The 54,882-nt window shown below is 66.7% G+C and carries 57 protein-coding genes, 4 tRNA genes and 1 other RNA gene (1 of these 62 only partly in view); 17 read left to right on the forward strand and 45 right to left on the reverse strand.

The genetic code is table 11. The annotated features are described in order from the left end of the window. The 10 genes from ACYVJ8_RS14875 to rpoE form a co-directional block, all read right to left on the reverse strand. On the reverse strand, positions 1-918 hold a 918-nt coding region (locus tag ACYVJ8_RS14875), incomplete at its 3' end, for a DUF6531 domain-containing protein (RefSeq protein WP_460713815.1). A gap of 476 nt (positions 919-1,394) precedes the next feature. After that, positions 1,395-2,126 carry a DNA repair protein RecO gene (recO, locus tag ACYVJ8_RS14880; RefSeq protein WP_460713818.1) on the reverse strand — a complete coding sequence of 244 codons (732 nt, stop codon included), beginning with the start codon at positions 2,124-2,126 and terminating at the stop codon, positions 1,395-1,397. A 19-nt stretch (positions 2,127-2,145) separates the two neighbouring features. Continuing rightward, on the reverse strand, positions 2,146-3,054 hold the full coding sequence (gene era / locus ACYVJ8_RS14885; RefSeq protein WP_460713820.1) for a GTPase Era: 909 nt from the start codon (positions 3,052-3,054) through the stop codon (positions 2,146-2,148). A gap of 61 nt (positions 3,055-3,115) precedes the next feature. Continuing rightward, positions 3,116-3,775: a ribonuclease III gene (gene rnc, locus ACYVJ8_RS14890; protein WP_460713822.1), complete on the reverse strand. Its 660-nt coding sequence runs from the start codon at positions 3,773-3,775 to the stop codon at positions 3,116-3,118. Further along, positions 3,772-4,149 carry a DUF4845 domain-containing protein gene (locus ACYVJ8_RS14895; protein ID WP_460713824.1) on the reverse strand — a complete coding sequence of 126 codons (378 nt, stop codon included), beginning with the start codon at positions 4,147-4,149 and terminating at the stop codon, positions 3,772-3,774. The genes rnc and ACYVJ8_RS14895 overlap by 4 nt, the downstream gene beginning before the upstream one ends. Positions 4,150-4,181: 32 nt before the next feature. Then, positions 4,182-4,985: a signal peptidase I gene (gene lepB / locus ACYVJ8_RS14900; RefSeq protein WP_460713826.1), complete on the reverse strand. Its 804-nt coding sequence runs from the start codon at positions 4,983-4,985 to the stop codon at positions 4,182-4,184. 136 nt (positions 4,986-5,121) lie between these two features. Beyond that, positions 5,122-6,915, reverse strand: coding sequence for a translation elongation factor 4 (gene lepA, locus ACYVJ8_RS14905; RefSeq protein WP_460713828.1), 1,794 nt, complete (start codon positions 6,913-6,915; stop codon positions 5,122-5,124). Between the two features lie 115 nt (positions 6,916-7,030). Further along, positions 7,031-8,572, reverse strand: coding sequence for a DegQ family serine endoprotease (locus tag ACYVJ8_RS14910; protein WP_460713830.1), 1,542 nt, complete (start codon positions 8,570-8,572; stop codon positions 7,031-7,033). A 94-nt stretch (positions 8,573-8,666) separates the two neighbouring features. Beyond that, on the reverse strand, positions 8,667-9,575 hold the full coding sequence (locus ACYVJ8_RS14915) for a sigma-E factor negative regulatory protein (protein WP_460713832.1): 909 nt from the start codon (positions 9,573-9,575) through the stop codon (positions 8,667-8,669). Further along, complete coding sequence (rpoE, locus tag ACYVJ8_RS14920; RefSeq protein WP_460714407.1) at positions 9,572-10,195, reverse strand: RNA polymerase sigma factor RpoE; 624 nt, start codon at positions 10,193-10,195, stop codon at positions 9,572-9,574. Before rpoE ends, ACYVJ8_RS14915 begins: the two co-directional genes overlap by 4 nt. Before the next feature lie 280 nt (positions 10,196-10,475). Here rpoE and ACYVJ8_RS14925 point away from each other — a divergent pair, with 280 nt between their 5' ends. Next, complete coding sequence (locus tag ACYVJ8_RS14925) at positions 10,476-12,518, forward strand: 3-hydroxyacyl-CoA dehydrogenase NAD-binding domain-containing protein (RefSeq protein ID WP_460713834.1); 2,043 nt, start codon at positions 10,476-10,478, stop codon at positions 12,516-12,518. Positions 12,519-12,599: 81 nt separating this feature from the next. Here ACYVJ8_RS14925 and ACYVJ8_RS14930 read toward each other — a convergent pair whose 3' ends face one another. From ACYVJ8_RS14930 to ACYVJ8_RS14990, 13 genes are all read right to left on the reverse strand, one after another. Beyond that, positions 12,600-12,965 carry a PilZ domain-containing protein gene (locus ACYVJ8_RS14930; RefSeq protein WP_460713836.1) on the reverse strand — a complete coding sequence of 122 codons (366 nt, stop codon included), beginning with the start codon at positions 12,963-12,965 and terminating at the stop codon, positions 12,600-12,602. Then, the gene (locus ACYVJ8_RS14935) at positions 12,962-13,948 is read right to left on the reverse strand and encodes a DNA polymerase III subunit delta' (RefSeq protein WP_460713838.1); all 987 of its coding nucleotides are present in this window, start codon (positions 13,946-13,948) and stop codon (positions 12,962-12,964) included. The genes ACYVJ8_RS14930 and ACYVJ8_RS14935 overlap by 4 nt, the downstream gene beginning before the upstream one ends. Further along, positions 13,945-14,595: a dTMP kinase gene (gene tmk, locus ACYVJ8_RS14940; RefSeq protein ID WP_460713840.1), complete on the reverse strand. Its 651-nt coding sequence runs from the start codon at positions 14,593-14,595 to the stop codon at positions 13,945-13,947. The genes ACYVJ8_RS14935 and tmk overlap by 4 nt, the downstream gene beginning before the upstream one ends. Then, complete coding sequence (gene mltG, locus ACYVJ8_RS14945) at positions 14,592-15,662, reverse strand: endolytic transglycosylase MltG (RefSeq protein ID WP_460713842.1); 1,071 nt, start codon at positions 15,660-15,662, stop codon at positions 14,592-14,594. The genes tmk and mltG overlap by 4 nt, the downstream gene beginning before the upstream one ends. Before the next feature lie 14 nt (positions 15,663-15,676). Then, positions 15,677-16,522, reverse strand: a complete 846-nt coding sequence (pabC, locus tag ACYVJ8_RS14950) for an aminodeoxychorismate lyase (RefSeq protein WP_460713844.1) — start codon at positions 16,520-16,522, stop codon at positions 15,677-15,679. After that, the gene (locus ACYVJ8_RS14955; protein ID WP_460713846.1) at positions 16,519-17,874 is read right to left on the reverse strand and encodes an aminodeoxychorismate synthase component I; all 1,356 of its coding nucleotides are present in this window, start codon (positions 17,872-17,874) and stop codon (positions 16,519-16,521) included. Before ACYVJ8_RS14955 ends, pabC begins: the two co-directional genes overlap by 4 nt. A gap of 103 nt (positions 17,875-17,977) precedes the next feature. Continuing rightward, positions 17,978-19,216 (reverse strand): beta-ketoacyl-ACP synthase II, encoded by a 1,239-nt coding sequence (fabF, locus tag ACYVJ8_RS14960; protein ID WP_460713848.1) that lies wholly within the window; start codon positions 19,214-19,216, stop codon positions 17,978-17,980. 209 nt (positions 19,217-19,425) lie between these two features. Then, complete coding sequence (acpP, locus tag ACYVJ8_RS14965; protein WP_036135371.1) at positions 19,426-19,665, reverse strand: acyl carrier protein; 240 nt, start codon at positions 19,663-19,665, stop codon at positions 19,426-19,428. A 131-nt stretch (positions 19,666-19,796) separates the two neighbouring features. Next, a complete protein-coding gene (gene fabG, locus ACYVJ8_RS14970; protein ID WP_460713851.1) occupies positions 19,797-20,543 on the reverse strand; it encodes a 3-oxoacyl-ACP reductase FabG in 747 nt (248 codons plus the stop codon). After that, complete coding sequence (gene fabD / locus ACYVJ8_RS14975) at positions 20,540-21,490, reverse strand: ACP S-malonyltransferase (RefSeq protein WP_460713853.1); 951 nt, start codon at positions 21,488-21,490, stop codon at positions 20,540-20,542. The genes fabG and fabD overlap by 4 nt, the downstream gene beginning before the upstream one ends. Positions 21,491-21,598: 108 nt before the next feature. Then, positions 21,599-22,579 (reverse strand): beta-ketoacyl-ACP synthase III, encoded by a 981-nt coding sequence (locus ACYVJ8_RS14980; protein WP_460713855.1) that lies wholly within the window; start codon positions 22,577-22,579, stop codon positions 21,599-21,601. 297 nt (positions 22,580-22,876) lie between these two features. Next, positions 22,877-23,071 carry a 50S ribosomal protein L32 gene (gene rpmF, locus ACYVJ8_RS14985; protein WP_460713857.1) on the reverse strand — a complete coding sequence of 65 codons (195 nt, stop codon included), beginning with the start codon at positions 23,069-23,071 and terminating at the stop codon, positions 22,877-22,879. Positions 23,072-23,108: 37 nt separating this feature from the next. Continuing rightward, on the reverse strand, positions 23,109-23,639 hold the full coding sequence (locus ACYVJ8_RS14990) for a YceD family protein (RefSeq protein WP_460713859.1): 531 nt from the start codon (positions 23,637-23,639) through the stop codon (positions 23,109-23,111). 136 nt (positions 23,640-23,775) lie between these two features. On the opposite strand from ACYVJ8_RS14990, the gene ACYVJ8_RS14995 reads away from it, so the two are divergent. Together ACYVJ8_RS14995 and ACYVJ8_RS15000 are read left to right on the forward strand one after the other, a co-directional pair. Next, positions 23,776-24,162 carry a hypothetical protein gene (locus ACYVJ8_RS14995; protein WP_460713861.1) on the forward strand — a complete coding sequence of 129 codons (387 nt, stop codon included), beginning with the start codon at positions 23,776-23,778 and terminating at the stop codon, positions 24,160-24,162. Between the two features lie 2 nt (positions 24,163-24,164). After that, positions 24,165-24,740, forward strand: coding sequence for a Maf family protein (locus ACYVJ8_RS15000; protein WP_460713863.1), 576 nt, complete (start codon positions 24,165-24,167; stop codon positions 24,738-24,740). Between the two features lie 10 nt (positions 24,741-24,750). On the opposite strand, the gene ACYVJ8_RS15005 is transcribed toward ACYVJ8_RS15000, so the two are convergent. Next, a complete protein-coding gene (locus ACYVJ8_RS15005; protein WP_460713865.1) occupies positions 24,751-26,601 on the reverse strand; it encodes an ArnT family glycosyltransferase in 1,851 nt (616 codons plus the stop codon). 66 nt (positions 26,602-26,667) lie between these two features. On the opposite strand from ACYVJ8_RS15005, the gene ACYVJ8_RS15010 reads away from it, so the two are divergent. From ACYVJ8_RS15010 to ACYVJ8_RS15025, 4 genes are read left to right on the forward strand one after another with little or no spacing between them, the layout of a single operon-like run. Beyond that, positions 26,668-27,621 (forward strand): AAA family ATPase, encoded by a 954-nt coding sequence (locus ACYVJ8_RS15010; protein ID WP_460713867.1) that lies wholly within the window; start codon positions 26,668-26,670, stop codon positions 27,619-27,621. 10 nt (positions 27,622-27,631) lie between these two features. Beyond that, entirely contained in the window at positions 27,632-28,630 is a 999-nt protein-coding gene (locus ACYVJ8_RS15015; RefSeq protein WP_460713869.1) for a DUF58 domain-containing protein, read from the forward strand. Continuing rightward, positions 28,627-30,612 carry a transglutaminase family protein gene (locus ACYVJ8_RS15020; RefSeq protein WP_460713871.1) on the forward strand — a complete coding sequence of 662 codons (1,986 nt, stop codon included), beginning with the start codon at positions 28,627-28,629 and terminating at the stop codon, positions 30,610-30,612. The genes ACYVJ8_RS15015 and ACYVJ8_RS15020 overlap by 4 nt, the downstream gene beginning before the upstream one ends. Before the next feature lie 29 nt (positions 30,613-30,641). After that, a complete protein-coding gene (locus tag ACYVJ8_RS15025) occupies positions 30,642-31,127 on the forward strand; it encodes a Slp family lipoprotein (protein WP_460713873.1) in 486 nt (161 codons plus the stop codon). Positions 31,128-31,195: 68 nt separating this feature from the next. On the opposite strand, the gene ACYVJ8_RS15030 is transcribed toward ACYVJ8_RS15025, so the two are convergent. Genes ACYVJ8_RS15030 through dnaX form a run of 4 tightly spaced genes read right to left on the reverse strand, consistent with a single transcriptional unit; the run spans position 31,196 to position 34,337 of the window. After that, on the reverse strand, positions 31,196-31,546 hold the full coding sequence (locus ACYVJ8_RS15030; RefSeq protein WP_460713875.1) for a histidine triad nucleotide-binding protein: 351 nt from the start codon (positions 31,544-31,546) through the stop codon (positions 31,196-31,198). A gap of 32 nt (positions 31,547-31,578) precedes the next feature. Beyond that, positions 31,579-32,172 carry a recombination mediator RecR gene (gene recR / locus ACYVJ8_RS15035; RefSeq protein WP_460713877.1) on the reverse strand — a complete coding sequence of 198 codons (594 nt, stop codon included), beginning with the start codon at positions 32,170-32,172 and terminating at the stop codon, positions 31,579-31,581. Between the two features lie 13 nt (positions 32,173-32,185). Then, complete coding sequence (locus ACYVJ8_RS15040) at positions 32,186-32,506, reverse strand: YbaB/EbfC family nucleoid-associated protein (protein ID WP_386753652.1); 321 nt, start codon at positions 32,504-32,506, stop codon at positions 32,186-32,188. Between the two features lie 52 nt (positions 32,507-32,558). Further along, positions 32,559-34,337, reverse strand: coding sequence for a DNA polymerase III subunit gamma/tau (gene dnaX / locus ACYVJ8_RS15045; RefSeq protein ID WP_460713880.1), 1,779 nt, complete (start codon positions 34,335-34,337; stop codon positions 32,559-32,561). A 212-nt stretch (positions 34,338-34,549) separates the two neighbouring features. On the opposite strand from dnaX, the gene ACYVJ8_RS15050 reads away from it, so the two are divergent. The 3 genes from ACYVJ8_RS15050 (at position 34,550) to ACYVJ8_RS15060 (ending at position 35,619) form a co-directional block, all read left to right on the forward strand. Continuing rightward, positions 34,550-34,642 (forward strand) — tRNA-Ser (locus ACYVJ8_RS15050). Between the two features lie 76 nt (positions 34,643-34,718). Beyond that, positions 34,719-34,815, forward strand: an RNA gene (gene ffs / locus ACYVJ8_RS15055) — signal recognition particle sRNA small type. A 285-nt stretch (positions 34,816-35,100) separates the two neighbouring features. Further along, positions 35,101-35,619, forward strand: a complete 519-nt coding sequence (locus ACYVJ8_RS15060) for a hemerythrin domain-containing protein (RefSeq protein ID WP_460713882.1) — start codon at positions 35,101-35,103, stop codon at positions 35,617-35,619. Between the two features lie 82 nt (positions 35,620-35,701). On the opposite strand, the gene ACYVJ8_RS15065 is transcribed toward ACYVJ8_RS15060, so the two are convergent. The 6 genes from ACYVJ8_RS15065 to ACYVJ8_RS15090 are packed head-to-tail and all read right to left on the reverse strand — an operon-like array spanning position 35,702 to position 39,459. Then, on the reverse strand, positions 35,702-36,145 hold the full coding sequence (locus ACYVJ8_RS15065) for a molybdenum cofactor biosynthesis protein MoaE (RefSeq protein ID WP_460713884.1): 444 nt from the start codon (positions 36,143-36,145) through the stop codon (positions 35,702-35,704). Continuing rightward, on the reverse strand, positions 36,142-36,387 hold the full coding sequence (locus ACYVJ8_RS15070; RefSeq protein ID WP_460713886.1) for a MoaD/ThiS family protein: 246 nt from the start codon (positions 36,385-36,387) through the stop codon (positions 36,142-36,144). Before ACYVJ8_RS15070 ends, ACYVJ8_RS15065 begins: the two co-directional genes overlap by 4 nt. Then, positions 36,387-36,878, reverse strand: coding sequence for a cyclic pyranopterin monophosphate synthase MoaC (gene moaC / locus ACYVJ8_RS15075; protein ID WP_460713888.1), 492 nt, complete (start codon positions 36,876-36,878; stop codon positions 36,387-36,389). The genes ACYVJ8_RS15070 and moaC overlap by 1 nt, the downstream gene beginning before the upstream one ends. Positions 36,879-36,926: 48 nt before the next feature. Next, positions 36,927-37,958, reverse strand: coding sequence for a GTP 3',8-cyclase MoaA (gene moaA, locus ACYVJ8_RS15080; protein WP_460713891.1), 1,032 nt, complete (start codon positions 37,956-37,958; stop codon positions 36,927-36,929). Next, positions 37,955-38,710: an MBL fold metallo-hydrolase gene (locus ACYVJ8_RS15085; RefSeq protein ID WP_460713893.1), complete on the reverse strand. Its 756-nt coding sequence runs from the start codon at positions 38,708-38,710 to the stop codon at positions 37,955-37,957. The genes moaA and ACYVJ8_RS15085 overlap by 4 nt, the downstream gene beginning before the upstream one ends. Continuing rightward, a complete protein-coding gene (locus tag ACYVJ8_RS15090; RefSeq protein WP_460713896.1) occupies positions 38,710-39,459 on the reverse strand; it encodes a 3-deoxy-D-manno-octulosonic acid kinase in 750 nt (249 codons plus the stop codon). The genes ACYVJ8_RS15085 and ACYVJ8_RS15090 overlap by 1 nt, the downstream gene beginning before the upstream one ends. A gap of 21 nt (positions 39,460-39,480) precedes the next feature. Between ACYVJ8_RS15090 and ACYVJ8_RS15095 the strand changes: the two genes are divergently transcribed. Then, the gene (locus ACYVJ8_RS15095) at positions 39,481-40,539 is read left to right on the forward strand and encodes a glycosyltransferase family 9 protein (RefSeq protein ID WP_460713898.1); all 1,059 of its coding nucleotides are present in this window, start codon (positions 39,481-39,483) and stop codon (positions 40,537-40,539) included. A 446-nt stretch (positions 40,540-40,985) separates the two neighbouring features. On the opposite strand, the gene ACYVJ8_RS15100 is transcribed toward ACYVJ8_RS15095, so the two are convergent. Further along, complete coding sequence (locus ACYVJ8_RS15100) at positions 40,986-41,393, reverse strand: DUF6165 family protein (RefSeq protein ID WP_460713900.1); 408 nt, start codon at positions 41,391-41,393, stop codon at positions 40,986-40,988. 154 nt (positions 41,394-41,547) lie between these two features. Here ACYVJ8_RS15100 and ACYVJ8_RS15105 point away from each other — a divergent pair. Together ACYVJ8_RS15105 and ACYVJ8_RS15110 are read left to right on the forward strand one after the other, a co-directional pair. Continuing rightward, a tRNA-Ser gene (locus ACYVJ8_RS15105) sits at positions 41,548-41,638 on the forward strand. A 136-nt stretch (positions 41,639-41,774) separates the two neighbouring features. Next, positions 41,775-42,479 (forward strand): PP2C family protein-serine/threonine phosphatase, encoded by a 705-nt coding sequence (locus ACYVJ8_RS15110; protein ID WP_460713902.1) that lies wholly within the window; start codon positions 41,775-41,777, stop codon positions 42,477-42,479. Positions 42,480-42,527: 48 nt separating this feature from the next. On the opposite strand, the gene dnaQ is transcribed toward ACYVJ8_RS15110, so the two are convergent. The 3 genes from dnaQ to ACYVJ8_RS15125 all read right to left on the reverse strand — a co-directional run bounded on the left by dnaQ (position 42,528) and on the right by ACYVJ8_RS15125 (position 44,575). Beyond that, entirely contained in the window at positions 42,528-43,271 is a 744-nt protein-coding gene (gene dnaQ, locus ACYVJ8_RS15115; protein ID WP_460713904.1) for a DNA polymerase III subunit epsilon, read from the reverse strand. Positions 43,272-43,340: 69 nt separating this feature from the next. Continuing rightward, complete coding sequence (gene rnhA / locus ACYVJ8_RS15120) at positions 43,341-43,808, reverse strand: ribonuclease HI (protein ID WP_460713906.1); 468 nt, start codon at positions 43,806-43,808, stop codon at positions 43,341-43,343. Then, positions 43,805-44,575, reverse strand: coding sequence for a methyltransferase domain-containing protein (locus ACYVJ8_RS15125; protein ID WP_460713908.1), 771 nt, complete (start codon positions 44,573-44,575; stop codon positions 43,805-43,807). Before ACYVJ8_RS15125 ends, rnhA begins: the two co-directional genes overlap by 4 nt. 48 nt (positions 44,576-44,623) lie before the next feature. On the opposite strand from ACYVJ8_RS15125, the gene gloB reads away from it, so the two are divergent. From gloB to ACYVJ8_RS15145, 4 genes are all read left to right on the forward strand, one after another. Then, entirely contained in the window at positions 44,624-45,388 is a 765-nt protein-coding gene (gene gloB / locus ACYVJ8_RS15130; RefSeq protein ID WP_460713910.1) for a hydroxyacylglutathione hydrolase, read from the forward strand. Beyond that, the gene (locus ACYVJ8_RS15135) at positions 45,385-46,635 is read left to right on the forward strand and encodes a lytic transglycosylase domain-containing protein (protein WP_460713912.1); all 1,251 of its coding nucleotides are present in this window, start codon (positions 45,385-45,387) and stop codon (positions 46,633-46,635) included. The genes gloB and ACYVJ8_RS15135 overlap by 4 nt, the downstream gene beginning before the upstream one ends. A gap of 88 nt (positions 46,636-46,723) precedes the next feature. Beyond that, positions 46,724-47,518 (forward strand): enoyl-ACP reductase FabI, encoded by a 795-nt coding sequence (locus ACYVJ8_RS15140; RefSeq protein ID WP_460713914.1) that lies wholly within the window; start codon positions 46,724-46,726, stop codon positions 47,516-47,518. A gap of 56 nt (positions 47,519-47,574) precedes the next feature. Then, on the forward strand, positions 47,575-48,048 hold the full coding sequence (locus ACYVJ8_RS15145; protein WP_460713916.1) for a hypothetical protein: 474 nt from the start codon (positions 47,575-47,577) through the stop codon (positions 48,046-48,048). A gap of 38 nt (positions 48,049-48,086) precedes the next feature. On the opposite strand, the gene ACYVJ8_RS15150 is transcribed toward ACYVJ8_RS15145, so the two are convergent. From ACYVJ8_RS15150 to clpX, 7 genes are all read right to left on the reverse strand, one after another. Continuing rightward, positions 48,087-48,557, reverse strand: coding sequence for a hypothetical protein (locus tag ACYVJ8_RS15150; RefSeq protein WP_460713918.1), 471 nt, complete (start codon positions 48,555-48,557; stop codon positions 48,087-48,089). Between the two features lie 178 nt (positions 48,558-48,735). Next, positions 48,736-50,712, reverse strand: a complete 1,977-nt coding sequence (locus ACYVJ8_RS15155; protein WP_460713920.1) for a peptidyl-prolyl cis-trans isomerase — start codon at positions 50,710-50,712, stop codon at positions 48,736-48,738. A gap of 150 nt (positions 50,713-50,862) precedes the next feature. Beyond that, positions 50,863-50,939: transfer RNA gene (locus ACYVJ8_RS15160), tRNA-Asp, on the reverse strand. Positions 50,940-51,007: 68 nt separating this feature from the next. After that, positions 51,008-51,082: transfer RNA gene (locus tag ACYVJ8_RS15165), tRNA-Val, on the reverse strand. A 146-nt stretch (positions 51,083-51,228) separates the two neighbouring features. Further along, the gene (locus ACYVJ8_RS15170; protein WP_460713922.1) at positions 51,229-51,501 is read right to left on the reverse strand and encodes an HU family DNA-binding protein; all 273 of its coding nucleotides are present in this window, start codon (positions 51,499-51,501) and stop codon (positions 51,229-51,231) included. Positions 51,502-51,731: 230 nt separating this feature from the next. Continuing rightward, positions 51,732-54,173 carry an endopeptidase La gene (lon, locus tag ACYVJ8_RS15175; protein WP_460713924.1) on the reverse strand — a complete coding sequence of 814 codons (2,442 nt, stop codon included), beginning with the start codon at positions 54,171-54,173 and terminating at the stop codon, positions 51,732-51,734. Between the two features lie 287 nt (positions 54,174-54,460). Next, a protein-coding gene (gene clpX, locus ACYVJ8_RS15180; protein WP_460713926.1) for an ATP-dependent Clp protease ATP-binding subunit ClpX crosses the window boundary here: on the reverse strand, positions 54,461-54,882 show its end. It continues 862 nt past the right edge of the window; the window shows 422 of its 1,284 coding nt (coding positions 863-1,284); its start codon lies beyond the right edge, outside the window — the gene reads right to left on this strand; its stop codon occupies positions 54,461-54,463.

A 54,882-nucleotide genomic window follows, 5' to 3' on the forward strand; every position in this document is an offset into this window, starting at 1 on the left:
GGCGAAGCGTTGGCCGTCCTCGTGGCTAATCCCGGTCAGCGCGGTGGCCAGGTTCGTCCCGGCGGTGTACGCGGACTCGCCATAGGCATACGTGCGGGGCGTCGTGATACCGGGATAGGTGACCGAGGACAGCCGGCCACTGCCGTCATACCCATACTGGTATATAGCACCGCCGGCGTCGGTGATCTTGCTAATACGTCGGTTGTTGTCGTACTCGAATACCAGTGCGCGCCCATCCTGCGCCTCCACCCGGGTGAGGCGCAGATCGTTGTCGTTGTTCTCGGTGAGGCCGTTGTTGTAGGTCAGCACGATGGAGGTGCCATCGCTGCGACCGATGCGCACCATCCGGCCGAGGCTGTCGTACTCCTCGACTTCGCGACTGTCCTTAGGCGCGTAAGTCCAGCCGCCGCTGGTTTGCGTCAGCGTTCCGGTTATGTCGGCATCGGCGCTCCACGCGCTGTTTTGGTAGCGGAACTCGATGGCCTTGCCATCGGGCCGGGAGAGGACGGCCGCCGGGTTGGGTGAGGCGGTGGGCGAATACACCAGCTTGTGGCTATAGGTGTGCGACCACAGCGGTCCCAGGCCGCCTACAGCCACGGACTGGCTGTTGTAGTAGCGACTGAAGCTCAAGCCCGCGGCGATGTCGTGCTCGACCTGGAACTTGTTGCCGGTGGCGACGTTGATCGGGTTGCCGCAGTTGTTACCCGACTTCTTGTCGATGGGACATATGCCCTGCCCGAGATTCTTCGCAGGGACAAAATCCACGCAGGCCTTGATGCCCTCGTCCCAGGTGGCGCTTCCAGCGCAGCCATAGAAGTCGTACGCAAGCGGAACGATGTAACCCGCGCCGCGGGTACCGCTGGCCGCCCACTGCAGATACCAGACGTAGCTGCCTCGGCCCCATGGCGAGAGCGTCACCGTACATGCAGACGATGCCGAATTGATGGGATTGCCACTGGCAGCGAGCGTAGCCAGTTGCGCTTGGTAATCCGCATTGCACTCGGCGTACGCCTGCTGCCGATCGCACGGAGAGACCCAGCCATTAGCCGTCGTCTGGCGGCAGAAAGGCGGCTGGGACGCCTGCGCGGGCTGTGTGCCGTCCACAAACAACAGCGCGATACCCAACAAACCCAGAAGCAGCGGCACTAAACCGCGTGCACGTCGATCCGTCTGCCCGAACTGCGCGGCCTGATTGCACATTGCAAACCCCTTCCCTTTGGCCCATTGCGGACCGAGCTCCTCGACCGGAGCATCCTGCGGAGGGACGCGCGAAACTTGACGGGGCGCGAAGGCAACACGAGGTTGCGTGATGCGCAACACGCGCAGACTAGGACGTTGGCGCGAGCTGCGCCTTTCGGTGGGCTATGAGCCACACTGCAAAACAATCCTCGCGATCAGTCCCCAGACGAAACGCGAGCGAGTTCCCCGAGCATTTCCCACGACTTCAGGCCGCGCGGCCCCAGATGAAACGCGAGCACTTCGCGCATGGGGCGACGCAGGCTCGCGACATCCTCGTCGCCAGGCGGCGTATCGTCGGCGAGCGCCAGCAAGGCTCGCCCCGTGGCGGCGTTGCGCCGATCGCCATGACCGCGATCGGCGAGCAAGCGACGCGGTCCCGCCTCCGGATCCAGGCGATAACGCGCCGCCGCATCGATCAGCATGCCGTCGCTATCAGCGCTCCAGTCGAAGCCGAACCCGATCGCTTCGAGCAGATCGCGTTCGTAGCGGCGCAAAGTCCAGGCCAGCGGCTCGCCGCGACCGAGTCGTTCGCGTGCGGCGGCGTAGGCATCGAACAATTCCGGCTGCGGATCGCCGCGCGGCGCCAGCCGTAATGTGAGTTCGTTGAGGTAGAAGCCGGCGAGCATGGCGTCGCCGAGCAGGCGCGGCGCCGCATCGACCGCTTCAGCGCCGGCCAGCGTCGCCAGTTCGCCGCGTTGCACGGCATCGAAGCGGATGGATTGCAGCGGCTGCAGCGCCGCACGCAGCAGATGCCGCTTGGGACCGTGCACGCCACGCGCCACCAGGCCCATGCGGCCGTGGTTGGCTGTCAGCACTTCAACGAGCAGGCTGTTTTCGCGCCAGGGCCGCGTGTGCAGAACGAAAGCGGGCTCGGCGGACAACCGCATCGCGTCGGTTCGCGCTCAGTCAGTCGTGATAGCCGAATGCGCGCAGCGCCGCTTCGTCGTCCGACCAGCCTTCGCGCACCCGCACCCAGGTTTCCAGGAAGACCTTGGCGCCGAACAGGCGCTCCATCTGCAACCGCGACTTCGCCCCGATCTCGCGCAGACGCTCGCCGCCTTTGCCGATCACGATCTTCTTCTGTCCGTCGCGTTCGACCCAGATGACCGCGCCGATGCGCAGCAGCACGCCCTTGGGCGAAGGTTCTTCGACGAAACGCTCGATCTCCACGGTGGTGGCGTACGGCAGTTCTTCGCCGAGCTGACGCATCAATTGTTCGCGTACGAGCTCCCCGGCAAGGAAGCGCTGGCTCTTGTCGGTGATCTCGTCCTCGCCGTACAGCGGCGGCTGTTCCGGGAGTTGCGCGAGCACGGTCTTCAGCAGCGCGTCCAATCCGCTGCGCTTGAGCGCGGAAATCGGATGCACGCCGGCGAAGTCGCGGCCCTCGCTCACTTTGCCCAGATACGGCAGCAACTTGGTCTTGTCGGTGACGCGATCGACCTGGTTCACCACCAGGATCACGGGCAGGCCCGCGTCCTTCAGTGCGTCGTAGGCCAGCGTGTCCTCGTCATCCCATTGGCCGGCGCGGACCACCAGTAGCGCCGCGTCGACGCCTTCCAGGGCGCCGCGGGCGGCCCGGTTCATGAGCCGGTTCATCGCGCGCTTCTGCTCGCGATGGATGCCGGGCGTGTCCACCAGCAGCAACTGCCCTTCCGGGAACGTCGCGATTCCCAGCAGGCGGTGGCGCGTGGTCTGCGGACGCGGCGAGACGATGCTGACCTTGGCGCCGACCAGAGCGTTGACCAGTGTGGATTTGCCGACGTTGGGACGGCCGATGACGGCGACGTGGCCGGCGCGATGTGAGGGTTGGGTCATGCGGTGAATTGTCCGCCCCGCGCTGCCCGAGGGCAAACCAGGCAGCGGATGAAGTAGGGAATCAGGCGGCGCCGAGCGACTGCAGGGCGGCTTCGGCGGCGATCTGCTCGGCAGCGCGACGCGATCCGCCCGCGCCTTCGGTCGTCAACGCCGGACTTTGCAGGGTGCAGGTCACGTGGAAGGTCTTGGCGTGTTCTTCGCCGCTTTCGGAAATCAGCGCATACACCGGCAAGGGCTTCTGCTTGCCCTGTAGCCATTCCTGCAGCCGCGTCTTGGCGTCCTTGCCCACCTTGTGCGGTGGCGGCAGGGCGGCCATGGCCGATTCGAACCATGGCAAGACGGCCGCGCGGCAGGCATCGAAATCGGCGTCGAGGTAGATCGCGGCCACCACCGCTTCGAGGGCGTCGGCGAGGATGGAGTCGCGGCGGTGCCCGCCGGATTTCATCTCGCCCGGACCGAGGATCAATTTGGCGCCCAGGTCGAGCTGGCGAGCGATGACCGCCAGGGCGGACTCGCGCACGAGTTCAGCGCGCGCACGGGTCAGTGCGCCTTCGTCGGCGTTGGGCCAGTGCTGGAACAGCGCCTCGGCGACGATCAGGTTGACCAGGGCATCGCCGAGAAACTCGAGGCGCTCGTTATTGAGAGCGCCTGCACTTCTGTGGGTCAGGGCCTGCGTGAGCAGATCCTGCTTGTCGAAGCTGTGCTTGATGCCTGGGCTCAATCGACCGTGTTCCGGCGCAGGTCCTTCTCGGCGTGGAAATTTCCGACCACATCGAGATTGGCGATCAAAGGCCGCTGCACGCTGTAGTCGACCACGACCATCCAGCCGGCCTCCTTGCGCGTGATCTTCACGTTCTGGTCCTTCACGTTCTCGGCGTAGCTGACGTAGAGGCGGCGGAAGAACAGATCGCGGATCTTGGCGGGATCCATGCCACCGACACCCGGCTCTTCGGCCAGACCATTCAACGCCTGCTTGACTGCGTAGTATTCCGAATACATCGGAATCACCTTCATACCCATGTAGGCAAATACGCCCACAACCGCCAGGACGAGGATGAACCCGATCAGGGTCATGCCTTTCTGCGTACGCTTCATCCGATGTCTCCCCAATTATCGAAACCGCTACGTCAATGGATGCTGGTGCCAATTCGCCGGTATTCGAGGCCGCCGTCCCAGCTCATCCAGATCAGGAAGGCCTTACCCCGCAGCTGACTTTCCGGCAGGACGCCCCAGTATCGGCTGTCGTCGCTGTTCTTGCGATTGTCGCCCATCACGAAATAGTGCCCCTGCGGAACTTCCCACTCGCCTTCCCCTGGATTGATGAACGGCGAGGCGGCCGATTCCAGGACGGAGTGCGACCGGCCCGGCAGATTCTCACGCAATTCGAGGAAGCCCGTCATCTCGGCCCCTTTGCCGGTGCCCTGGTAGGTACCGATCTCCTGGTAGCTCACCGGAACGCCGTTGATGCTCACCTGGTTGTCGTGATACCCGACGCGGTCCCCAGGCAGGCCGACCACGCGCTTGATGAAGTCCACGCCCTTGCTCGGGTCGTCCGGGGTGTGGCCGGGGAAGTGGAAGACGACCACGTCGCCGCGCTGCGGCTCGCCGATGTCGAGGAACTTCTTGTTGCTGATCGGCAGGCGCAACCCGTAGGCGAACTTGTTGACGAGGATGAAGTCGCCGGTCAACAGCGTCGGCATCATCGAGTTGGACGGGATGCGGAAGGGTTCCGCGACGAAGCTGCGCAGGATCAGCACCACCGCCAGGACCGGGAAGAAGGCCTTGGAGTAGTCGACGACGACCGGCTCTTCCCCTTCGTCCAGCAAGCCCGCGGAAGCCGCGCGGCGCTTGGCCAGGAACAGCTTGTCCAGCAGCCAGACCACGCCCGTGAACAGGGTCAGGACGACGAGGATGATCTCAAACCACTTCATGCTTGCTCCTTCGGAGCCGGGTTGGAATTCGGTGGAGTCGGGAAGGGGTAGCGGACGAGCCTAGCGAAGCCGCGGCGGTAGCGACAAGCCGGTAACGGCCGGCGCGCTTGGCCGCCGCAGGACGCCCGGGCCCGCATCACTTGCTGTCGACCTGCAGCACCGCCAGGAACGCTTCCTGCGGGATCTCGACGCGGCCGACCTGCTTCATCCGCTTCTTGCCCTCTTTCTGCTTCTCGAGGAGTTTCTTCTTGCGGGTGATGTCGCCGCCGTAGCACTTGGCCAGCACGTTCTTGCGCATCGCCTTGACCGTGCTGCGCGCGATGATCTGCGAGCCGATCGCGGCCTGGATCGCTACGTCAAACATCTGGCGCGGGATCAGGTCCTTCATCTTCTCGCACAGTTCGCGGCCGCGGCGATCGGCATGGCTGCGGTGGACGATGATGCTCAGTGCGTCGACCTTGTCGCCGTTGATGAGCGTGTCCACGCGAACGAACGGGCCGGCCTCGAAACGCACGAAGTGGTAATCCAGCGACGCGTAGCCGCGCGACACCGACTTGAGCTTGTCGAAGAAGTCGAGCACCACTTCCGCCATCGGCAGCTCGTAGCTGATCTGCACCTGGCTGGCCATGTACTGGATACCCATCTGCACGCCGCGCTTCTCTTCGCACAGCTTGATCACGTTGCCGATGTAGTCCGGCGGGGTGAGGATGTTGGCGCGGATGATCGGCTCGCGGACCTCTTCGACCATGTTCACCGGCGGCAGCTTCGCCGGGTTGTCCATCGGGATGATGGTGCCGTCGGTCTTGAGGACTTCGTATACGACCGTCGGCGCGGTGGAGATCAGATTGAGGTTGTATTCCCGCTCCAGGCGCTCCTGCACGATTTCCATGTGCAGCATGCCGAGGAAGCCGCAACGGAAACCGAAGCCCATCGCCTCCGAGCTTTCCGGCTCGAAGCGCAGCGCGGCGTCGTTGAGGCGCAGCTTTTCCAGTGATTCGCGCAGCGCCGGATAATCCTCGGCATCGACCGGGAACAGGCCGGCGAACACGCGCGGCTGCATTTCCTGGAAGCCCGGCAGCGGCTTGGGCGCCGGATCGCTGGCAAGCGTCAGCGTGTCGCCGACCGGTGCGCCGTGCACGTCCTTGACGCTGGCGGTGATCCAGCCCACTTCGCCCGCGCCGAGCTTGGTCAGCACCTTGCGCTTGGGCGTGAACACGCCGACCTGGTCGACCTGGTGCGTCTTGCCGGTCGACATCACCAGGATCTTGCTGCCCGGGACGATCTCGCCCTGCATCACGCGCACCAGCGACACCACGCCGAGGTAGTTGTCGAACCAGGAGTCGATGATCAGCGCCTGCAGCTTGTCGGTATCGCGCGGCTTAGGCGGCGGGATGCGATGGACGATCGCTTCCAGCACCAGCTCGACGTTGAGGCCGGTCTTCGCGCTGATCGCCACGGCGTCTTCGGCGTCGATGCCGATCACCGCTTCGATCTCGGCCTTCGCGCGCTCGATGTCGGCGGTCGGCAGGTCGATCTTGTTCAGGACCGGCACGACCTCCAGGCCCTGCTCGACCGCGGTGTAGCAGTTGGCGACCGACTGCGCTTCGACGCCCTGCGCCGCATCGACCACCAGCAGCGCGCCCTCGCAGGCCGCGAGCGAACGGCTGACTTCGTAGCTGAAGTCGACGTGGCCCGGCGTGTCGATGAAGTTGAGCTGGTAGACCTGCCCGTCCTTCGCCTTGTACGGCAGCGATACGGACTGGGCCTTGATGGTGATGCCGCGTTCGCGCTCGATCGGATTCGAATCGAGCACCTGGGCTTCCATTTCGCGGGCTTCCAGCCCCCCGCAGAGTTGAATGATGCGATCGGCCAGCGTCGACTTGCCGTGGTCGACGTGGGCGATGATGGAGAAATTGCGGATGTGCTGCATGCGGGCGGCTTCGTGCCGTCTCGAAAAAGTTAACGCGCGATTATCGCATACGCGACTGCGCCCGCCTCGGAGGGCGGGCGCGGTCTATCCATGCGCGTTTCCGGCCGATGCCGCATCAGCCCGCCGCATCGCCCTCGCCCGCCGTCACCGCGATGAACTGGGTGGCATTGCCGCGGCGGACCAGGAGCATGACGGTCTGGCCGTCCTTGACGCCCGTCAGGGCCCGATCCAGGGCGGCCGCGGTGCCCACGCTGGTCCGGCCCACCGACAGGATCACGTCGCCGGGTTGCAGCCCGGCCTCGGCCGCGGCGTCGCCGACGCGGGACAGGCGGACGCCTTCGTTGGACTGCAGGCCCAGCTGCTGCCGCTCGCTCGCATTGAGATCGCGGCCGACCAGGCCCAGCGGATTGCCCTTGCCCGCGGCCGCCGGCTCAGCGCCCTCTTCGTCCGGGCCGGACTGGTCCGCCGCGCCGCCGGCGAGTTCTTCGTTGAGCGCGTCGAGCTTGACCTCGATCTCGCGCGGCTTGCCATCGCGCAGGATGCCTACGCGGACCTTGGAACCGGGCGCCATGCCGCCGATCAAGGGCGGCAGATCGCTGGAGACGCTGATCTGGCGGCCGTTGACCGAACGGATCACGTCCGCCCGCTCCAGGCCCGCCTTCGCGGCGGCGCTACCCGGCACCACCACCGAAACCAGCGCGCCGCTGGCATCGGGCAAGCCGAGGCCACGCGCCTCGTCGGCCGAAATCGCCTGTACCTGCACGCCGAGCTGACCACGGCTGACCTTGCCGGTCTTCTTGATCTGATCGGCTGCGCCCATGGCGACGTCGATCGGGATGGCGAAGCTCACCCCCATGTAGCCGCCCGAATTGCTGAAGATCTGCGAATTGATGCCGACGACTTCGCCGGCCGTGTTGAGCAGCGGACCGCCGGAGTTGCCGCGGTTGATCGCGACGTCGGTCTGGATGAAGGGCACGTAGCGCTGGTCGGCGTACGGATTGGCTCGGCCCACGGCGCTGACGATGCCGGCCGTCACCGACTGGTCCAGGCCGAAGGGCGAGCCGATCGCCACGACCCACTGCCCCGGCTTGAGATGCGCCGAATCGCCGATACGCAGCGCCGGAAGTCCCTTGCCTTCGATCTTCAGCAGGGCGACGTCGGACTGCTGGTCGCTGCCGACGACCTTGGCCTTGAACTCGCGGCGGTCGGACAGCTTGACCGTCACCGTGTCCGCGCCTTCGACGACGTGATGGTTGGTCAGCACATAGCCGTCATTGGAAATCAGGAAGCCGGTGCCCATCGAAACGCCGCGCGGCCCTTGCTGCGGCACCTGCGGCCCGTTCGGTCCTTCGAACATGCCCGGCGGAAGCATGCGACGGAAGAACTCGGGAATCTGCTCGTCGTCCGGAGCGCCCTGGCCGCGGGCGACGCGGCGCGAGCCGACTTCGGCGCTCACGTTCACCACGGCGGGCGCCACCTGCTGCACGAGGTTGGTGAAGTCCGGCAGGCCGGTCACGATCGGCGTAGCCGGAACGGTCTGCGCGGTCGTCGCCGCGGGCACGGCGGCGCCCGAGGCGGGAGGTTGTGCGGTGCAGGCGGCCGGCAATGTGGCGGCGACGACGCCGAGCACGGCCAGGGAACGAAGCGATCGGTTCATGAGGGGCATGGTCCGTTGGCAGGTGCGGGAAAAGCAGCGCAGCACTCGGCTGCGCGGAAACTGGGGGCGATGAAACTGCGCGCGGTGGCGAAGCTCAGCGCTGCGGCTCGGCCGGCTCGGTCCGGTTCGGCGGGTTCTGCGACAGGCGCGGCTCGAATGGATACAGCGACGGCGCGGCCGTCGATTCCTGCCCCAAGCTCACCGTGAAAGCGCCGGCGGCCGGGCTCTCAGACAACACCGAGCGCGGCCATGGCCGCGTGACGATCGTGTCCGCCGGGGGATGGAAAGGCTGCGACGAAGTGCCCGGCGTGGCCGCCGCGACGGCTTCGATACGCGAGGCCTCCGATCGCGCCTGCGCCGATGCCTCGCGCGAACCCGGCGTCGCTACACGCACATTGCTTCGCACCGGACGACGCATGGCGTGGGCTGGCTCATCGCTCGTTTCTGCGGTCGCCAAGGCGGGGCCGGCCACGGACGCCTGGGCGATGGGATCCGCTGCAGGTGCTACGCCGATTGCGGCACCCTGCACGGTCGGGGAGACGACAGGCTGGGCACCGGAGGACTGGGCGACTACGGCAGGCTCGCTCGACCGGGACGTACTCGATTCGAAGGGACGCACGACCAGGACCGCCGCCACCGCCACCGATGCGGCAAGCGCGGCACCACCGAGCCAGCGCCGCGAAACGGCACGCACGGGCGCGGCCGTCGCCTGCGCGGGCGCCGGAGCCGCCTGGACTCCCCGCCGCTCCTCGAGCAGGGCGCGCATGACGCCTGCCGCGAAATCGTTGGGGGCCACCGCGATCGCCTCGCCGCGCAGCGTGTCGCCGAGCAACTGCCAGCGGCCGCAGGTCTCGCGCCAGCCCAGGTCGTGATCGAGGCGCTTGAGCGCGAAGCGCGCGGCATCGCTCGGCAGTTCGCCGTCGAACAACGCACTGAGCGCTTCACGGTCGTCGCGCGGATGCAGGGCGCGGTGGTTGGAATTGGAATTCGAGCCGGTGGTCATCGGTGCGCACGCTCCCGAAGGTTCGCGTCATGGTCCAGCAAAGGCCGCAATTCGTTGTCGATGGCTTCGCGCGCACGGAAGATGCGCGAACGCACGGTACCGATCGGACAATCCATCCTGGCGGCGATCTCCTCGTAACTCAGGCCTTCGACTTCGCGCAGGTTGATGGCCGTGCGCAATTCCTCGGGCAAGGCTTCGACAGCGCGCATCACCGTAAGTTCGATTTCCTGGCGTAACAGTTCATGCTCGGGCGTCGCGGTTTCGCGCAGGCGCGTGCCGGCGTCGTACTGCTCGGCATCGCCCGCATCGATGTCGTCGGTGGGCGGCCTGCGGTTCTGGGCGACAAGATGGTTTTTCGCGGTGTTCACGGCGATCCTGTGCAGCCACGTATAGAACTGCGAATCGCCCCGGAAGTTCGGCAGCGCGCGGTACGCACGGATGAAGGTCTCCTGCGCCACGTCCTGGCATTCGCTCCAGTCGGCGATGTAGCGTCCAATCAGCGCCACGATGCGGTGCTGGTACTTGCGCACCAGCGCATCGAACGCGGCGCCGTCGCCACGCTGCACGCGCCGGACCAGCTCCTGGTCCAGGTCGGTTTCCGGGGTCGTCAATTCGGTCACTGTTTTGTTGGCCGTCACTGAGCCGGCACTCCTGTCAGCTCGGCGGGGCCGAACCGTACGACCGCCCTCACGGGCGAAAGTTCATTCATGGCGATATTGATGGGGGCTCGGACCATACGCTGCAAGCGCCAGGCGTCATGGTCGGACCATACGGTTTGACGGCGTCGAAACAAGCTCTGGATGATAGAGCGCATCCACCGGCCGTACGCTGTCGTAGGTACAGCAGGCCGCCCCACGGTGCATCGCACCGCCCCTCAGATTCAGCAAAGGATGGTCCCGCATGATCGCCGGCCTCGACGGTCTTCGCTTGCAGCACTGGAAACTGGAACAGCGCGACGACGGCGTGTTCGTGTTGTCGTTCGATCGTGCCGGCAGTTCGGTCAACACCTTCGCCCAGGAGGTGCTGATCGAACTGGACACCCTGTTGGAACGCCTCGCCCTCGACCCGCCCAAGGGCCTGGTGATCCGCTCGGCCAAGACCAGCGGCTTCATCGCCGGCGCCGACATCAAGGAATTCGCCGAGTTCGATGTGATGGGCAACGTCAACGACGCCATCTTCCGCGGCCAGCAGGTGTTCCAGCGCATCGCCGAGCTGCCCTTCCCCACCGTCGCCGCGATCCACGGCTTCTGCATGGGCGGCGGTACGGAGCTCTCGCTCGCCTGCCGCTACCGCATCGCCAGCAGCGACGCGTCGACGCGCATCGGTCTGCCCGAGGTGAAGCTGGGCATCTTCCCGGGCTGGGGCGGCAGCGTGCGCCTGCCGCGCCTGGTCGGCGCGCCGGCCGCCTTCGACATGATGCTGACTGGGCGTTCGCTGTCGGCCTCGGCGGCGCGGGCGATGGGCCTGGTCGACAAGGTCGTCGATCCGGCTTCGCTGCTGGAAGAAGCCGCCAAGCTCGCGCTGCGCGGCCTGCAGCGCCCCTTCAAGCAGCGCTTCACGGCGTGGGCCACCAACACCTGGCCGGTGCGGCAGATCCTCGCGCCGATGCTGGTCAAGCAGGTCGCGCGCAAGGCGCGCAAGGAACACTACCCGGCGCCCTACGCGCTGATCTCCACCTGGCAGCGTGCCGGCGGCGGCGTGCAGTCCTTGCTGGCGGCCGAGCGCAAGTCGGTGGTCAAGCTGGCGTCGACACCGACCGCGCGCAATCTGATCCGCGTGTTCTTCCTGCAGGAACGCTTGAAGTCGACCGGCGGCAAAGATCACGGCATCAAGCACGTGCACGTGGTCGGCGCGGGCGTGATGGGCGGCGATATCGCCGCGTGGTCGGCGTATCGCGGCTTCGAGGTGACCTTGAGCGATCGCGAGCAGCGTTTCATCGATGCCGCGCTGACCCGCTCCGCCGAGCTGTTCAACAAGAAGGTCAAGGATGAAGCCAAGCGCGCCGCCGTGGCCGCGCGCCTGAAGGGCGACCTGGCGGGCGACGGCGCGACCCAGGCCGACCTGGTGATCGAAGCGATCATCGAGAAGCCCGAAGCCAAGCGCGATCTCTACGCCGCGGTCGAGCCGCGCATGAAACCCGACGCGTTGCTGACGACCAATACTTCGTCGATTCCGCTCACCGAACTGCGCGAACACATCGCGCGTCCTGCGCAGTTCGCCGGCCTGCACTACTTCAATCCGGTGGCCTTGATGCCGCTGGTGGAAATCATCCATCACGACCGCATGGCGCCGGCAACCGCGCAACGCCTGGCGGCGTTCTGCAAGGCGATCGACAAGCTGCCGGTGCCGGTCGCCGGTACGCCCGGGTTCCTGGTCAATCGCGTGCTGTTCCCGTACATGCTCGAAGCGGCAACGGCGTTCGCGGAAGGCATTCCGGGCGCGGCGATCGACAAGGCCGCGGTGAAATTCGGCATGCCGATGGGACCGATCGAGTTGATCGACACCGTCGGCCTCGACGTCGCTGCGGGCGTGGGCGCGGAGCTCGCTCCGTTTCTGGGACTACCCATTCCGGCTTCGCTGTCGGCACCGCCGGAAGCCGGCAAGCGCGGCAAGAAGGACGGACAGGGCCTCTACAAATGGGTCGACGGCAAGCCGCACAAGCCGGAACTGCCGAAGGACTACAAGGCACCAGACGATCTGGAAGATCGCTTGATCCTGCCTTTGCTCAACGAAGCCGTGGCCTGCCTGCACGACGGTGTCGTCACCGATGCCGATCTGCTCGACGCCGGCGTGATCTTCGGCACCGGCTTCGCGCCGTTCCGCGGCGGTCCGATCCAGTACATCCGCGAAACCGGCGCGCAAGCGCTGCTGCAGCGGCTACAGGCACTGCAGGCGCGGCACGGCGACCGCTTCGCGCCGCGTCCGGGTTGGAATTCGCTATAAGTTCGCGCTGTAGGTCCGCGTCAATCGCGTGCGGCACGAGAGTGCCGCACGCTCACGCTTGCAGTGGCGCCGCGCTGGCGGCTACATCGTGTGCGTCGGACGCTCCGCCGTGAGCGTGCCCGCCAACAGCGCTTCGATCTTGCCCTTCACGGTTTCGCCTTCGGCCGTCTCGGGAAACTGCACGCCGATGCCGGCGGGCCGGTTGCCCTGCGCGCCGGGTGGCGTGACCCAGACGACCTTGCCCGCCACGGGCAGGCGCTCGCTCGATTCCGGCAGCGTCAGCAGCAGGAAGACCTCGTCGCCGAGGAAATAACGCTTGGTGGTGGTGACGAAGATGCCGCCGGACTTCAGGAAGGGCATGTAAGCGCTGTAAAGCGCTGCCTTGTCCTTGACCGCGTGCGACAGGATGCCCTGCCTCGCGCCACCTGCTCCTGTCATACCACTCATGCCCTGCTTCCTCCCGCACCCCGTGCGGCCGTCCCACGGCCGTTCCAGGCCAGTAACAATTCGACCACGGCCAGATCGGCGCGCACCGTCGTCCGCAACAAATCGCGGACCTGGTTGGCCCGATCGAACCACTCAGCCAGCCTGCGCGCTTGGGCCGGATCGGTCAAGCGCCCGGCTTCGGCCAATGCGAAATCCGCGGCATGGCGCAGGCGCAATTCAAGATCTTCGTCGCCGGACCAGCGCTGCGCGACCTCGGCGACGCCGGCCTCTCCGCGCCCCAGCTTGGCCAGATCCGTGGCGATTTCACGCCGCAGCGCCATGCCGTTGCCCTTGAGCCATTCATGGGCGAGGCCGGGATGGCCGCGTGCGGCCTCCAATGCTTCGCGCGCTGCGGATTCGGCGTGACCGTGCTGGCGCAGCCACGCCAGCGCCTCCTCCGGCGAGGGCAGGCGGAATTCAAGCTTCTGGCAGCGGCTGCGGATGGTCGCCGACAGCCGCGACGGATGCGCGCTCACCAGCCACAAATAGCGCCCCGGCACCGGCTCTTCGAGCGTCTTGAGCAAGGCGTTGCTGGCGGCGTGGTTGATCGCCTCGGCGGGATCGAGAATCACGATTTGCGCGCCGCCGTACTGCGGCGTCAGCGACAGGCGCTCGGACACCTCGCGGATCTGCTCGATCACGATCTCGGTCCGCAGCCGCGTGCCTTCCTTGTTCGGGATGAACGAGATGAACTGGTAATCCGGATGCGTCCCGGCGCCGAGCAGATGGCAGCCGCGGCAGCGCCCGCAAGGTTCGCCATCCGCCTGCCGCTGCTCGCACAACAGGCGCTGCGCCAGCCGCTGTGCCACCTCGCGCTTGCCCAGTTGCGCCGGGCCGGCGAGCAGCAAGGCGTGGCCCAGGCGACCGGCATCGAGTGCCTGGGCCGCCTGCGCATAGATGCGCTGCTGCCACGGGGCGAAGCGGACGGTTTCGTTCGCGCTCATGCGTCCACCAGCGCGCGCAGATGATCGACCGCCTGGCGGGCGACCGCTTCGACCGATTGCGTGGCGTCGACCACGCGGATGCGGTGCGGCTCGCTTTGCGCGCGGGCGAGGAAGCCGTCGCGGACCTGCTCGAAGAAATCGTCCCGCTCGCGTTCGATCCGATCCGGGCCGTTGCCGCCCGGTGCCAGATCGCGGCCACGGGTGCGCTCGCGCCCGTGCGCGACGCCGATATCCAACAGCAGCGTCAGCGCCGGCGCGATGCCGACCACGCGCCGTTCCAGTTCGGCGATGAATTCCGCATCGAGCCCGCGGCCCGCGCCCTGATAGGCATAGCTGGAATCGGTGAAGCGATCGCTGATCACCCAGGCCCCGCGTTGCAGCGCGGGCAGGATGACTTCGCCCACGTGTTGCGCGCGTGCGGCGAACATCAACAGCAACTCGGTCTCCGCGGACGGCGGTTCGTGATGCGGATCCAGCAGCAGGCTGCGGATCTGCTCGGCCAAGGGGGTGCCGCCCGGCTCGCGCGTGGAGACGACTTCGAAGCCGCGCGACAGCAGGAATTCGCGCAATGCCGAGAGCACCGTGGACTTGCCGGCGCCCTCGCCGCCTTCCAGGGTGATGAAGCGGGCTTGCACCTCAAGCGTCATTGCTTCTCCGTGCCGGCCGCGGGGGCGCCTTGCTGAGCGCGGTAGTTCTTCAGATAGCGACCCACGTTCGCGTCGTGCTCCGCCAGCGTGCGCGCGAACAGGTGACGGCCACTGCCGTCGCCGACCGCGACGAAGTACAGCGCATCGCCGGCCGCAGGACGTGCGACGGCTTGCAGCGCATCGATGCCCGGCATGGCGATCGGCGTCGGCGGCAGGCCGGCGCGCGTGTAGGTGTTGTAAGGCGTGTCGGTCAGCAGGTCGGTCTTGCGGATGTTGCCGTTGTAGCTCGAGCCCATGCCGTAGATGACGGTGGGATCGGTCTGCAGGCGCATGCCGATCTTCAGGCGCCGCGCGAACAGACCGGCGATCTGCGGACGTTCGGACGCGATGCCAGTTTCCTTCTCGACGATCGAAGCCAGGGTCAGCATTTCATCCGGCGATTGCAACACGCTGTCGCCCTGCCGTTGCTTCCACGCATCGGCGAGCGCCGTGTCCATGGCGTCGTGGGCGCGCTGCAAAACGTCGAGGTCACTATCGCCTGCGGTGTACAGGTAAGTCTCCGGCAGGAAGCGGCCCTCCGGATGCTGGCCCGCATGGCCCAGTGCCTTCATCAGCGCGGCATCGTCCATCTGCGCGGTGGTCTGCTGCAGCGGGATGGCGCGCTTCAATGCGGCGCGCAGCTCGCGGATGTTCCAGCCTTCGACGATGGTGAAGCGGCGCTGGATCACCTTGCCGTCGCGCATCGCGATCAGCAGTTCGCGCGGCGTCGTCTTGGGATCCAGCGGGTATTCGCCCACCTGCAGCTTGCCCGCCGCGTGCAACTGCCGCGCGAGGACGCGCCATTCCAACGACTCGCCGGTCTCGATGCCGGCTTCGCGCATCTTGCGCAGCACCACGGGCAAGGAGTCGCCCGATTTGACGACGACCGACGAGCCCGCGGTGATACCCGGCAGCGGCCGATAAGCGAAGCCCGAGTAACGCTGCCAGCCCCAGTACGCGGCGCCGGCAACGACCAGAAGCAGCAGGAGAAGAAATCCGCCGAAGCGGCGCTTGGGTTTGCGACTCACGTCGTCTCCGGAGGTCACGGAAGGAAGGCGGGATGGGCCGCGCCCAACCGCTCACGGATACCCGCGACGTGCGGATCCGGCGGCCAGCGCCGCTCGCCCAGGCGGGCCACGGGGAGGATACCCCGCACCGCATTGCACAGGAAAACCGCGTCCGCGGTTTCGACGTCGGTCACATCGAGGCGGCGCTCTTCGGCCCGCAACTCGGCCATCAGCCAGCCACGGCAGATCCCGGCGACGCCGCAGCGATCCACCGGGGGCGTGATCCAGCGCCCCCCGCGGCGGACGAACAGGTTGGCAGCGGTAGCGCAGACCACGTCGCCGTCGCTGCTGCACATCAGTCCCTCGAACGCGTCGCGGTCGGAGGCCTCCGGCGCATCCCATTCGGCACGGGCCAGCACCTGCTCGAGACGATTGCAATGCTTGACGCCGGCGAGCGCGGGCTGCACCGCGAGCCGCGTCCGGCACCAGCGCACGGCGATGCCTTCGCCCGGTATCGAAGGCGGCAACGGATGCCGCGACAGGATCCAGGTCGGTACGTGTTCCGCTGGCAGCGCATAGCCGCGTCCGCCGCGGCCGCGGGTGACGATCAGCTTCAGCACCGCATCGTCGCCGGCAAGCAGCTCGATCGCTTGCGTGTGCGCGCGTTCCAGGTCGAGCGCCAGATCGGGCGTGACTATGCCCAGTCGTTGCAGGCCTGCACGCAGCCGCTCGCAGTGGGCCGTCCACCATGGCACGTCGCCATGCACTGCGCGCATCGTTTCGAATACACCGTCGCCGTAGGCGAGTCCGCGATCGTCGGCGCTTACCGCATCGACTGCGTTCTCCACCGCCATCCCGCCCGCGAAGATGCGGACGCTCACCCGCCTACTCCCAACGCCCGCAGCAGACCCCTCGCCTTGGCGCGGGTCTCCTCGAGTTCCCGCTGCGGATCGGAGTCGGCAACGATGCCGGCTCCGGTGCGGAAGCGCACCGTCGCGCCTTCCACCTCGGCGCTGCGGATGAGAATGTTGAGGTCGAGGTCGCCATCGCGGTTGAGCCAGCCCATCGCGCCGGTATACGCGCCACGGCCCGCGCCTTCGAGTTCCGCGATGATCTGCATGCAGCGCACCTTGGGGCAGCCGGTGATGGTGCCGCCGGGAAACACCGCGCGGATCACCTCGCCCGGCGTCACTTCAGGGCGCAGGCGCCCGCGCACATTGCTGACGATGTGGTGCACGTGCGCGTAGCTTTCCACCGTCATCAGTTCATCGACTTCGACGCTGCCGGCGGTGCATACGCGCCCCAGGTCGTTGCGTTCCAGGTCGATGAGCATCACGTGCTCGGCGCGTTCCTTGGGGTGGCCGACGAGTTCGCGGACGCGCTCGGCATCGTCGTCGCCGGGAAAGCGCGCGCGGGTTCCGGCGATCGGCCGCGTCTCGACGAGATCGCCGCGCACCGACACCAGGCGTTCCGGCGAAGAACTCACCACCGCCCACTCCGGCTGTGCGAAGACACCGGCGAACGGCGCGGGATTGTTTTCGCGCAGGCGCTGGAACAGCCGCGCCGGATCCAGCGGCTGCGCGAAATGCGCGCGCCATCCGCGCGAAAGATTGGCCTGGAAGACGTCGCCGGCCGCGAGATAGTCGAGCACCCTGCGCACGCCATCGGTATAACGCGACGGCTCGTCTTCTTCGACGCTCTGCGGTGCTTGCCATGCCGGCAACGCCGTTAGCGTGCTCGCGGCTTCGACATCGCGCGCCACGGTATCGAGCAGAGCTTCGAACGCAGGCTCGGCGACGACGACGCATTCGCCGGTCGCATGGTCGCGCAACACGGCGGCGGGACAGCGCAGCGCCATGGCGACCGGCAAATCGCCCGCCGCATCCGGCAAGTGCAGCACGGGCTCGACCTGCGCAGCCAGTTCGTAACCCAGCAGCAGCGCCCACCCTCCGCGGAACGGCCAACGCGGTTCGTCGCGGACGGTACGCAGCGACGCCCACTGCGCGTCCAGCGCCGAGAGAAAATCGCCCGCGGCTTCGCGCCCCTGCGCATCGCGCGTCACACCGTCGCGATCCAGACGCAGGCTCTCGCCGTCGGTCGCCAGCAGCAGGTCCCAACGACCTTGTGCGGTGCCATGCGCGGTGGATTCGAGCAGCAAGGGATAGCGCGCCGGGGCAAGCCGCTGCAGGGCCAGCAGGTCGACGGGGCGGGACAAGGATCGGGTCAACAACATCCGGCTATTAGATCGCGTTTGTCGCCCGCCGCGCGCGGCCGCGGCACGAAAAAAGATCCCCGCCGTAGCGGGGATCGTCAAAAGCCGACAGACAACCGGCAGCTCAAAGGCGCTTGAACACCAGCGACCCGTTGGTACCGCCGAAGCCGAAACCATTCGACACCGCGACGTCGACCCGGGCCTGGCGCGCCGTATGCGGCACGTAATCCAGGTCGCAGCCTTCGCCCGGATTATCGAGGTTGATCGTCGGCGGAATGATGCCGGTGTGCAGCGCCATCACGGTAAAGATGGCCTCGACACCACCAGCGGCACCGAGCAGGTGGCCGGTCATCGACTTGGTCGAGGACACCATCGTCTTGTATGCGTAGTCGCCCATCGCACGCTTGATCGACAGCGTTTCGGCCAGATCGCCGAGCGGCGTCGAGGTGCCGTGCGCATTGACGTAACCGATCTGCTCGGCCGTCACCCCGGCGTCCTTCATCGCCGCGACCATGCAGCGCGCCGGACCTTCGCCGTTTTCGCTGGGAGCGGTCATGTGGAAGGCGTCGGACGACGCGCCGAAGCCGGCCAGCTCGCAATAGATGCGCGCGCCGCGGGCCTTGGCGTGTTCGTACTCTTCCAGGATCAGGATGCCGGCGCCGTCGCCGAGCACGAAGCCGTCGCGTTCGGCGTCCCACGGGCGCGAGGCCTTGGCCGGGTCGTCGTTGCGCGTGGACATCGCCTTCATCGAGCAGAAGCCGCCGACCGAGGTCGGCGAGGAGCCGCGCTCGGCGCCGCCCGCGATCATCACGTCGGCGTCGCCGTACTGGATCATGCGCATCGCCATGCCGATCGAATGGTTGGACGTGGCACAGGCCGACACGGCGGAGAAGTTGGGGCCCTTGGCGCCGGTGAGCAGCGACACCTGGCCGGGCAGCATGTTGATGATGGTGCTGGGGACGTAGAACGGCGAGATCTTGCGCGGGCCGCCCTCGTGATACTTGATGGTCTGCTCTTCGATACCGAGCAGGCCGCCGATGCCGGAGCCGATCAGCGCACCGGTGCGCTCGGCATTGGAGTCGTCGATCTTGTAGCCGGCATCCTCCAGCGCCATCAGCGAAGCGGCGACGCCGTAATGGATGAACTCGTCCATCTTCCTGGCGTCCTTCGGATTCACCCATTTGGTGATGTCGAAGTCCTTCACCAGGCCGGCGATGCGCGTGGTGAACGCCGCCGGATCGAAGTGGGTGATCGGGCCGATGCCGGAACGGCCATTGACGATGCCGTCCCAGGTCGTCGCCAGGTCGTTGCCCAGCGGCGAAACGGTGCCCATACCGGTGATAACTACGCGCCTATTCGACATGAAACACTCCGAACGCTGCGCCGGCACGGGTCCGGCAGACAAATCTGTTACTTAAAAGCACGGGGCCGCAAAGGCGACAACGTGCTGTTCAAAAACACATTAAAAACACAGGGCCGCGAACGCGGCCCCGGTCTGGTTTTCGCGGCGAGCCGCTATCGGCAATCGATGCGGGTTCGCCGCTGGGGCCCGCAATCGGGCCCCGCGACTCATCAGGCCTTGACGTGCGCCTTGACGTAGTCGATGGCCTGCTGCACCGAGGTGATCTTCTCGGCTTCCTCGTCCGGGATTTCGCACTCGAACTCTTCTTCGAGGGCCATCACCAGCTCGACGGTGTCGAGCGAGTCCGCGCCGAGGTCGTCGACGAACGAAGCGTTGTTGGTGACTTCCTCTTCCTTCACGCCGAGTTGTTCGACGACGATCTTCTTGACGCGCTCTTCGATGCTGCTCATTGGGTCTCACTCCTCCCGGGATCGGGAATTCGATGGAATAGTCTAAAGGAATCACGGGCGTTCGCGAAGGTCGCAAAAACCCTTTCGCTTCAACCGGTTACGGATACATGGGCAACCGGGTGAAGCCGATTTCAAGGCATGTACATACCGCCGTTGACGTGCAGCGTCTCGCCGGTGATGTAGGTCGCGGCGGGCCCCGCGAGGAAGGCGACGGCGCGGGCGATGTCGGCCGGTTCACCCAGGCGGCCCAGCGCGATCTGGCCCATCAGCGCCTGCTTGGCGTCTTCCGGCAGATCCTTGGTCATGTCGGTGGCGATGTAGCCGGGCGCGACCACGTTGACCGTCACGCCGCGCGAACCGATTTCCTTCGCCAGCGACTTGCTGAAGGCGATGACGCCGGCCTTCGCCGCCGCGTAATTGGTCTGGCCGGCGTTGCCGGTGACGCCGACGACCGAGGCGATGTTGATTATGCGGCCCTTGCGCGCCTTCATCATCGCGCGCATGACCGCCTTCGAGGTGCGGTAGACGCTGGTGAGGTTGGTGTCGAGGATGGCCTGCCAGTCCTCGTCCTTCATCCGCATCAGCAGGTTGTCGCGGGTGATGCCGGCGTTGTTGACCAGGATCGAGACCGCACCGATGTCCTTGGCGATGCCTTCGATCAGCGTGTCGATCGAATCGGCCTCGCTGACGTTCAGCACGCGGCCGTGGCCGCCGTGCGCAGCGAGACGATCGGCGATCGCCTTGGCACCCGCCTCCGACGTAGCGGTGCCGATGACGGTCGCGCCCTGCGCGGCGAGTTCGTCGGCGATCGCGGCGCCGATGCCACGGCTGGCGCCGGTCACCAAAGCGATTTCGCCGGACAACGGGAGATTGCTCATGCCTTCCACTCCGAGAGGGCGGATTCGAATTCCGCAGTGGTGCCGATCGCGCGTGCGTCGATCGACTTGTCGATGCGCTTGATGAGGCCGGCCAGCACCTTGCCGGGACCGCATTCGGCGATGCGGGTCACGCCGTGCGCGGTGAGCGCCTGCACGCAGCCCGTCCAGTGCACCGGCAGGTACAGCTGGCGCACCAGTGCGCCGCGGATCGATTCGATGCCCTGATGCACTTCGGCATCGACGTTCTGCACCACCGGCAGCTTCGGTTCGTGCCAGCGCACATCGTTCATCGCTTCGGCGAGGCGGTTGGCCGCTTCGCGCATCAGCGGGGTGTGCGAAGGCACGCTCACCGCGAGCTTCACGGTCTTGCGCACGCCGCGCTCGCCGAGCATCGCCAGTGCCGTGTCGACTGCGGCCGCGTGGCCACCAATCACGATCTGGCCGGGCGAATTGAAGTTGGCCGGCACCACGATCTGATCGCCCGAAGCGGCCTTGCACACTTCCAGCACCAGGGCGTCTTCGGCGCCGAGCACGGCCGCCATCGCACCGGTGCCGGCAGGCGCCGCGTCTTGCATCAGCTGACCGCGCAGTCGCACCAGGCGGGCGCCGTCGTGCAACGAGAGCGCACCGGTCGCGACCAGCGCGGTGTACTCGCCCAGGCTATGGCCGGCGAGCACCGACGGCTGTGCGCCGCCCTGCTGCTGCCATGCGCGCCACGCCGCCACGCCGGCGGCGAGCAACGCGGGCTGAGTGAATTCGGTACGGTTGAGCTGTTCTTCGGGTCCGTCCTGGGACAGCGCCCACAGGTCGACACCGGCGCCTTCGCTGGCCTCGGTGAAGGCCTCGCGCACCACGGCGTGCTGGCCGGCGAGGTCGCCGAGCATGCCCAGCGACTGCGATCCCTGGCCGGGAAACACGAAAGCAAGTTGCGCAGCAGGCTCCGTCACGGCGTTCCCTTCAAAAAAGAGGCGGCATGATACGGGCGAACCCGGCCATTCGTCTGTACCAATGCGTATGCAGCAGCAGGGGTCGCGGCAGTCTACCCGCGACCGGCGTCAATAGCGCAGCAGCGCCGAGCCCCAGGTGAAACCGCCACCGAAGGCTTCCAGCAGCACCAGCTGGCCGCGCTGGACCTTGCCCGAACGCACGGCCGCGTCCAGCGCGAGCGGTACCGAGCCCGACGAGGTATTGCCGTGCATGTCGACGGTGACGACCACGCGCTCCATCGGCATGTCCAGGCGCTTGGCCGTGGCCTCGATGATGCGCAGGTTGGCCTGGTGCGGGATCAGCCAGTCGATGTCGTGGCGATCCAGGCCGTTGGCTTCCAGCGTTTCCTCGACCACGGAATCAAGCGCCTTCACCGCGTGCTTGAACACGTCGTTGCCGCTCATGTGGATGCGCACGCCGGCGTTCTCTTCACCGGGCTTGAAGCCGACGGAAACGCCGACCGGGTTCCACAGCAGTTCTTTCTTGCCGCCGTCGGCATGCATGTGCGTGCTGAGAATGCCGGTTTCCGTATCGGCCTTGAGCACGACCGCGCCCGCGCCGTCGCCGAACAGCACGCAGGTGGTGCGATCGCTCCAGTCGACCATGCGGGTCAGCGTTTCGGAACCGATCACCAGCGCGGTTTTCGCCGCGCCGGAACGAATGAACTTGTCGGCGACGGTCAGCGCGTAGACGAAGCCCGAGCACGCCGCGTTGACATCGAACGCCGGACAGCCGTCGGCGCCGAGGCGATGCTGGATCAGGCACGCGGTGGAGGGAAAGATCAGGTCCGGCGTGGTCGTGCCCACGACGATGAGATCGAGGTCCTTCGCGTCCACGCCGGCCGCTTCGAGCGCGCGCACGGCGGCGTTGTAACCCAGGTCGCTGGTGGTCTGCCCTTCCGCCGCGATGTGGCGCTGGCGAATGCCCGTACGGGCGGCGATCCATTCGTCACTGGTGTCGACGATTTTCGACAGGTCCTCGTTGGTGAGCACCTTCTCCGGCAGATAGCTGCCGGTACCTGCGATACGCGCGAACACTTGCTGGGTCATGCCTGTCTCTTTCGTGTAGCGGCGACCGCAGCGAGGCTGCGCACGTCGGCCGGCGAAACGGACGTCCGGGCCCCCGGACGGCAAAGGCTGAATGCTACTCGCTTGAGCGGCCTTTGGCGCGCCGCACAAATGGCACGCGCGCACAGTCCGGCACGGTCGCTCGGGTGGCCGCGAGCGCGCGCAATCAGCACAAACGCGAACGGGCGCCCACGCGCCCGTTTCGCCGCCGGCGTTGTACGGCCGCGCAGCGGCTGTTCCAACGGCGGCAATTATTCCGGCGCGCAAGCGCCGGAATAATCACTCTTCGTCAGCGACCTTCGACTTGACGTCGATGACCTTCTTGCCGCGGTAGTAACCGTCAGCGGTGACGTGGTGGCGCAGATGGGTCTCGCCGGTGGTCGGATCGGTGGCCAGCTGCTTCGCCGACAGCGCGTCGTGCGCACGGCGCATGCCGCGCTTGGACGGGGTGACGCGGGACTTCTGAACTGCCATGGTCTTGCTCCAGAAATAATTTACAAATTAAAGCGGGTTACTTGTTCGGTTTCGACTTCAATGCCGACAGCGCGGCAAACGGATTTGCGCGCTCTTGTTCTTCCTGCGTGGCGGGCCAGTCGCGCTCCACCGCCTCGCTGCCGGGATTCACCGGCACCACCGGCACGGCGAGGATGAGTTCATCCTCGACCAGCTCGGCCGTCCGCAACTCGCCGTGTTCCGGAACGAGCAGCGGTTCGTAACCCGGCGGCAGCGCAGCCTCGTCCGCTTCGTCGCGAATGAGACCGAGCCGCTGCACGATCTTCACCGGCAGGAGGAACCGCTGCAGGCTGCGCTGGCATTCCAGCGGCAGCTCGGCTTCGATTCGCAGCTCGACATAAGGCACCTGCAGCGAATCGCGATCGAATTCGAGCGCGAATCGGACGTCGCCTTGGGTATCGAGCAGGCTGCCCTCCAGCCGTGTCAGCGCCGACAGCGGCAGGCGTCCTTCGACTCCGCGCCGCGCCGCCACCATTCGCCAGGCATCCAGTACCTCGGGAACCCGTTCGGATGGCGAGCCAGCTGACATAAGACGCGGAATGGTAGGGCCCGGCACCTACCCTGTCAAACCGCAAGTCCTTGTGAGGATGGGGAATTGCCTCCCGATTTGTGTAAACGGGGGTCGCCGGTTCAGACTGCAGGCCCCTTTTTTTCGCCTTTGCACCGTGACCCTGCCCGTACTGAGCTGGCCCGTATTGCTCTGGATCGTGGTCGCGGCCGGTGCCGTGATCGTCCTGGTCGCCGTGCAGCGGCAACTCGCCCCGCGCCGCCGCGCCCGCGCCGTCCGGGAACTGCTGGACGCCGCCGACGCCCTGGAAGCCCGCCTGCGCACCGCCCGGGCCGAAATCGCGGCCGTGGCCGGCGAACAGGGTCCGGACCCGGTCGGCGAGGCCATGCGCGAAATGCTGCGCCAGCGGATTTGGCTGCGCGACTACGGGCGTGAAGCGAGCCTGGCCCAGCTGGCCGAGGTCCGCAGCTCGATCGATGCCGCCCGCGGCCGCATCGATGCCCAGCTCACCCGGATCGCCCGCGCCCGCGCGCCGCAGATCTGACCGTGCAGCGCCTGATCCTGGCCTCGACTTCGACCTACCGGCGGGAACTGCTGGCCCGCCTGCGCTTGCCCTTCGATGTCGCCCGCCCCGAAGTGGACGAAAGCCCGCGCCCCGGCGAGTCGCCCGCCGCACTCGCCGAACGCCTGGCGATCGCCAAGGCCGGTGTGATCGCCAGTCGCGAACCGCGCGCGACGGTGATCGGCTCGGACCAGGTGGCCGAGCTCGACGGTTCTGCGCTGGGCAAGCCCGGCAGTCGCGATGGCGCCGTGGCCCAGCTCGGCGCGATGTCCGGCCGCGAAATCCGATTCCGCACTGCGGTCTGTGTGCAGCGCGACAGCGAGCCGCCGCGCATTGCGATGGATACGACGACGGTGCGTTTCCGCACCCTGTCGCTGGCGGAAATCGAACGCTACGTCGATGCCGAGCAACCGTTCGACTGCGCCGGCAGTTTCAAGTCTGAAGGATTGGGCATTGCGCTGTTCGACGCGATCGAATCGAGCGATCCGACCGCGCTGGTAGGCCTACCCCTGATCGCCACGGCCCGCTTGCTGCGTGAGGCGGGCTTCGTCCTGCCCTGACGGCGCCCGCTCAGCGAATCCGGATCGGCTGCTCCGACCAGTCTTCGACGCTTCCATCGCGCCCGTACAACCGCAAACCCAACCAATGGCGGCCGGCATCCAGTTCGGTCGCGCCCAGATCCACTTGGGCGCGGAAGCCGACATTCGGATGCTGCGGGTCGTTGCTGCCCCGCCAGAAGTTCTGCAACCCTTCGTAGCGAAGTCCGTATTCGGCTTGAGCGACCGTGCGGCCATCCAGCAGCACCTCGACGCGCGACAAGCCGACGCCGTCCTTGAACGCCCAGCCGCGTAGTTCGAACTTGCGTCCCACCGCTGCGCCGCCGACCGGAGCATCGATCCACGCCATCGCCGGCGTCGTGCATGGCCCGTCACGCCGCGAATCGAGCGCGAACAGAGCGAAACGCTGCCGGCCGTGATCGACATTCAACACTTGCGGAGGCGGCAACGGGCCGACCATCTCGCATAGCGCGTGGTAGCGCTGCAGGAGTTCCTTGTAAGGGACTTCGCTGATGCCGACGACCAGCAGCGTCGGCGTCCGCAACCAATCCCGGCCACCGGCGTGCTGCAAGCCCCACAGCTGCAACTGCGGTGCGCGGCCGTGCTTGTGATTGATCGGGTGATCGAGCACCGGAATGTCCGGCTTGCCCAAGGCGAAACCGAGCTCCGACCCGACCTTGAAACTGTCGGCCAGCAATACCGTGCCGCGCGGCATCGCCTTGAGGCGATCGCGCGTGGCGTCGGCCAGCGTCCCCCACCCGGCGAAGTTGTAGGGATACCCCTTCTCCGCGGCGCTCAGCGCGCGCACCTGCGGCACCGACACGGCGGCGTAGAAGCCAAGCATCATCGCCAGCCCCACGCCCGCCAGGATCCACGTCGCGCGGCGCAGCCCGCGGGACCAGCGCATCAGCACGGCGGGCACCAGAGGCAATAGAGCCAGGTAGCCCGGCAAGGGCCAGTGGAAACTCACCCGCTCGGTATCGGCGAAGAAGCCCAGGGCGAAGAACCCGAGCACCACCAGCCCGCCGAGATAGGCGAAGTAGCGCGCGCTCGGCAACGCAGCATCGCGCCCGCGCCAGCCAGCGACGAACAGCGCCCAGAAGAGCAACGGCGTCGCCAGCAACGCCTGGATGGCGACGAACAAGATACCGTCGGCATGGAAGGCCCACGGATGCCGGTCGACCAATTGGAAACGCAAGCCCGCATCGGCGTTGTCCAGATTCCACAGCAGCAACGGGATCCAGGCCAAAGCGCCCAAGCCGATCGCCACCCACACGCGCACGTCGCGCAAGACGCGGCGCCCATCGGCCAACAACAGCAAGGCCACCAAGCCAACGCCGATCACCGCGATGAAGCGGTAATGGCTCAAGGCACCGAGCACCAGGCCCAGTGCCAGTTCCAGTGCAGAGGCCGCATCGACTCTGCGCAACAAGCGCGCGCCCGCATCGACACATAGCAAGGTCGCCAACGCCATCACCGCGTCGGGCACGGCCAGCAGGCCCAGCGTGCCCGACAAGGGCAGCAGCAATGCGAGGCCGCCCGCCTGCCAACCCGCACGCTCGCCGAACTCGCGAGCGGTGATGCGCGCGACCAGCCAGGGCACGAGTGCGGCGATCGCCAGGAACGGAGCGCGCAGCGCGAAGGCGTGTTCGCCGCCGAGCATCACCCCGAGGCGCGTCAGCCACGCGGTCATTCCCGGCAGGTCCGAATAGGCCGCCGCCAGGTGGTGTCCTTCCTGCCAATAGAAGGCCTCGTCCACGAACAAGGGCAGCCGCGCGGCAATGATCAGCTTGGCCAACAGGACCGCGGACCACAGCAGCCAGAAGCGCAGTCGCGCCGGGCCAGGCTCCGGCCCGGCGTGCATGGTTTCATCGCGCATTGAAGAAGAACAACCCCGCTACACTGCCTGCATTGGTGAGGAGACTTTCAGATGGCGGCATCCCCGACCGCGGCGAACATGCTACCCGATGCCCTGCGTACGACCCTCGACCGCGCCCAGTCACAAGTCAACGCGCTGGTGCTGGGCAAGGCCCATGAAGTGCGCCTCGCCTTCGTCGCCCTGCTCGCCGGCGGCCATCTGCTGATCGAGGATCTGCCCGGCCTGGGCAAGACCACGCTAGCCCGCGCGATGGCGACGACATTGGGGCTGGATTTCCAGCGCGTGCAGTTCACCTCCGATCTGTTGCCCGCCGACGTGGTCGGCGTGTCGGTATTCGACCCGCCCACGCGCGGCTTCCAGTTCCATCCCGGCCCGGTATTTGCGCAGGTCTTGCTGGCCGACGAAATCAATCGCGCGCCGCCGCGCACGCAAAGCGCACTGCTCGAAGCGATGGCCGAACACCAGGTCACCATCGACGGCACCACGCACACGCTGCCCGACCCGTTCTTCGTCATCGCCACGCAGAACCCGGTGGATCTGGCCGGCACCTATCCCCTGCCCGACTCGCAGCTGGATCGTTTCCTGTTGCGCCTGGCCCTGGGCTATCCGGGCGAAGCCGCCGAGCGCGATCTGCTGGCCGGCGTCGATCGGCGCGATTTGATCGCACAGACCCTGCCCTTGCTAGGCGCGACGGACGTGCTGGCCGCGCGACGGGCGGTGCAGCAAGTCCATGCCAGCGAAGCGCTCATCGCCTACGTGCAGGCGCTGCTCGCGCGCAGCCGCAAGCATCCGGGCATTCGCGTCGGGCTGTCGCCGCGCGCCGGACTCGCGCTGCTGCGCGCGGCGCGCGCCTATGCCTTGCTGCTGGGCCGCTCGCACGTGCTGCCCGAAGATGTGCAGGCCTTGTTCGGCGCGGTCGCGGCGCATCGGCTCGTCTCCGACGCCCAGGCCGGCAGCGATGGCTCGCTGGCCAAGGCGATCCTGCACTCGGTGCCTGTCGACTGACGCCACGCCGATGACCGGCATCACCGCAGCAAACGACGCACTGCCGAAGACGCACTGGCGCCGGCTTCGCCGCCTGGCGATGAGCCTGACGCGGCCGCGCACCCCGGAAACATTGCCGGTCACGATCGATCGCCGCCGCGTCTACGTGCTTCCCACCCGCTTCGGCCTGTTCTACGCGGCATTGCTGGTGGGCATGGCCGCCGGCGCCCTCAACTACAACAACAATCCCGCGCTATTGCTGTGCCTGCTGCTGGGCGGTGCGGCCCTGGCCAGCCTCATCGCGGCGCAGATGCAATTGACCGGGATGAGCGTCACCGCCATCGACGCCGAACCCGTTCCCGCCGGCCAGCCGATCCTGCTGCGCGTGCACGTGCAGGCGGAGCCTTCGCGCGTGCGCCGCGGTCTGCGCGTCGATCACGACGATGCGGACGAGTCTTCGTTGCTCAATCTCGACCAGGGACGCGGCGAAGCCGAAATCGCACTCGCCACGTATCAGCGCGGCTGGCTGGACGTGCCGAAACTGCGCGTGTACACGACCCGGCCGCTGGGCCTGGCGCGCGCCTGGACATATGTGTGGAGCGGCAATCCCGTACTGGTCTACGCGACTGCGGAAGTCGGCGGCCCGCCATTGCCCGGCGGTGCCGGCGAACAGGCGCAGACGCGCCTGCATCCGGCCGGCGACGACGTCCATCACCTGCGCGGATACCGGCCCGGCGATGCGCGGCGCGCGATCGCGTGGAAGCCGTCGGCGCGGCGCGACACCTTGCTGGTGCGCGAATACGAACAACCCTTGGGCATGGAAGTCGTGCTCGACTGGGCGCAGCTGTCCGGTCTTTCGTATGAGGCGCGCGTGTCGCGACTGGCGCGCTGGATCGACGAGGCGGAACGCGATGGCCGCCGCTATCGCCTGGCCCTGCCCGGTCAGCCCGGTATCGGACCCGATCGCGGCGCCGCACACCGGCATGCCTGCCAACGCGCCCTCGCCTTGCTGCCACTGTCCTTGCGATGAACGCCACGGTCACCGCCATCTCGCCGCTGGACCGCACCAGCCGTCATTGGGTGCTGCTGGCGGCTTTGGCGTGCATCGTGCCGCTGCTGATCCAACTGCCAGGTTCGTTGGCCTGGCCCATTGCCGTCGCGGGATTCATCACGGTGCTGCTGTCCTGGCGCAAGCCACCGCCGGCGGTGTTGCGCATCGTGCTCACCTTGCTGGTCGTCGCGGCCGTCCTGGGGGCGTCCGGCGTGCGCCTGGGACGGGACACGGGCTGCGCGCTGCTCGCCGCGATGCTCGCGATCAAGCCCTCGGAAACCGCGCGGCTGCGCGATGCGCGCAGCCTGATCGGCTTCGGCCTGTTCGCGCCGTTCGCGACGTTCCTGCTGGATCAGGGGCCGCTCTCGCTGCTGCTGGGCTTGCTCGCCGCGCTCGGTGCGCTGGTCGCGCTGCAACGCCTCGCCGATCTGGAATCGGGCGACGTGCACTTCGCGATTCCGTTCCGCACGCGTCTGCGCAGCGTGGTGCACCTGCTGTTGATCGGCCTGCCGCTGGCGCTGGCGACCTTCTGGCTGTTTCCCCGCTTGGCGGCCCCGATGTGGGGCGTGCCCGATCGCGCGATGGCGCGGCCCGGTCTGTCCGACTCGATGCGTCCCAGCGACTGGCTCGACATGATGACCGACGACACGCCGGCGATGCGCGTGCGCTTCTTCGGCGCGGCGCCACGGGTGGAACAGATGTATTGGCGCAACCTCACCCTGTGGCGCTTCGATGGCGAAGAATGGTCGCAACCGCAATGGCTGCGTGGCCTGCCGGCACCGGAAGGTGCGCCGGCGCCGCTGCAGTGGGATTACGAACTGGAAATCGAAGCCACCGAACAACGGCAGGTGATCGCGCTCGATCTGCCGCTGGCCGCGCCGCCCGGCACGAAACTGATCGGCGACGGCTCGTTGCGCGCGGATCACACGCTGAGCGCACTGACCCGCTGGCGCTTGCGCTCGGCCGCACCGCTGCGCCAGGAGCCCAAGCTCAAGGTCACGCTGCGGCAGCAGGCGCTGCAGCTTCCCGACGGATTCAATCCGCGCACCCTGGCCCTGGCGCAGCAGTGGCGCCGCGAAGCCGGCAACGATGACGCCGCCATCGTGCGTCGCGCGCTGGATTTCATCCATCGGGATTTCGCGTACACGCTGGATACGCCGCCGTGGGGCCGCAATGCCATCGACCAGTTCCTGTTCGAAACTAAGGCCGGCTTCTGCCAGCACTTCAGTTCGTCCTTCGTCGTGCTGATGCGCGGCGCCGGGATTCCCGCACGCGTCGTCACCGGCTATGCGGGCGGTTATCGCAACCCGCTGGGCGACTATTGGATCGTGCGGCGTTCCGACGCCCACGCCTGGTCGGAAGTGTGGCTGCAAGGTCGCGGCTGGGTACGCGTGGACCCGACCGCCGCGGTGGCGCCCGAGCGCATCTACGACACCCTCGAAGACCGCGCCCCCGGTGCCGCAGGGCTGTTCGGCGACTACGGCACGTCCCTATGGAACATGGGCGACTGGGTGCGCCGGAACTGGAACGACCTCGTGCTCGGCTTCGACGCCAACCGGCAGGCGCGGCTCTTCCGACCGCTGGGGCTCGATCAGATCAGCGGCCCGCAACTGACGTTGCTGTTCGCCCTCGCGGCCTGCCTCGCCCTGTTGTGGATGGCCTGGCTCAGCGCCCGCGGCCAGCGCGAACCCGATCCGCTCCTGCGCGCCTGGCACCGGCTGGGCGTCCGCTATCGGCGGTTCGGGCTCGAGCGCGAACCGCACGAAGCCGCCACCGACTGGATCACGCGCATATCCCGCACGCGCCCCGAGCTGCTCGGGAGCGAACTGATCGAACTCAGCCACCGTTTCGCCAATTGGCGCTACGCTCCGTCTCAGCCCGGGACCCGCAGCGCCCGCGCCGCCAAAGACCTGGTACGGGCGCTGCGCAACCATCGGCCGCACCCTAGATTGACGGACTAGATAGCCGGATCGCTCAACGGAGTAAGCAAATGAAGGCTCGCATCGTTATCCCTGCACTCGCCGCCGCGCTGCTCGCCGCCTGCGCTTCGCAGCCAAAGCCGCTGCAGGGCAGCTTTACCGAGATCACCCCGCAGCAGGCCGCCGCCGCCGAATCCACCGGCACCACCGTGCGTTGGGGCGGCCGCATCGTCGAAGTGGAACCGCAGACCAATCGCACCTGCTTCCAGATGATCTCGACCCGCCTGTCCGCCTACGGCCGCCCCTACTGGGCGACCGACGATGTCGGCGGACGCTTCATCGCCTGCAAGACCGGCTTCTACGATCCGGCCTTGTTCGAGAAGAACCGCGAAGTGACCTTCACCGGCCGCATCGACGGCTACGAGAACCGCCGCATCGGCGGCTACGACTACCGTTTCCCGCGCGTCGAAGCCGAGGTCATCTACCTGTGGCCGGTGCGCGAGCGCGTCGACGTGGTGACCCGTCCGGCGCCGTGGCCGTGGTGGGGTTGGTGGTAATCGGATCCAAGCAAAACGCCCGGGCAAACCGGGCGTTTCGCTATTCGAAGGGCGACGCCATTACGGCGTCACTTCGGCGTACCGAAACGCCCCAGCGGTGCGCCGGCCAGAAGATGCAGATGCACCTGGAAGACGGTCTGCCCGCCGTTGTCGTTGCAGTTCATCACTACGCGATAGCCGTCCTCGGCGAAACCCTGCTGCTTGGCGTAGTTCGCCGCGGCGATGTGCAGGCGGCCGATGATCTCCGCCTGCGCAGGCTGCACGTCGTTGAGCGTGGCGATGTCGACCTTCGGCACGAACAGCACGTGTACCGGCGCCTGCGGCGCGATGTCCTGGAAGGCGAAAATGTGCTCGTCTTCGTAAACGATGGTGGCCGGGATTTCGCGGCGCATGATCTTGTGGAAGATGGTGTCTGACATGGGCGCTCCCTAAGCCATTTCACTGGACGTCATTAAGTCATTTCGCTGCGGCTGCCGAACGCATGCGACAGCGTGCCGCGATCGACGTATTCCAGTTCTCCCCCCAGCGGCACGCCGTGCGCGAGGCGGCTGGGCTTGACCTGATGCTGGCGCGCGAGCTGCGCGAGATAGTGCGCGGTCGCCTCGCCTTCCACGGTGGGGTTGGTGGCGATGATCAGCTCCTGCACTTCGCCTTCGGCCAGGCGCGCGGCCAGCCGGTCCAGGCCCAGCTCGCGTGGACCGATGCCGTCCAGCGGCGACAACCGCCCTTGCAGGATGAAGTACAGCCCGCGATAGCCCGTCGCCTGCTCGATCGCGAACCGGTCAGCCGGCGATTCCACCGCGCAGAGCATGTAGGCGTCGCGCGAGGCGCTGGCGCAGGTCGCGCACACCTCGGTCTCGCTGAAGTCGCGGCAGCGCGCGCAGTGGCCGATCTTCTCCACGGCGGTGGCCAACGTTTCCGCCAGCCGACGGCCGCCGTCGCGATCGCGTTCGAGCACGTGATAGGCCATGCGCTGCGCCGACTTCGGGCCGACGCCCGGCAGTACCCGCAACGCTTCGATAAGTTGTTCGAGCAGTGCGCTCACGCCGTCGGATGCGTCAGAACGGCAGCTTCATTCCCGGCGGCAGCGGCATGCCGGCGGTGGCGGCCGACATCTTCGCCTGCGACTCGGCGTCGATCTTGTTGGACGCGTCGTTGAACGCGGCGGCGATCAGGTCCTCGACCATTTCCTGGTCGGACAGGACGCTGGGATCGATGCGCACCTTGCGGCACTCCTTGCGTCCGGTCAGGGTGACCGTGACCATGCCGCCGCCGGCCGAACCGGTCGCTTCGATCTTGGCGATTTCTTCCTGGGCGCGCTGCAGGTTTTCCTGCATGCGCTGCGCCTGCTGCATCATTTGGGCGATGTTGCCACGCATAGTCGTGTTCTCTTCAAGGCTGCGCCGCCCGCTAGGCGGCAGGGTGAAAGGATCAGTTTTCGTCGAAGGGGCGGATCGAATCCGGCACCAGTTTCGCGCCGTGCTGCGTCATCAACCGCTGCACGTCGGGGTCGTTCATGAACGCCGTTTCGGCCGCGCCTTGGCGTTCGTCGCGCGCCCGCTCGTTGCGATCGCGCAGCGATTCGCCCCGCCCATGCGGAGCGTCGGCGGGAGCATTCTCGAAACGGATCTGCGGCGCATCGCCCAGGGCGGGCGCCAGGGCGCTGGCCATCATCGCGATCAGCGCACTGGATTTGAGGTGCTCGTCGGAGGCCGGCAAGGCCAATCGCAGCACCGTTCCGTCGTAGCCGATGAACACCGAATGCTCGGCGAGCAGGCGGGCCGGACCGCGCAAGGCACTGCTGGCGACGAGGTCATGCCAGCCGTCGGCATCGGCGATGGCGACATTGCGATGCGCCGTTGGCTCGGCGATCCGCGATGCGCTCACCGCCGCCACCGGCTCGACGGGCGCAGCGACAAATGTTTCTACAGCGGCACGCACGGGTTCGCGAGGTTCCGACGCGGGCGCAGGCGCACGTGCCGGTTCGCGCGGCACCGCGTCTAGCAGCAGCGCATCCCGCGCCGTATCCGCCGCCGAACGTTGCGTGGTTGCAGCGGCCACCGGCGAGCGCGCGGGCGCCGCCTCGTTGCGCGCGGGGGCCGAGGTCGCCGGCGCGCGAACGCCCTCGCCCTCGGCGGGGCGGAACGCCAGCATCCGCAGCAGGCTCATTTCGAAGCCCGCGCGTGGACTCGGCGCCAGCGGCAGGTCGCGCCGGCCATTGAGCGCCATCTGGTACCACAGCTGCACGACTTCGGGCCGCAGCGCGGTCGCGAGCGCGTCGATATCCACGCCCTCGCCTTCCACCGGCGCTTCGGGTACCAGCTGACGCACCTGCACCCGGTGCAGCGCATCGGCCAGCGCGCCGAGCACACCCGTCCAATCGGGCGAGAACTCCGCGAGCACCGCCACTTCCGCCAGCATGGCCGCACCGTCGCCGCGCGCCAGCGCGTCGAGCAGTGCACCCACCCGCGTGCGATCGACCGTGCCGAGCATGGTCGCGACCCCGGCGTCCTCCAGCTTGCCGCCGGTGTAGGCGATGGCCTGATCCAGCAGCGACAGGCCGTCGCGCAGGCTGCCGTCCGCTGCACGGGCGAGTTGGCGAATCGCGCCGGGCTCGGCCGGGATGCCTTCGGCCTCGAGGATGCGGGTGATCTGTCCGCCGATCTGCTGTTCGTCCAGGCGCTTCAGGTTGAACTGCAGGCAGCGCGACAGCACGGTGACCAGCAGCTTTTCCGGATCGGTGGTCGCGAACAGGAACTTCACGTGCTCCGGCGGCTCTTCCAGCGTCTTCAGCAGCGCGTTGAACGCCGCCTTCGACAGCATGTGCACTTCGTCGATCAGGTAGACCTTGTAGCGGCCGCGCGACGGCAGGTACTGCGCGTTCTCGATGAGCTCGCGGACGTTGTCGACGCCGGTGTTGCTGGCGGCGTCGATTTCCAGCAGGTCGATGTAGCGGCCGGCGTCGATGGCCCGGCAGGTCTCGCATTCGCCGCACGGCTCGGCGGAGGTGCCGCGCTCACAGTTCAGCGACTTGGCGAAGATGCGCGCGATCGTGGTCTTGCCCACGCCGCGGGTACCGGTGAACAGGAAGGCGTGGTGCACGCGCCCGGAATCCAGCGCGTTGGTAAGCGCACGGACCACGTGCTCCTGCCCGACCAGTTCGGCGAAACGCTTGGGACGCCACTTGCGGGCGAGGACGAGGTAGGACATGCCACCATTCTGCCGCGCCGCGCCGCGCCGCGACAGACTATGGCTATAAAGAACTCCAACGCGCCGCAGCGCGGGGGGAAGCCAGGCGGCCGGCAAGACCGCTCATGTGCGCCCATCAGGATGGCATTTGTTGTGATACCTGCCCGCCACGGTTAGAATTTGCGCCCCTGAAGACGGCCGGACGCCGCATTCAGGCCTGCGGTACCAGGTGCGGAGAGGTGTCCGAGTGGTTGAAGGAGCACGCCTGGAAAGTGTGTAAGCGTCTAAACCGCGCTTCGGGGGTTCGAATCCCCCTCTCTCCGCCAGCCGCAAAGCAAGCCGAAAAAAGCGGTCGCGCGCAATGCGCGGCTGTAGCAATACCAGCAAGTCTCTATGGTGGCCCCGTCGGCCCCTCGCGACGCTAGGTCGAAAATCCCGCCAGGGCCGGAAGGCAGCAACGGTATCGATCGACGCGGGTGCCGAGGTTAGCCGGCGGGGTCATCGCCCGTTTGGGGCTACGCCCAGAACGCCCAAAGTTTGCGCAGCAAACTTTGGGCCCCAGGCTATGTGCTTCCAATCCCCGCGGCTTCGCCGCGCCCCCTTACTAAGGGGGCTCTCCTCCAGGGAGAAGCTTGCCTTTCGATGCCTTGGAAACCGCCGTTCGTCCTGTGGTTTGAAGGGGTTTGCAGTTCCGGGCGATTTCTCTTGCCATTCGTGTGAAGACGCCCCACAGTCGCGCGGGATCGGCTGGTCATGGGGGACCGGCTTACGCAAGGAGCGCCACATGGGACTGTTTGGCAACTGGTTCAAAGGAAAACCGCAACCGCACGACACGCGACCCGCTGCAAGCACGCTGGACTATCTCAAGCCGCCGGAGCGATCCATCCGCTATGACTCCGGCCTGGTCGCAAGCCTCACTCACGATCACGCAGAACTGGTGGCCATGTACGGCCAGCTCGGTCAGGACGTGCGCAACGGCGATTACCAGCGCATTCCGAATGCACTGCTGGCGTTCAAGACCCGCCTGGAAGCGCATCTGCTGATCGAGAACGTGCGCTTCTACGTGTACCTGGAGCAGGCCATGGCCGGCGACAGCGACAACATGGCGATCATTCGCGACTTCCGCCGCGAGATGAACGGCATCGCCCGCGGCGTCGTCGAGTTCGTGCGGCGCTATCAGCAGACGCGCGTCAACTCGGCCAATGCAAACGACTTCATGCGCGAGTACGACGAAGTCGGCAAGCTGCTGGTCATGCGCATCGAGCGCGAGGAAGGAAATCTGTATCCGCTGTACGCGCCGTAAGCACGGCGCCTTAGGGGCGTAACAAGGGGAACGACGGGGCGGACGCATGTCCGCCTCGTTTTTTTCGGGCTTGCGCGAGTGTTTACGAACGCGTGCCCTGTTCGGGATGCAGCCAGCCCGCATCGCCTTCGGCGTAGCGTTCGTGCTTCCAGATCGGAACGCGCGACTTGACCTCGTCGATGATGTAGCGGCACGCGGCAAAGGCGGCATCGCGATGAGCGGCGCTCACGCCGACCCACACCGCCAGTTCGCCGATGGCGAGATCGCCGACGCGGTGGACGCAGCGCGCGTCGATCACCGCGAATTTTTCCATGGCTTCGACCAGGATCTTCTCGCCTTCGCTCTGCGCAAGGCTGGCGTAGGCCTCGTAGCGCAGCCCCAGCACCGATCGCTCGGCGTTGTGGTTGCGGACCCAACCTTCGAAGCTGGCGTAACCGCCGACACGGTCGTCCAGCAGTTCTGCGCGGAGCGTTGCGGTGTCGAAAGGGGTGTCGGCTAGGGTGAAGCGATCCATCGTGTCCCTCATCCACCGCTAACCGGCGGAATGAAAGCGACCTCGCTGCCATGACGAAGCGCGTCGTCCCAGTGAGCAAAGTCGCCATCCACCGCAACGCGAAGCTGTCGTGCCGGGAATGGCAGTTGGTGCCGCGCCTGCACTTCTTCGTACAAGCCACGCAGATCGGCCGCAGCGGTTTCGATGGCTTCGCTCGCTCGGCCCGAGGCATCGCGCAATGCGGCGAAGTACAGCACGGTCACCTGGGTTCCCATCACAACGCTCCGAAATCGTGCCGGCCGCCACGCTTGCCCAGCAGTTTCGCCGGCCCGATGACGATGCGATGCGACAAGGCCTTGCACATGTCGTAGACGGTCAACGCGGCGACGGTCGCGCCGGTCAGCGCTTCCATTTCCACGCCGGTGCGATGCGTCGTCTTCACCGTGCATGCGATGCGCAGCTCGCGCTCGCCGATCCACTCGATGCCGATGCGGCAGCCGTCGATCGGCAGCGGATGGCAGAACGGAATCAGCTCGTGCGTGCGCTTGACCGCCATCGTGCCGGCGATAATCGCGGTCTCGACGATGCCGCCCTTCGCGCTCTTGAGGCCGTTCGCGCGCAGTTGCGTGGCCACGTCCGCGGGAAAGCGCACGCGGCATTCCGCGGCCGCTTCCCGCGAGGTGACGGATTTTGCGGAGACATCGACCATCGCCGGGCGGCCGGCCGGATCGATGTGCGTCAAGGTTTTGCGGGGGACTTTTTTCACAGGAGAATTCTGCGCCCAAGTACGCAGCGGCGAAAGCCGCGGCGCGACTCAGCCGCCGACCAGGTACATCTCGACGTGCTTGCGCGATCCCCGGCCGCTGCTGCGCAGTTCGCTGTAACGGTCCGAGCGTCGCAGCCAGCGCTCTGCCAGGTGCCGGGCCAGTTCCGCTTCGCCCGCCGCCAGCATGGGCCGCAGCGCATGACCTTCGGCTGCGAACAGGCAGGTGTAGAGGTGACCATCGGCGGAGACGCGCGCGCGATGGCAATCGCCGCAGAACGGCTCGCTCACCGAGCTGACGAAGCCCACTTCGCCCTGCCCGTCGACGAAGCCGTAGCGCGATGCGACCTCGCCGCGGTACTGCGCTTCCAGCGGCTGCAGCGCCCATTGCGCGTGGATGCGATCGCGCAACTCGGCCGAGGGCACGACCCGTTCGCGCCGCCAGCCGTTGCAGGTGCCCACGTCCATGTATTCGATGAAGCGCATGACGTGGCCGTGGCGCCGCGCGAATTCCACCAGCGGCAGCACTTCGCCCTCGTTCACTCCGCGCTGCACCACGCAGTTGAGCTTGATCGGCCCAAAGCCGGCGGCCCTGGCGGCCTCGATGCCGGCGAGCACCTGCGCGACGTCGCCGCGTCCGCCCGAGAGCGCATGGAACAACGCGGGATCGAGCGCATCCAGGCTGACGGTGATGCGATGCAGGCCCGCTTCGCGCAGCGCGACCGCCTGCGCGGCCAGCAGGGAACCATTCGTGGTCAGCGCGATATCGGTCAGGCCCTCGATGCGCGACAGACGCGCGATGAGTTCCGCCAGCCGCTTGCGCAGCAGCGGTTCGCCGCCGGTCAGCCGCAGCTTGGTCACGCCCGCGCGCACGAAGCCGCGCACCAGCGTTTCGATCTCGTCGAAGCTCAAGCGCTGCGCCGCGTCGAATCCGTAATCGTCGGGAACCTGATCCGCGGGCATGCAATAGGGGCAGCGGAAGTTGCAGGCCTCGATCACCGACAGGCGCAGGTCGCGCAGCGGCCTTCCCAGACGGTCGCGAACGTCTGCGGACATGGCCTGCGCCGCTTCGACCGCGTTCATGGCTGCGCCCGCGGGGCCGTCGGTTCGGCCAGCGCGATGACCTGGCCGGCCTGCGCGATGCGATGACCGCGCGCGACCAGGGCCTCGCCGTCTTCGCGGCTGGCGTAGTGGTACAGCACGCATCGCGCGAGCAACTCGGCCGGATATTCGCGTTCCAGATCGTCGATGCCGCTGTGCGAGGGATTGCCGTGCAGCGCGCAGTCGTGGGCGACCAGTTCGCCGTCGTCGGCGAACTTCGCCAACTGCTCGGGAATGGGGCGCGTGTCGCCGGTCCACACCACGCTGCCCTGCAGGCGCAGTCCGAACGCGGTCTCCGGCCAGTGGTGCCGCGTGGGAAACACTTCCAGCCGGATGCCGTCGTGCCAGAACGCGGCGCCGACCGGAATCAGTTGGAAGGCATCCCAGAAATTCGCCCCGCCCTCGGCCAGCGGATTCGGATAGTCGCCCACGCGCTGGTGCAGCAGCGGCACCAGCGCGGCCGGGACGTAGAGCCGGATCTTGCCGCGCCGTTGCGGATCGAAATAGCTGGCCACGAACAAGCGCTCGAAGCCGGCCACGTGATCCAGATGCGTATGCGTGATGAACAGCGAAGCCGGTGCTTCGCCGTAATGCGCCAGGTAATGGGTCAGGCCTTCGTTGCCGCAGTCGATCGTGAGCCACGGCGCGCCGTCGCGCTCGATCGTGGCCATCGCCGATCCCAATTGAACCGCGGACGCGTTGCCGACGCCCTGCAGTCGCAGACTCCAGCCCATCAGGTGCCTCGTGCCCAGACGCGGTCGTAGGCCGCGCGCAAACGAGCGAAATCCCGCTCCACGTCCTCGATGGGGCGTGCGCCGCGCAGTTTCAACAGCGAGCGTTTCAGGCGCCCGAGGTTGCCCTCGCGCCAGCCGGTGGCGGGAATGCGCTGCTCGCCGCGATCCAGGTCGATCACCCAGCCGCGCCCGGTCGGATCGAACAGCAGGTTGTGCGCATTGAGATCGGCGTGGTCCAGGCCTGCGCGATGGATGCGCGCGATCAGGCGGCCGGCTTCTTCCCAGGGGGCACCATCGCCCGCGACGGCCGCGCGATCGGCCAGTGTGCGCACGTCGTCGATGCGCTCGATCAGGATCGCGGCGCCGTAGAAGGAGCCCTCGCGGCGGTAGTAGGCCGCGATGGGCCTGGGCACCGGCACGCCCTTGGCGGCCATTTCGCGGGTCAGGCGGAATTCGGCGAAGCTGCGTGTGAGGTTGGCGCTGCGCCACCAGTAGCGGTCGCGGCTGAAATGGGCGGCGAAACCGCCGCGCAGATAACGGCGCAGCACGCAGGCGCCGAACGGCGCATCGACGAACCAGGCACCGCCGCGCCCGCCGCTGGCGACCGGTCGTCCGTGCTCGCCCCAGAAGGCGGGCGAAAACCATTCCGGCTTGGCTTGTCGCACCCGCGTGTTGTCGAACAGAATCGCGCCGTAGCCGCGCTCGTCGCGGAACGGCGTTAGTCCTTCGGCAGCGTCATAGCCGGTCATCCAGCGAGTCTAGCAAGACCTATGCCGCCATCACCTCTGTCGATCTGCCTTTTGCGCTTGTCCGCATTAGGCGATGTGACCCACGTCCTGCCGCTGGTGCATACCCTGCAAGCGGCCTGGCCGCAACTGCCTATCACCTGGGTCATCGGCAAGGGCGAGCATCGCCTGCTCGACGGACTGCCCGGCGTCGACTTCATCGAATACGACAAGAAAAGCGGCTTCGCCGGCATGCGTGCGCTACGCGCGCAGTTGCTCGAGCGCCGTAACGGCAGCCGCTTCGATGCGCTGCTGCAGATGCAGGTGGCGGCGCGCGCCAACGTGCTGTCGGCCTTCGTACCCGCGGTGCGCCGTATCGGCTACGACCGCTCCCGGTCGAAGGATCTGCACGGCCTCTTCATCAACGAGCGCATCCCCGACCAGCCGGGCATCCATGTCCTGGACGCAATCGGCAGCTTCTGCGAGCCCCTGGGCCTAAAGCAGACGCAGGTGCGCTGGGACCTGCCGGTGCCCGAGGCGGCGCGCGAATGGGCCTACGCGCAGTGGATCGAGGACGGCCGGCCGACGCTGATGATTTCGCCCTGCTCCAGCCACGTCGTGCGCAACTGGCATGCGGACCGTTACGCCGCGGTCGCCGACCACGCCGCATCGCGCGGCTGGCGGGTGGTGCTGTGCGGTGGCCGCAGTCAGCTGGAGCGCGACACCACCGATGCCATTGTCGCGGCCATGAAAACACAGGCGCTCGACCTGGTGGGCAAGGACACGCTCAAGCAGCTGCCCGCGCTGCTCGATCGCGCGGACCTGGTGATGACGCCGGACTCGGGGCCGATGCACATTGCCAACGCGATGGGCACGAAGGTCCTGGGTCTGCACGCGGCCAGCAATCCCGAGCGCAGCGGCCCTTATTCGGACCGCCGCTATTGCGTGGACCGCTACGACGACGCGGCGCGCAAATACCTGGGCAAGCCGGCGGCGGAACTGAAATGGGGCACCAAGATCGAGCGCGAAGGCGTCATGGATTTGGTGACGGTGGACGACGCGATCGCCGCGTTCGAACGTTACGTTTCTGACCACTCGGAATAGCTTCCGGGCGGGCAGGCGGTGCCCGCGGGCAGGCGCGACACGCCGTGAATCTGTCCCATCGCTCACCGAAGACACGCGCCGCGGCGCGTTCGGACCCTCGCAACTGCTTTTCACGGGGGCGCGGCTTGGTCAGCGGCATCCATGCCGCTGACAGTCGCGCCTGCCCACGGGCACCGCCTGCCATCCACACATCTGGGATGCATTGGCAAAAAGCAAAGACAAAGCAGACGTAAACCCGCTTCTCATAGAAGCGGCGATCCATACGCTCGCGTTTAGCGCTGCCCGGCGCGATGGGGGTGCGGAGAGCGGACCAGGATGGTCCGCGGCCCCGACTAAAGGCAGGGATGCCGTCCGGAGGGGCGGAGCACCCCCATCGCGTCGGGTAGCGCGTCCATCCGAAGACGACTATTGCGGCGCTTACCGCGGGGCGCCGGCTATCGCAGTGCTTACGGCGCGGCGCCGGTCCTGTAGTCCTGATAGGACTTCTCTTCGACGTAAGCAGAGCCCAGCGCGAGATTGATGTCCTTCTTGATGCGCGCGCGCTCGTCGTTCTCGAAGTAGACGCTGCGGGCGAGACGAATGAATTCCGCGTCGAAGGCCTGGGCCTTTTCCTTGATGCGGATGTCGTCCTCGATGACCCACAGGCGTTCGTTGACCGCCTTCAGAGCCGCACGCAGCTCGACGATGTCCTTGCCCGCCGCCGGATGCGCCATCCAGGTCTTTTCCAGGGCCGACAGCTCATTGCGGACGTTGGCCAGCTTGGCCTCGTCGCTCATGCGTTCGGACTTGATCTGCAGGATGGCGATCTTGTCGAGAAGTTCGCCGAAGGACACCGGAACCAGGATTTCGGACATGGGCTGCGCCGTTTAGGGGCTGGAGCACGCGATGGCGGGCGCCGGCCGGGGGAAGGCCGGCCTGAGCCGGTCAATGCGGGGCGCACAGTTTAGCCGCCCCACGCGGAAACTTGCTCCGAATGGGCGCGCCACGTATCATTCGCGGCCCACTTCTGGAGAGGTGGCAGAGCGGTTGAATGTACCTGACTCGAAATCAGGCGTGCGTTTATAGCGCACCGAGGGTTCGAATCCCTCCCTCTCCGCCAGTTACAAGCGAACGCCCCGTCAGGGGCGTTTTGCTTTTCAGCGACTGAAGCGGTCACGACGCTTGCTAGACGGCCGGTCGGGCACGATTATCCCGTTCACCCTTCCGAAAGCCCTCCTCGCCGTGGTAGTTCCCCAATGATCGAATTCGGACACCTGACGCACGTTGGACTGCGCCGGGAACTCAACGAAGACACGTATTACGGGGACAGCGAACTGGGCTTGTACCTGGTCGCTGACGGGATGGGCGGGCATGAATACGGCGAAGTCGCCAGCGCCCTGGCCCGCGAAACCATCGTCCGCGAGATCCGCGACGGCACGCCGCTTGCCGTGGCGATCCGCATCGCCGACGAGGAAATCATCCGCATCTCCCGCCGCCGCAACGATGCGCTGCCGATGGGGACCACGGTCGTGGCGGCCCGCGTCAACGGCAGCCGCTTCGAGGTCGCCTGGGTCGGCGACAGCCGCGTCTATCTGTGGCGCGACAACCAGCTGGTGCAGCTGTCGCAGGACCACAGCTACGTGCAGGAACTGATCGCCAACGGCGCGATCACGCACGAACAGGCGCGCAGCCATCCACATCGCAACGTGGTCACCCAGGCGCTGGGCGTCACCGATCCGCGCAACCTCAACGTCGAGACCATGACGGGCGAACTGCGCCCGGGCATGCAACTGCTGCTATGCAGCGACGGACTCACCGAGGAAGTGGACGACCGCAGCATCGCCACCGTGCTCTCGCACAGCGACTGCAGCGCGCAGGAATGCGTGGATGAGCTGGTCGCCGCGGCGCTCGACGGCGGCGGTTCGGACAATGTCACCGTAGTGCTGGTGCGGAATCACTGATCGGGCCAACCGATCGCACGCACTTTCGCGGCGAGCTCAACACCAGGGTCAGGCCGGCAACGCTTCCATCTGCGGTGCGGCTACGTCGGCTTCCAGCCAAACGTCCCACAGCGCTTTGCCCGCCTTCTTCCGCAATTGCGCGAGTCGGGCTTCGTGCGCTTCGAACTCCTCTGCCGCCACGGCCACGCGCGGGCGCGGCGCCGCCAGATCGACCTCGAAGCGGATCGCGGCCGCGGACGAAGCCTCGGCGGCACTCTCGAAGCCGATTTCGCTCTGGCCCGAAGTCAGCCCGATGTACACCTCGGCAAGCAGTTGCGCGTCGAGCAAGGCGCCGTGCAGTTGGCGGTGGGTGTTGTCGACGTCGAAGCGCTTGCACAGTGCATCCAGCGAGTTGCGCTGGCCGGGAAAGCGCTGTCGCGCGAGCAGCAAGGTGTCTTCGACGGTGCAGCGGTCGCTGAGCTTGCCGTAATGCGGGCCGAGCCGGCCCAGCTCGTAGTCCAGGAAGCCGACGTCGAACGCCGCGTTATGGATCACCAGCTCGGCGCCTTCGATGAAGGCGAGAAATTCGTCGGCGACCGCGGCGAATACGGGCTTGTCGGCAAGGAATTCCAGCGTCAGCCCGGTGACTTCCTGGGCGCCGGCTTCGAACTCGCGTTCCGGATTCAGGTAGCAGTGGAAGGTGCGTCCGCTCGGGCGGCGCTCCACCATTTCGACGCATCCGATTTCCACCACGCGGTTGCCGCTGGCCCAGCTCAGGCCGGTGGTTTCGGTGTCGAGGATGATCTGGCGCATGCGGAATCCGTAGCAGAGCGGTGAGAGCTTAAGGCCTTTGGGCGCGCGACACACCCTCAACTGCGTCGATCACGGCAGCGCAGCGACCTGCTTGAAGCGCACCGCCTCGTTGCGCGCGAGCGTGTCGACGCGCTCGTTGTCGGGATCGCCCGAGTGCCCTTTCACCCAACGCCAGTCGACGCGATGGCGTCCTGCCGCCGCGTGCAGGCGTTCCCACAGCTCGCGATTCTTCACCGGATCGCCGCCCGCGGTTTTCCAACCGCGCCGCACCCAGCCCGGCATCCATTCGGTGATGCCCTGGCGGACGTACTGCGAATCGGTGAACAGCACCACGTCGCAGCCTTCGCTGAGCGCCTCGAGCCCCGAAATGGCGGCCATCAATTCCATGCGGTTGTTGGTCGTGGCGGCTTCACCGCCGACCAGTTCGCGTTCGTGGCGGCCGTAGCGCAGCAGCGCGGCCCAGCCGCCGGGTCCTGGATTGCCGAGGCAGGCGCCATCGGTGTGGACCTCGACCGCCTTTCGATTCGTTTGTGTCATTTACCCATTATCGCCTGTCGCTTGAGTTGTTCGGAACGCAGCGACTCGAAGCGCCAGGACACACAGGTTGGATGCTGGCGAGAGTGCGCCGCGCCCTGCAATCTGAAACTCGGAACGCGCGCCGGTGGCAGCAGCGCATGCACGCGCTTGTTCACGCTGAGCGCGATGCCGGCGCGCAACCAGTCGTTCATGCCGACGCCGATATCGCCCTGGTCCATGCGCCAACGCGGTCCCAGCCACTGCAGATGGACCGAATCCAGCGCGAACCCGGCCCGTCGCAGCGACGCCTGCCACTTGCCGGTGACATGCGCGCGCAAGCCGGTCCGTGCCCAGCGCGCACGATAGGGACTCCAAGCGTTGAGCGCCGCCAGCCAGAGCGTGCCGCCGGGGACGAGGATGCGTTCGCATTCGCCCAGCAGCGCATCCGCGTCGACGTCATCGTCCAGGGCATGCTGGAGCAGCACTGCGCCGAAACTCTCGTTGGCCAGCGGCAAGGGCAAGGCGCAACGCAAGGCGCCGCCGAAACGCAATCCCGCTTCGCCGACTTCGCGACGCATCAGCACGCCGCGTCCGCCGCTCACCTCCGGCGGCGCAGTGCCGGGAAGACCGATCCAACACCACGGCAGCGCGGGAATGCCCGCAAGCACGCGGGCCATGGCCGCCGCTTCCACCGTCAGCAAGCCCTGCCCGGCCGCGCTGGCGAACCAGCCCAGGGGGCCATCGCCGGGATGGCGGATGGATTGACGGCTGGCCAGGACGGGGGACATGGTCAGGGATTGTGCGGGATTGCCGTCCCGGATGGAGCGTGAAAAACCATGCAACTGCGCCCCCTGCCCGCCTTCGCCGACAACTACATCTGGACCCTGGCCGACGACGACGGCCGGGCGCTGATCGTCGACCCGGGCGAGGCCCCGCCGGTCCTGGCGGCCGCGCGCGACGGCCTGCGACCGGTGGGCATCCTGCTGACGCACCACCATGCGGACCACATCGGCGGCGTGGGGCCGCTGCTGGAGGCCTGGCCGGAACTCGAGGTCATCGCCCCGGTAGACGAACGCATTCCGCACGCGACGCGCCGGGTTGCCGAGGGCGACCGCGTCGAGATCGCCCAATGGCGCTTCCAGGTCCTGGAAATCCCGGGCCACACCCTCACCCACGTGGCCTTCCACGGCCACGGCCTGGTCTTCTGCGGCGACACCTTGTTCAGCCTGGGCTGCGGCCGGTTGTTCGAGGGCACCCCGGCGCAGATGCGGCATTCGCTCACAAAACTGACAGCGCTGCCGCCGGAAACGCGGGTCTGCTGCGGACACGAGTACACGGTTAACAACAGCCGCTTTGCCAGCGTGGTAGAACCCGGCAACCTGGCGCTGCGGCGTCGCTCCGATGAGGCCCGGACCATGCGCGACCGTGGACTGCCGACCTTGCCCAGCACCCTGGCCGACGAACTGGCCGCCAATCCCTTCCTCCGCGTGGACGCGCCCGAAGTCTGTCAGTCCCTGCGCGCGCGTCTGGGCCGCGAACCGGCCGACAGCGTGGAGGCCTTCGCCGAGCTTCGGCGCTGGAAGGACGGGTTCGCGTCATGACCGCCCGCCTCGTGGGACCCGTGCTGGCCCTGCTGCTGGCGGCGCCGCTGTGCGCGTCGGCCGCCGAAGCCAGCGTGGAGGCGAAGACCGAGGCGCTGGCCCCCGCCGGCACGCGCAACGGTCGCGAGATCTACCGCAACTTCCGCGAGGGCCTGGCGGATCCGACCTGCCAGGCCGACGCCAGCGCACGCTGGACGGCGCATTTCGCCCACGCCCCGCGGCAGCTCGCGCGCAACGACGATGTCCTGCCCTTGTTCGGCTACGTGGTCGATGCGGTGCGCGCGGCGGACCTGCCGACCGAATTCGCGCTGATCCCCTTCGTCGAAAGCGGCTACAAGCCCGGCGCGCGCAGCGCCCAGGGGCCTGCCGGTCTGTGGCAGATGATCGCGATCACCGCACGCAACCATAAGGTGCCGATGCGCGCCGGTTACGACGGCCGGCTCTCGCCGATCGATTCCACCACCGCGGCGGTGCGCTATCTCAAGACGCTCTATGGCATGTTCGCCGGCGACTGGCGCCTGGCGGTGATGGCGTACAACGCCGGCGAATATCGCGTCCTGGGCGCGCTCAAGCGCACTGGACAGACGGCGCGCAATGCACGGCCGGAAGCGCTGACCGGCCTGTCGCCGATCACCCACGCCTACGTGCGCAAGTTGCACGCGCTGTCCTGTCTGCTGGAGCAGGCCGACGACCGCGAAGAATGGCTGCGCGATCTTGACCGCCCCGTGCCCGTGCTGACCGCGGTGACCGTCTCCGATAACGTGGACATCGCCACGTGGGCGCGTCGCAACGGGCAGGACCCGGCGCAGCTGCAGCGGCTCAATCCGGCCTTCGCCAGCGGCCGCATCGCGCGCAAGGACGGCAAGCCTGCGCGCCTGCTCGCCAACGCATCGACGACGGCAAGCGACCCGGCTGCTTCCGATCCGAGCGACATGACATCGGCGACGACAAACCAGATCGCACCCTCGACGGCCACCCCTGCAACGGAGCCCGCACCGGAAGCCAGCGTCGGCAGCGTGGGCATGGTCACGGCACCGGAACCGAAAGCGTCCCCTGCCCGCCGCCACACCGTCGTACGCGGCGACAGCCCGTCGAAGATCGCCAAGCGCTACGGCGTCCGCGTCGCCGAGCTGATGAACCGCAACGGCCTGGCTGCCAATGCCGTGTTGAAGCCGGGCAAGATCCTGCTCATCGATACGGAACTGCCGCTCGGCGAGCTGCCGCAAACCTCGGCGGGCCCGCCCTGACGGCAGGCCCGCCGGACCACGCCCGCCTCTCCGCTACACTAGAGCCTTTGCTCGGCCGCGCGTTGCGGCCTATAGAAGAGGAAGAGCCATGGGTTTCCTGCAAGGCAAGCGCGCACTCATCACCGGCATCGCCAGCGAACGCTCCATCGCCAGCGGCATCGCCGAGGCCATGCACCGCGAAGGCGCGCAGCTCGCGTTCACCTACCAGACCGAAAAACTCAAGTCGCGCGTCGAGAAGGCCGCCGAAGAGTTCGGCAGCAACATCGTCATTCCGCTCGACGTCTCCAGCGATGAGCAGATCGCGCAGTGCTTCGAAGAGCTGGGCAAGCATTGGACCGACGGCTTCGACATCCTCGTCCACGCCATCGCCTACGCGCCGCGCGAAGCGATCGCCGGCCAGTTCCTCGACGGTCTGACCCGCGAGAACTTCGCCATCGCCCACGACATTTCCGCCTACTCGCTCGCTGCGATCGCCAAGGCGGCGCGTCCGCAGATGCAGGGTCGCAATGGTTCCATTCTCACCTTGAGCTACCTGGGCGCCGAACGTGCGCTGGCCGGCTACAACGTGATGGGCGTGGCGAAGGCCAGCCTCGAGGCTACGGTGCGCTACCTCGCCTACAACCTCGGCCCCGAAGGCACGCGCGTCAACGCCATTTCCGCCGGCCCGATCAAGACGCTGGCCGCCGCAGGTATTGCCGGCTTCCGCAAGATCCTGGGCCACGTGGAAGAGAACGCCCCGCTCCGCCGCACGGTCACCATCGAACAAGTCGGCAATGTCGCTGCGTTCCTGTGCTCGGATCTCGCCTCCGGCGTGACCGGCGAAGTCACCTACGTCGACTCGGGCTACAACATCCTCGGCATGACCGGCCTCGACGTCGAGTGATCGCGCGTTACGGAGCGTGAACACGAAGCATGCCCCATGAGGTGCATGCTTCCGCCGTGAACACCAGCGCGAAAGTCGGTATCTGCACGCTGGCCATCGCCTGCCTGGCGATGGCCGCTTGCAGAGATGCCGCGCACCAGCGCGAGGTCGTCATCACGCAGGCGACGTTCGGCGTCTATCGCACGCAGGAAGCCGGCCAGGTCGCACTGCAACCCACCGACATCGTTCCGCACATGGCGGGCCAGCAATACGGCTGGCTGATACGCCTGAAGACCGATCGTTCCCGCGTCCGCTGGCGCGAGGAACTGCACCTGCCCGATGCGCCCGCGACCTGGGGCAGCGAACGCATAGGCAGACGCAGCTTATCGGCGGACAAGCGCACGCTGGTCACCGAGCGCGAAGTCGAAACGCGCAGCGGTTACATCTTCAACGCCTGGCAGGTCGAGCCGGGCGACCCGGTCGGCCGTTACACCCTGCAGGTCACGGTCGAGAACGGGCCATCCGCGCGCTTCGCTTTCACGGTGAAGTAGCCGCGGCCCGATATCGCTTCACTCACGCGGCAATGCGCTCATGGCGGCAGCAGCGTGCCCTGATCGCCGATCGACAACCACTTGCTGCCGTCGTGGGTGTAGGTGACGCTCGTCAGCGCATGCTGGCGGAAGCCGATGCGCGGGATCGCGTAGACGGTGTCGTAGAGGATGAAGGCCGAGTGGCAGCCATCGACCACGCGATAGAGTTCGGTCCAGCTCCACACTGCCTCGCGATTGGCGAAGTGCGAGGCCAATGCCTGCTCGATCGCATCGATACCGATGCGCTTGGCGCCGCTGGCGAATACCGTCACCGCCCGCGCGTCGTGGCCCGCCAGCCAGGTTTCCCTGTCGAAGTCGCGGAACGACTCCATGTCCACGCGCTGGGCGAGTTCGAACTGCCGCGCGCAACCGGCCGCGTCCTGCGCAAATGCGGAGGTGCAGGTGAGTGCGATCGGTGCGAGCAGCAGGGCGGGCAGCAGCCGGGGGCCGAGAAGCGATTTCGCCTTCATGGACATTTCCTCCGTCGGGACGATTCCCGACGCCACGCTATCGCTGGCGTCGCTTGGATCGAATGCCAATCCCGCGCCGGTCCGAAGTAACCACTGCACGCGCGTGCGCCAAACTTGCGAAAAAGAAAAAGCCCGGCTTGCGCCGGGCTCTTCGTTCGACTGACCCAACGGCTGCAGGTCAGAGATTCTGTTCGACGACCTTGATCTTCATGCCGCGACGCAGCGAGGTCACCAGTTCCTTGAGCTCGGCGTCAGCGGCCACATTGGCCAGCTGATCGCGCATGCGATCGCGCTGCGCCTGCGGCATCGCGGCGATATCGCCCGGCGTGACCTTGTCCACCGTGAACAGCACGGTCGTACCGCCTGCCGATGCCTTGCCCGGCGTGGGCTTGCCGGCCGCAGGTGCAGCGGCGGCGAAGATCGCCTCCGACACGGCCGGATCCGGTACCGGCATGCCACGCTGCACGTTCGGAATCACGTTCGGCGGCGGCAGATTCTTCGACATGGCCACCTGCGCCAGCGTTTCGCCGGCGCGCAGACGCGCCAGCAACGCATCGCCTTCCTTTTCCGCCGCCTTGCGCGTGCGATCGGCCTGCACGGCGGCGATGACCTGGTCGCGCACCGAGGCGAGCGGCATCGCACGCTCCGGCGTATGCGCCGTCACGCGCAGCAGCACGCTGTGGTTCGGACCGATCTCGATGGGATCGCTGACGGTGCCGTCCTGGATACGCGTCTCGTCGAAGGCCTGACGCTTCACCGCCGGCGTAGCCAGGATGCCTTCGTTGGCATTGCGCGCCACCGGTCCCAGCGTGCGTACCGGCAGGTTGAGTTCGCGCGCCGAGGCTTCCAGCGAAGCCGGGTTCTTCAGGACGAGGTCGACGAGCTTGCCGCTCAGGTCGTTGAACGCACGCTCGCGCGCACCTTCGCTCTCTTCACGCAACAGCCTCTCGCGCACGAGGGCGAAGTCCTGCTGCTGTGCGCTCTTCACTTCGCGCAGTTGGATGATGTGCCAGCCGGAGTCGCTCTTGACCGGTTCGCTGACGTCGCCGGGCTTCAGCGCGAACAACGCTTTTTCGAAGTCGGCCGGCATGCCGCCGTCCTTCATGATCCAGCCGAGATCGCCGCCGACGCTCTTGGAGCCCGAGTCGTCGCTGTTGGCGCGCGCAAGCGCCGCGAAATCGGCACCTGGCGCCTTGGCCTGGGCGTAGATCTGGCGCGCCTTCGCTTCGGCGGCCTTCTGCGCCGCCGCGTCGGCCTTGGCGTCGACCTGGATCAGGATGTGCGAGGTCAGGCGCTGTTCCTGCTCGACGAACTGCTTCTTTTCCTCATCGTAGCGCTTGCGCAGCGCTTCTTCGTCCGGCGCCGGCACCTGCAGGTCGGCCCCGTTGATCTCGACGTATTCCAGCGAGACGGTTTCCGGCGCGCGGTAAGCGGCGGCGTGGGCGTCGTACCAGCTCTTGATTTCGGCATCGCTGACCGGCGCGGTGTCGGCCGCGGGCGGCGGCACCATGAGCACGCTGGCATCGCGCGTTTCGTACATCAGCTTGAGCAGCCGGTCGGTTTCCGCCGGCGTGTAGAAGCTGCTGTCGCCGATCGCGACGTTGATCAGCGAACCTTCGAGCCCTTCGCGCATCAGCGCTTCGAACTGCTTTTCGGTCTGCGGCGGGAACTGCGACGACAGCGCCAGGCGATAGCGCTCGTAGTTGAACTTGCCATCGACCTGGAACGCAGGAATCGACATGACTTCCTTGCGCACCATCGTGTCGCTGACGCTGACACCGGCGCTGCTCGCTGCGAGCTTCTGCACACGCTGGTTCACCAGCTGGTCGAGAATGCGCAGTTTGTTCTCCGCGCTTTCGAACCCCTTCGCATCGAAGGCCTCGCCCTGCTGCGCGCGCTGCTGCTGGCGGGTGCGTTCGAATGCGGTGCGGAATTCTTCGCGCGAGACTTCCTCATGCTCCCAGAAGGCCGAGACGGGCCACCAGGACGGCGCCGACGGCCACCAGGACGGCGGCGCGTCGATGCGCGCGGCATAGTCCTCCGCGTGCTCGACTTGGTACTGGCTGATGCCGAAGGGCACCAGGAGCAATGCAAGGAAGCCGAGGATCACCGTGGCGATCCAGCCGGAGGTCTTTTCGCGTATGGCTTGCAGCATGGGGAGACAGGTTATCTGGCGTAGCCGCGCAGTGTAGGGCGGGTTTCGACCCGCCGTCGAGCGGAGGGGCGGACGAGGGGTTCGGCTCGGCTCGCGCAGGCGAGCGCGCAAAAAAGAAACGCCCGCATCGCTGCGGGCGTTTCGAAAAAGTGGCGGAGTGGACGGGACTCGAACCCGCGACCTCCGGCGTGACAGGCCAGCATTCTAACCGACTGAACTACCACTCCGCGCTGAGCCGAAAATAATACAGACCGGAATCGCCCTGTGCAACACCTAATCTGAAATTTTCAAACACTGGTGGGTGCTGAGGGTTTCGAACCCCCGACCCTCTCCTTGTAAGGGAGACGCTCTACCGCTGAGCTAAGCACCCGGGGGCGCGAATGATAGCGCAGGCGCAGCCCCGCTGCTTTCATCGTGGCTGGCGCCATCGCGAGCGGCGGCGCTTATGCGCGCGTGCAGCGCAAAACAAAAAGCCCGGCATGGCCGGGCTTTTTGGACTTCGTTGCGAAGAGCGGATCAGTTCACCGCGTCCTTCAGCGCCTTGCCGGCCTTGAACGACGGATTCTTCGACTTCTTGATCTTGATCGTTTCGCCGGTCTTCGGGTTGCGGCCTTCGCGTGCGGCGCGCTCGCGCACCTGGAACGTACCGAAACCCACGAGGGTGACCGCGTCACCCTTCTTCAGCGCCTTGGTGATGACGCTGATCGCAGCATCGACCGCCTTCGCTGCATCGGCCTTGGAAAGTTCAGCAGCGTCGGCGACGGCGCTAACAAATTCGCCCTTGTTCATTCGTATGGACTCCATGTGCGGCAGAACGCCGCGGGTATGCAGATAACCGAAAAGCGTCCGACCTGGCCGGCAGCTTCCCGATCTAGTGGACCGCAGGATGCGCTGGTCAGCGGCAACGCGGCTGGCGCCGTTATACCAGTGGGATTGCGCGGGCCGCAACCCTGAAAGCCAGCAATGACGCGGCTTTCAGAGCATTGGACGCTTTCCGGCAGCGAATGCGACGAGCGACGTCAGTGCTTGACGTCGACCTGGGACGTCGCCGATTGCACGCCATCGGGTACCGGCAGTTCGCCGGGAGGAATCGCCGGCGTCGGCGTCACCGGACGCTCCAGCGCGACGTCGAGGACTTCGTCGATCCACTTGGCGGTGACGATCTTCATGCCCTCACTGACGGCCTTGGGCAGGTCCGCGAGATCCTTCTTGTTTTCGTCGGGAATGATCACGGTGCGAATGCCGCCACGCAGTGCAGCCAGCAGCTTTTCCTTCAGGCCGCCGATCGCGAGCACCTTGCCTCGCAAGGTGATTTCGCCAGTCATCGCCACGTCGGCCTTGACCGGATTCTTGGTCAACATCGACACCAGCGCGGTCGCCATGGCGATACCCGCACTCGGGCCATCCTTCGGTGTCGCGCCTTCCGGAACGTGCACGTGGATGTCGTGCTTCTGCAGGAAATCCAGATCGATGCCGAGACGATCGGTGCGCGCGCGCACCACGGACAGCGCCGCGGAAGCCGACTCCTTCATCACGTCGCCGAGCTGGCCGGTCAGCAGCAGTTGGCCCTTGCCCGGCACCAGCGTGGATTCGACCTGGAGCAGATCGCCGCCCACTTCGGTCCACGCCAGACCCGTGACCAGGCCGATTTCGCTCTGTTCCTCCACGCGGCCGAAGTCGTAGCGGCGCACACCCAGGTACTTGTCGAGATTCTTCGAGTTGACGGTGATCGGCTTGGGCTTGCCGCCCTTCTTCGCCTTGACGGGGCCGGCCAGCGCGATTTCCTTCACCACCTTGCGGCAGATCTTGGAGATTTCGCGCTCGAGATTGCGCACGCCGGATTCGCGCGTGTAATAGCGCACGATGTCCTGCACCACGTCTTCGGAGACCTTGATCTCTTCCGGCTTCAGGCCATTCGCCTTGATCTGCTTGGGCAGCAGGTAGCGCATGGCGATGTTGAGCTTCTCTTCCTCGGTGTAACCCGGGATGCGGATCACTTCCATGCGGTCCAGCAACGGACCGGGGATATTGAGCGAATTGGAGGTCGCGACGAACATCACCTCGGAAAGATCGAGATCGACTTCCAGGTAGTGATCGTTGAAGGCGTTGTTCTGCTCGGGATCGAGCACTTCCAACAGCGCCGACGACGGATCGCCACGGAAATCCATCGACATCTTGTCGATCTCGTCGAGTACGAACAGCGGGTTCTTGCTGCCGACCTTGTTGAGGTTCTGCACGATACGGCCCGGCATCGAACCGACGTACGTACGGCGGTGACCACGAATTTCCGCCTCGTCGCGAACGCCGCCGAGCGACATGCGCACGAATTTGCGATTGGTCGCCTTGGCGATGGACTGACCGAGCGAGGTCTTGCCCACGCCCGGCGGACCGACGAGGCAGAGGATCGCGCCGCGCATCTTCGCCACACGCGATTGCACGGCCAGGTATTCGAGGATGCGGTCCTTGACCTTCTCCAGGCCGAAATGATCGGCGTCCAGCACATCCTGCGCCGCCTTGAGATCCTTGCGGATCTTGGTGCGCTTCTTCCACGGCACGCCGAGCACCCATTCCAGGTAGTTGCGCACGACCGCGGCCTCGGCCGACATCGGCGACATCTGCTTGAGCTTGTTGAGTTCGTTGCGGGCCTTGGTCTCGACCGGCTTGGGCATGCCGGCCTCGGCGATCTTGCGGGTCAGCTCGTCGATGTCGTTGGGCGCGTCGTCGATCTCGCCGAGCTCCTTCTGGATCGCCTTCATCTGCTCGTTGAGGTAGTACTCGCGCTGGCTCTTTTCCATCTGCGACTTCACCCGGCCGCGAATGCGCTTTTCCAACTGCTGCACATCGATCTCGCCGTCGACGAGGCCGACCAGCTGTTCGAGTCGCGCGCCGATGGCATGCGTTTCCAGCAGCTTCTGCTTGTCGCTGAGGCGCACGCCCAGATGCGCTGCGATGGTGTCGGCGAGACGACCGGGCTCGTCGATGCCGGAGAGCGTCTGCATCAGCTCCGGCGGCAACTTGCGGTTGGTCTTCACGTACTGCTCGAACAGGCCCATTAGCGAGCGCGTGATCGCGTCCAGCTCGCGCTCGTCGCGGTCGAGGATCGGATCGACGACCTCGGCGCGGCCCGCCAGTGCGCCGTTGCTTTCGCCGACCTGGTCGACCGTGACGCGCGAGACGCCTTCCACCAGCACCTTGATGGTGCCGTCGGGCAGCTTCAGCAGCTGCAGGACCTGGGCGAGCGTGCCGGTTTCGTAGAGATCCTTGCCGGTCGGGTCGTCGGTCTCGGCGGAACGCTGCGCCACCAGCAGGATGCGCTTGTCGGATTCCATCGCCAGGTCGAGCGCGCGGATCGATTTGTCGCGCCCGACAAAGAGCGGAATCACCATGTGCGGAAACACGACGACATCCCGCAACGGCAGCACCGGCAGGTTCATCGTTTCGCGGTCGGAAGAGACAGTCATGGCAACTCCAGGGGATCAGGCGGGTACGTGGCACGCCGGCCATTCAGGGCAATGGGACGCGCTTCCGGACGGTTATGGGGCTGTACGCCGCAGGATGCAAGCGATGGTGTTCACTGATTGTATTTTTGGCCGAAAAGCCATAACAAATCAGGCACTTGCCGACAGGTTATCCCCGCAATCGGGGAGAGGCTAATCGCGTGCCGGCAGGCGCCCGAACGCCCGATCGGCGGCGGGTTCAGGCAGGCCAGTGCCAAAAACGACGAAGGCGGCCGAAGCCGCCTTGCCGGTTACTCGGCCGACGCCAGCTTGGGCGCCGCCGGTGGGGTCTGATAGATCAGATATGGGTCGGACTTGTGCTCGACCACGGACTCGTCCACGACCACCTTGCTGACGTTCTCCAGCGACGGCAGGTCGTACATGGTGTCGAGCAGAACGCTCTCGACGATGGTGCGCAGGCCGCGGGCGCCGGTCTTGCGCTTGAGCGCCTTCTTGGCGATGGCATTGAGCGCATCCGGGCGGAACTCCAGTTCCACGCCTTCCATGTCGAACAGCTTCTTGAACTGCTTGGTGATGGCGTTCTTGGGCTCGGTGAGGATGGTCATCAGCGCCGCCTCGTCCAGCTCTTCCAGGGTCGCGACCACCGGCAGGCGGCCGACGAATTCCGGAATCAGGCCGAACTTGATCAGATCTTCCGGCTCGACGTCCGCCA

This window comes from Lysobacter terrae, from assembly GCF_054782215.1.

Coding starts and splice junctions, on each gene's coding strand:
- ACYVJ8_RS15060 (WP_460713882.1), top strand. CDS start 35,101: ATGGGACTGTTTGGCAACTGGTTCAAAGGAAAACCGCAACCGCACGAC.
- ACYVJ8_RS15010 (WP_460713867.1), top strand. CDS start 26,668: ATGGCGGCATCCCCGACCGCGGCGAACATGCTACCCGATGCCCTGCGT.
- rpmF (WP_460713857.1), bottom strand. CDS start 23,071: ATGGCAGTTCAGAAGTCCCGCGTCACCCCGTCCAAGCGCGGCATGCGC.
- fabF (WP_460713848.1), bottom strand. CDS start 19,216: ATGTCGAATAGGCGCGTAGTTATCACCGGTATGGGCACCGTTTCGCCG.
- era (WP_460713820.1), bottom strand. CDS start 3,054: ATGACCCAACCCTCACATCGCGCCGGCCACGTCGCCGTCATCGGCCGT.
- ACYVJ8_RS15040 (WP_386753652.1), bottom strand. CDS start 32,506: ATGCGTGGCAACATCGCCCAAATGATGCAGCAGGCGCAGCGCATGCAG.
- gloB (WP_460713910.1), top strand. CDS start 44,624: ATGCAACTGCGCCCCCTGCCCGCCTTCGCCGACAACTACATCTGGACC.
- ACYVJ8_RS14910 (WP_460713830.1), bottom strand. CDS start 8,572: ATGAACCGATCGCTTCGTTCCCTGGCCGTGCTCGGCGTCGTCGCCGCC.
- ACYVJ8_RS15140 (WP_460713914.1), top strand. CDS start 46,724: ATGGGTTTCCTGCAAGGCAAGCGCGCACTCATCACCGGCATCGCCAGC.
- dnaX (WP_460713880.1), bottom strand. CDS start 34,337: ATGTCCTACCTCGTCCTCGCCCGCAAGTGGCGTCCCAAGCGTTTCGCC.
- tmk (WP_460713840.1), bottom strand. CDS start 14,595: ATGACGCTTGAGGTGCAAGCCCGCTTCATCACCCTGGAAGGCGGCGAG.
- ACYVJ8_RS15070 (WP_460713886.1), bottom strand. CDS start 36,387: ATGGGAACCCAGGTGACCGTGCTGTACTTCGCCGCATTGCGCGATGCC.
- ACYVJ8_RS14980 (WP_460713855.1), bottom strand. CDS start 22,579: ATGACCCAGCAAGTGTTCGCGCGTATCGCAGGTACCGGCAGCTATCTG.
- ACYVJ8_RS14895 (WP_460713824.1), bottom strand. CDS start 4,149: ATGAAGCGTACGCAGAAAGGCATGACCCTGATCGGGTTCATCCTCGTC.
- ACYVJ8_RS15015 (WP_460713869.1), top strand. CDS start 27,632: ATGACCGGCATCACCGCAGCAAACGACGCACTGCCGAAGACGCACTGG.
- lepA (WP_460713828.1), bottom strand. CDS start 6,915: ATGCAGCACATCCGCAATTTCTCCATCATCGCCCACGTCGACCACGGC.
- ACYVJ8_RS15030 (WP_460713875.1), bottom strand. CDS start 31,546: ATGTCAGACACCATCTTCCACAAGATCATGCGCCGCGAAATCCCGGCC.
- ACYVJ8_RS14915 (WP_460713832.1), bottom strand. CDS start 9,575: ATGACCACCGGCTCGAATTCCAATTCCAACCACCGCGCCCTGCATCCG.
- moaA (WP_460713891.1), bottom strand. CDS start 37,958: ATGAACGCGGTCGAAGCGGCGCAGGCCATGTCCGCAGACGTTCGCGAC.
- ACYVJ8_RS15005 (WP_460713865.1), bottom strand. CDS start 26,601: ATGCACGCCGGGCCGGAGCCTGGCCCGGCGCGACTGCGCTTCTGGCTG.
- ACYVJ8_RS15125 (WP_460713908.1), bottom strand. CDS start 44,575: ATGTCCCCCGTCCTGGCCAGCCGTCAATCCATCCGCCATCCCGGCGAT.
- ACYVJ8_RS15100 (WP_460713900.1), bottom strand. CDS start 41,393: ATGTCCGAAATCCTGGTTCCGGTGTCCTTCGGCGAACTTCTCGACAAG.
- ACYVJ8_RS15170 (WP_460713922.1), bottom strand. CDS start 51,501: ATGAACAAGGGCGAATTTGTTAGCGCCGTCGCCGACGCTGCTGAACTT.
- rnhA (WP_460713906.1), bottom strand. CDS start 43,808: ATGACACAAACGAATCGAAAGGCGGTCGAGGTCCACACCGATGGCGCC.
- ACYVJ8_RS15155 (WP_460713920.1), bottom strand. CDS start 50,712: ATGCTGCAAGCCATACGCGAAAAGACCTCCGGCTGGATCGCCACGGTG.
- ACYVJ8_RS15085 (WP_460713893.1), bottom strand. CDS start 38,710: ATGGGCTGGAGTCTGCGACTGCAGGGCGTCGGCAACGCGTCCGCGGTT.
- ACYVJ8_RS15020 (WP_460713871.1), top strand. CDS start 28,627: ATGAACGCCACGGTCACCGCCATCTCGCCGCTGGACCGCACCAGCCGT.
- ACYVJ8_RS15110 (WP_460713902.1), top strand. CDS start 41,775: ATGATCGAATTCGGACACCTGACGCACGTTGGACTGCGCCGGGAACTC.
- ACYVJ8_RS14930 (WP_460713836.1), bottom strand. CDS start 12,965: ATGAGTGGTATGACAGGAGCAGGTGGCGCGAGGCAGGGCATCCTGTCG.
- ACYVJ8_RS15135 (WP_460713912.1), top strand. CDS start 45,385: ATGACCGCCCGCCTCGTGGGACCCGTGCTGGCCCTGCTGCTGGCGGCG.
- ACYVJ8_RS15150 (WP_460713918.1), bottom strand. CDS start 48,557: ATGAAGGCGAAATCGCTTCTCGGCCCCCGGCTGCTGCCCGCCCTGCTG.
- lepB (WP_460713826.1), bottom strand. CDS start 4,985: ATGAAGTGGTTTGAGATCATCCTCGTCGTCCTGACCCTGTTCACGGGC.
- ACYVJ8_RS14925 (WP_460713834.1), top strand. CDS start 10,476: ATGATCGCCGGCCTCGACGGTCTTCGCTTGCAGCACTGGAAACTGGAA.
- acpP (WP_036135371.1), bottom strand. CDS start 19,665: ATGAGCAGCATCGAAGAGCGCGTCAAGAAGATCGTCGTCGAACAACTC.
- ACYVJ8_RS14935 (WP_460713838.1), bottom strand. CDS start 13,948: ATGAGCGCGAACGAAACCGTCCGCTTCGCCCCGTGGCAGCAGCGCATC.
- ACYVJ8_RS15095 (WP_460713898.1), top strand. CDS start 39,481: ATGCCGCCATCACCTCTGTCGATCTGCCTTTTGCGCTTGTCCGCATTA.
- ACYVJ8_RS14990 (WP_460713859.1), bottom strand. CDS start 23,639: ATGTCAGCTGGCTCGCCATCCGAACGGGTTCCCGAGGTACTGGATGCC.
- ACYVJ8_RS15025 (WP_460713873.1), top strand. CDS start 30,642: ATGAAGGCTCGCATCGTTATCCCTGCACTCGCCGCCGCGCTGCTCGCC.
- fabG (WP_460713851.1), bottom strand. CDS start 20,543: ATGAGCAATCTCCCGTTGTCCGGCGAAATCGCTTTGGTGACCGGCGCC.
- dnaQ (WP_460713904.1), bottom strand. CDS start 43,271: ATGCGCCAGATCATCCTCGACACCGAAACCACCGGCCTGAGCTGGGCC.
- ACYVJ8_RS14955 (WP_460713846.1), bottom strand. CDS start 17,874: ATGTTGTTGACCCGATCCTTGTCCCGCCCCGTCGACCTGCTGGCCCTG.
- ACYVJ8_RS15065 (WP_460713884.1), bottom strand. CDS start 36,145: ATGAGGGACACGATGGATCGCTTCACCCTAGCCGACACCCCTTTCGAC.
- ACYVJ8_RS15090 (WP_460713896.1), bottom strand. CDS start 39,459: ATGACCGGCTATGACGCTGCCGAAGGACTAACGCCGTTCCGCGACGAG.
- recO (WP_460713818.1), bottom strand. CDS start 2,126: ATGCGGTTGTCCGCCGAGCCCGCTTTCGTTCTGCACACGCGGCCCTGG.
- lon (WP_460713924.1), bottom strand. CDS start 54,173: ATGACTGTCTCTTCCGACCGCGAAACGATGAACCTGCCGGTGCTGCCG.